At 61.4% G+C, this 57,671-nt stretch carries 37 protein-coding genes (2 of these 37 only partly in view); 23 read left to right on the top strand and 14 right to left on the bottom strand.

Annotated elements, in window-relative coordinates; genetic code table 11:
- The 3 genes from M2103_RS05535 to M2103_RS05525 form a co-directional block, all read left to right on the top strand.
- Positions 1-2,712: the 3' end of an autotransporter outer membrane beta-barrel domain-containing protein gene (locus M2103_RS05535; RefSeq protein ID WP_277509261.1), read on the top strand. Its footprint begins 5,409 nt before the window's first position; only the last 2,712 of its 8,121 coding nucleotides appear in the window; the start codon falls outside the window, past its left edge; the stop codon is at positions 2,710-2,712.
- A gap of 210 nt (positions 2,713-2,922) precedes the next feature.
- Positions 2,923-5,349, top strand: a complete 2,427-nt coding sequence (locus tag M2103_RS05530) for a Tex family protein (protein ID WP_277509260.1) — start codon at positions 2,923-2,925, stop codon at positions 5,347-5,349.
- Positions 5,350-5,478: 129 nt separating this feature from the next.
- Entirely contained in the window at positions 5,479-7,512 is a 2,034-nt protein-coding gene (locus M2103_RS05525) for a M48 family metalloprotease (protein WP_277509258.1), read from the top strand.
- A 45-nt stretch (positions 7,513-7,557) separates the two neighbouring features.
- Here M2103_RS05525 and mutL read toward each other — a convergent pair whose 3' ends face one another.
- From mutL to M2103_RS05505, 4 genes are all read right to left on the bottom strand, one after another.
- On the bottom strand, positions 7,558-9,378 hold the full coding sequence (mutL, locus tag M2103_RS05520) for a DNA mismatch repair endonuclease MutL (protein WP_277509257.1): 1,821 nt from the start codon (positions 9,376-9,378) through the stop codon (positions 7,558-7,560).
- Between the two features lie 4 nt (positions 9,379-9,382).
- Positions 9,383-9,787 carry a GxxExxY protein gene (locus M2103_RS05515; protein ID WP_277509255.1) on the bottom strand — a complete coding sequence of 135 codons (405 nt, stop codon included), beginning with the start codon at positions 9,785-9,787 and terminating at the stop codon, positions 9,383-9,385.
- The gene (gene argH / locus M2103_RS05510; protein ID WP_277509254.1) at positions 9,784-11,232 is read right to left on the bottom strand and encodes an argininosuccinate lyase; all 1,449 of its coding nucleotides are present in this window, start codon (positions 11,230-11,232) and stop codon (positions 9,784-9,786) included. The genes M2103_RS05515 and argH overlap by 4 nt, the downstream gene beginning before the upstream one ends.
- 120 nt (positions 11,233-11,352) lie before the next feature.
- Complete coding sequence (locus M2103_RS05505) at positions 11,353-12,717, bottom strand: hypothetical protein (protein ID WP_277509253.1); 1,365 nt, start codon at positions 12,715-12,717, stop codon at positions 11,353-11,355.
- Positions 12,718-12,885: 168 nt separating this feature from the next.
- Between M2103_RS05505 and M2103_RS05500 the strand changes: the two genes are divergently transcribed.
- On the top strand, positions 12,886-13,998 hold the full coding sequence (locus M2103_RS05500) for a WD40 repeat domain-containing protein (protein ID WP_277509252.1): 1,113 nt from the start codon (positions 12,886-12,888) through the stop codon (positions 13,996-13,998).
- A 228-nt stretch (positions 13,999-14,226) separates the two neighbouring features.
- Here M2103_RS05500 and M2103_RS05495 read toward each other — a convergent pair whose 3' ends face one another.
- On the bottom strand, positions 14,227-14,433 hold the full coding sequence (locus M2103_RS05495) for a SlyX family protein (protein WP_277509251.1): 207 nt from the start codon (positions 14,431-14,433) through the stop codon (positions 14,227-14,229).
- A gap of 347 nt (positions 14,434-14,780) precedes the next feature.
- On the opposite strand from M2103_RS05495, the gene M2103_RS05490 reads away from it, so the two are divergent.
- The gene (locus tag M2103_RS05490; protein WP_108824410.1) at positions 14,781-15,245 is read left to right on the top strand and encodes a helix-turn-helix transcriptional regulator; all 465 of its coding nucleotides are present in this window, start codon (positions 14,781-14,783) and stop codon (positions 15,243-15,245) included.
- A 277-nt stretch (positions 15,246-15,522) separates the two neighbouring features.
- On the opposite strand, the gene M2103_RS05485 is transcribed toward M2103_RS05490, so the two are convergent.
- The 3 genes from M2103_RS05485 to M2103_RS05475 form a co-directional block, all read right to left on the bottom strand.
- Positions 15,523-16,626, bottom strand: coding sequence for a serine hydrolase (locus tag M2103_RS05485; RefSeq protein ID WP_277509249.1), 1,104 nt, complete (start codon positions 16,624-16,626; stop codon positions 15,523-15,525).
- 131 nt (positions 16,627-16,757) lie between these two features.
- On the bottom strand, positions 16,758-18,374 hold the full coding sequence (locus tag M2103_RS05480; RefSeq protein WP_277509248.1) for a glycosyl hydrolase family 28-related protein: 1,617 nt from the start codon (positions 18,372-18,374) through the stop codon (positions 16,758-16,760).
- 140 nt (positions 18,375-18,514) lie between these two features.
- On the bottom strand, positions 18,515-18,904 hold the full coding sequence (locus M2103_RS05475; RefSeq protein ID WP_277509247.1) for a DUF3568 family protein: 390 nt from the start codon (positions 18,902-18,904) through the stop codon (positions 18,515-18,517).
- A 210-nt stretch (positions 18,905-19,114) separates the two neighbouring features.
- Here M2103_RS05475 and M2103_RS05470 point away from each other — a divergent pair, with 210 nt between their 5' ends.
- The 13 genes from M2103_RS05470 (at position 19,115) to M2103_RS05410 (ending at position 46,225) form a co-directional block, all read left to right on the top strand.
- A complete protein-coding gene (locus M2103_RS05470) occupies positions 19,115-20,536 on the top strand; it encodes a TolC family protein (protein WP_277509246.1) in 1,422 nt (473 codons plus the stop codon).
- Between the two features lie 38 nt (positions 20,537-20,574).
- Positions 20,575-21,693 carry an efflux RND transporter periplasmic adaptor subunit gene (locus M2103_RS05465; RefSeq protein ID WP_277509245.1) on the top strand — a complete coding sequence of 373 codons (1,119 nt, stop codon included), beginning with the start codon at positions 20,575-20,577 and terminating at the stop codon, positions 21,691-21,693.
- Between the two features lie 9 nt (positions 21,694-21,702).
- A complete protein-coding gene (locus tag M2103_RS05460; protein ID WP_277509244.1) occupies positions 21,703-22,956 on the top strand; it encodes an ABC transporter permease in 1,254 nt (417 codons plus the stop codon).
- Positions 22,953-23,684 (top strand): ABC transporter ATP-binding protein, encoded by a 732-nt coding sequence (locus M2103_RS05455; protein WP_277509242.1) that lies wholly within the window; start codon positions 22,953-22,955, stop codon positions 23,682-23,684. Before M2103_RS05460 ends, M2103_RS05455 begins: the two co-directional genes overlap by 4 nt.
- Before the next feature lie 353 nt (positions 23,685-24,037).
- Entirely contained in the window at positions 24,038-25,720 is a 1,683-nt protein-coding gene (locus M2103_RS05450; protein WP_277509241.1) for a DUF11 domain-containing protein, read from the top strand.
- 99 nt (positions 25,721-25,819) lie between these two features.
- Positions 25,820-26,584 carry a hypothetical protein gene (locus tag M2103_RS05445; protein WP_277509239.1) on the top strand — a complete coding sequence of 255 codons (765 nt, stop codon included), beginning with the start codon at positions 25,820-25,822 and terminating at the stop codon, positions 26,582-26,584.
- A 105-nt stretch (positions 26,585-26,689) separates the two neighbouring features.
- A complete protein-coding gene (locus tag M2103_RS05440; RefSeq protein WP_277509238.1) occupies positions 26,690-27,358 on the top strand; it encodes a hypothetical protein in 669 nt (222 codons plus the stop codon).
- A gap of 464 nt (positions 27,359-27,822) precedes the next feature.
- Positions 27,823-41,439, top strand: coding sequence for an autotransporter-associated beta strand repeat-containing protein (locus tag M2103_RS05435; RefSeq protein WP_277509237.1), 13,617 nt, complete (start codon positions 27,823-27,825; stop codon positions 41,437-41,439).
- Positions 41,440-41,627: 188 nt separating this feature from the next.
- Entirely contained in the window at positions 41,628-42,410 is a 783-nt protein-coding gene (locus tag M2103_RS05430; protein WP_277509236.1) for an ATP-binding cassette domain-containing protein, read from the top strand.
- Positions 42,407-43,636, top strand: coding sequence for an ABC transporter permease (locus tag M2103_RS05425; protein ID WP_277509234.1), 1,230 nt, complete (start codon positions 42,407-42,409; stop codon positions 43,634-43,636). Before M2103_RS05430 ends, M2103_RS05425 begins: the two co-directional genes overlap by 4 nt.
- 87 nt (positions 43,637-43,723) lie before the next feature.
- Complete coding sequence (locus tag M2103_RS05420) at positions 43,724-44,569, top strand: type I restriction enzyme HsdR N-terminal domain-containing protein (RefSeq protein WP_277509233.1); 846 nt, start codon at positions 43,724-43,726, stop codon at positions 44,567-44,569.
- Positions 44,570-44,635: 66 nt separating this feature from the next.
- Entirely contained in the window at positions 44,636-44,848 is a 213-nt protein-coding gene (locus M2103_RS05415; RefSeq protein ID WP_277509232.1) for a hypothetical protein, read from the top strand.
- A 462-nt stretch (positions 44,849-45,310) separates the two neighbouring features.
- A complete protein-coding gene (locus tag M2103_RS05410; RefSeq protein WP_277509231.1) occupies positions 45,311-46,225 on the top strand; it encodes a diaminopimelate dehydrogenase in 915 nt (304 codons plus the stop codon).
- A 50-nt stretch (positions 46,226-46,275) separates the two neighbouring features.
- Here M2103_RS05410 and M2103_RS05405 read toward each other — a convergent pair whose 3' ends face one another.
- Complete coding sequence (locus tag M2103_RS05405; protein ID WP_277509229.1) at positions 46,276-46,719, bottom strand: hypothetical protein; 444 nt, start codon at positions 46,717-46,719, stop codon at positions 46,276-46,278.
- A 339-nt stretch (positions 46,720-47,058) separates the two neighbouring features.
- On the opposite strand from M2103_RS05405, the gene M2103_RS05400 reads away from it, so the two are divergent.
- Both M2103_RS05400 and M2103_RS05395 read left to right on the top strand, forming a co-directional pair.
- Positions 47,059-48,084 (top strand): outer membrane beta-barrel protein, encoded by a 1,026-nt coding sequence (locus M2103_RS05400; protein WP_277509228.1) that lies wholly within the window; start codon positions 47,059-47,061, stop codon positions 48,082-48,084.
- Between the two features lie 264 nt (positions 48,085-48,348).
- On the top strand, positions 48,349-51,249 hold the full coding sequence (locus M2103_RS05395; RefSeq protein WP_277509227.1) for a DUF748 domain-containing protein: 2,901 nt from the start codon (positions 48,349-48,351) through the stop codon (positions 51,247-51,249).
- A 6-nt stretch (positions 51,250-51,255) separates the two neighbouring features.
- Here M2103_RS05395 and M2103_RS05390 read toward each other — a convergent pair whose 3' ends face one another.
- On the bottom strand, positions 51,256-51,951 hold the full coding sequence (locus M2103_RS05390) for an NAD-dependent deacylase (protein ID WP_277509226.1): 696 nt from the start codon (positions 51,949-51,951) through the stop codon (positions 51,256-51,258).
- Between the two features lie 118 nt (positions 51,952-52,069).
- Positions 52,070-52,606 carry an NAD(P)H-dependent oxidoreductase gene (locus M2103_RS05385; protein ID WP_277509225.1) on the bottom strand — a complete coding sequence of 179 codons (537 nt, stop codon included), beginning with the start codon at positions 52,604-52,606 and terminating at the stop codon, positions 52,070-52,072.
- A 246-nt stretch (positions 52,607-52,852) separates the two neighbouring features.
- Here M2103_RS05385 and M2103_RS05380 point away from each other — a divergent pair, with 246 nt between their 5' ends.
- A complete protein-coding gene (locus tag M2103_RS05380; protein WP_277509223.1) occupies positions 52,853-53,077 on the top strand; it encodes a hypothetical protein in 225 nt (74 codons plus the stop codon).
- 24 nt (positions 53,078-53,101) lie between these two features.
- Here M2103_RS05380 and M2103_RS05375 read toward each other — a convergent pair whose 3' ends face one another.
- On the bottom strand, positions 53,102-53,725 hold the full coding sequence (locus tag M2103_RS05375; RefSeq protein WP_277509222.1) for a plasmid pRiA4b ORF-3 family protein: 624 nt from the start codon (positions 53,723-53,725) through the stop codon (positions 53,102-53,104).
- 78 nt (positions 53,726-53,803) lie between these two features.
- Between M2103_RS05375 and M2103_RS05370 the strand changes: the two genes are divergently transcribed.
- Together M2103_RS05370 and M2103_RS05365 are read left to right on the top strand one after the other, a co-directional pair.
- On the top strand, positions 53,804-54,277 hold the full coding sequence (locus M2103_RS05370; protein WP_277509221.1) for an addiction module protein: 474 nt from the start codon (positions 53,804-53,806) through the stop codon (positions 54,275-54,277).
- The gene (locus M2103_RS05365; RefSeq protein WP_277509220.1) at positions 54,274-54,570 is read left to right on the top strand and encodes a type II toxin-antitoxin system RelE/ParE family toxin; all 297 of its coding nucleotides are present in this window, start codon (positions 54,274-54,276) and stop codon (positions 54,568-54,570) included. Before M2103_RS05370 ends, M2103_RS05365 begins: the two co-directional genes overlap by 4 nt.
- Positions 54,571-54,582: 12 nt before the next feature.
- On the opposite strand, the gene M2103_RS05360 is transcribed toward M2103_RS05365, so the two are convergent.
- Positions 54,583-56,109: an NADH-quinone oxidoreductase subunit N gene (locus tag M2103_RS05360; protein WP_277509219.1), complete on the bottom strand. Its 1,527-nt coding sequence runs from the start codon at positions 56,107-56,109 to the stop codon at positions 54,583-54,585.
- Position 56,110: 1 nt separating this feature from the next.
- Positions 56,111-57,671: the 3' portion of an NADH-quinone oxidoreductase subunit M gene (locus tag M2103_RS05355; RefSeq protein WP_277509218.1), read on the bottom strand. 2 nt of this gene lie beyond the right edge of the window; only the last 1,561 of its 1,563 coding nucleotides appear in the window; only part of the start codon is in view: it crosses the right edge, with 1 base visible at position 57,671; its stop codon occupies positions 56,111-56,113.

Raw genomic sequence — 57,671 nt, 5'->3', positions numbered from 1 at the left:
GGCACCAGCGGCACAATCGGCGTGCACACCGACGTGCTCGGCGGACTCGACCTCCCGAAACCGCCCGGCACGGGCGGACTCACCGGCCACATCTTCGACGTGGACGCGCTCAACGACAGCGTGCTCAACAGCAAAGTCATCGTCTCCGCCACCGAGTCCACCATCATCGGCACCGCCTCATACGACCTCGTTGACAGCGCCACCAACGCCCTCGGCCAAAACTCGACAGTCGATTTCTACAACAACGACGGCGACACCATCGTCGGCAAAACCTACTACGGTTACAAAGCCACGCACGTCAGCGGCACCGGCATCGTGCTCGACTACGGCCTCACCCAAATCGAAAGCACGCACACCGATCTCCTCGTCGAAATCGACCCGACCGGCTCCCACGACAAAACCCTCAGCGCCAAACTCAGCGGCGCCGGCGCGGGCTTCGCGTTCAGCGGCACCGAACAAATCACGCTCGCGCAACAAGCCACCTACACCGGCCAGACGCAGCTCATCAACTCCGCCACGCTCAAGGCCGGCGTCGCCAACGTGATCGCCTCCTCCACCAAGGTCACCATCAACGCCTCCACCGCCTTCGACCTCGGCGGCTACGACCAGACGTTGCAAAACGTCTCCGGCGCGGGCGACATCCGCCTCGGCGACAAAACCCTCGCCATCGCCAACACCGAAACCGGCCTCGAATTCTCCGGCACGATCGACGGCACCGGAAACCTCGCCCTCAACGCCGCCGGCGAGTGGACGCTCACCGCCAACAACACCTACACCGGCACGACCATAATCGGCGCCGGCGCGCACCTCCAGCTCGGCACCGGCGCGGGCGGCTCCACCACCGGCATGATCGCCGACGCCAGCACCGTCGCCAACTCCGGCACACTCACCATCAACCGCTCCGACGACCTCGTTTACGGCGGCGCCGTCACCGGCGCCGGCATCCTCGTCCAGCGCGGCGCCGGCACCACCACCCTCACCGGCGCGAACAACATCGCAGGCGGCATCGTCGTCGAGCAAGGCGCGTTGCAAATCGGCAGGGACGACACCAGCGGCTGGGACGGCGGCGTCATCGCCGCCAACGTCAGCGTCGCGGACGCCACCACGCTCATCTTCAACCGCTCCGACCTCGTCACCTACACCGGCGTCATCAGCGGCTCGGGCAACGTCTCCACCATCGGCGGCGGCACCGTCGCGCTGACCAAGGCGCAAACCTACACCGGCGAAACCCGCGTCGGCGCCAACAGCACCCTGCGCACCGGCACCACCAACGCCATCCAGACCAGCAGCCGCGTGTTTCTCGACGGCGCGCTCGACATGCACAACCACGCGCAACAAATCAAAAACCTCACCGGCAACGCGGGCCGCATCCATTACAGCACAAACAACGGCCTCGCCACCACCTACACGAACCTGACAATCACCGGCACGCTCGAAGGCACGACGACCAGCCACATGAACGTGGACCTCGCCAACAAAAACACCGACATGCTGATCGTCCAAGGCGCGACCAGCCTCGCCACCGGCACGCACTACGTCGAGTTCACCCAGACAAACCTCACACCCATCGACGACGCCACGCGCACCTACGCGCTCAAAGTCGTCGATTACGTCGACGGCGATCCCGTGTTCACCTCCAACATCGTCGAATCGGGCATGTTCACATTCCAGCTCTACAAAGGTGACGGCGGCCTCATCATGCCCGACGACACCGCCTTCTACCTCTCCGGCGGCGACGCCCTCAGCCGCGCAGCCGACGCGATCCTCTTCACCGCCGGCATCATGGGCCCCTCCTGGCACTTCGATCTCGACAGCGTGCACAAACGCCTCGGCGACATCTACGCGCACCGCGACCGCGACACCAAGGACGAGGACGAGGGCTCCGTCTGGATGCGCGTCAACAACTACCGCCTCAACGCCAGCTCCGAGCTCGGCGGCAGCGCCTTCGAGCAGGACAGCTACGGAGTCACCGCCGGCGCGGACAAACTCCTGCGCCGCGAAACGGCAACGATCGCCCTCGGCGGCTTCATCGGCATCTCCCGCCAGGACCGCACCTTCGACGACGTGCGCAACCAATACGGCGACGGCAGCAGCAACACCGTCGGCGCCGGCCTCTACGCGCTCTGGATGAACGAGCAAAACTGGTTCGTTGACGCCGTCCTGCGCTTCGACCGCACCAGCAACAAACTCAACGCCCGCGGAGTGGACGGCTTCGTCTCCCGCGGCAAATACACCAACTACACCCAAGGCGCGTCGGTCGAGTTTGGCCGCCGCCTCGTCCGCCCGTCGATTCAAACATCGAGCGGCAAACTCCTCACCTTCTGGACCGAGCCCCTCGCGCAAGTCGCCGTGGCCTGGATCAACGGCGCTGATTACACCGTCTCAAACGGCGTGAGCCGCGACCTCGAAGTGCGCGTCGGCGATTCCGACGCGTGGCAATACCGCCTGCAAGTGCGCACCGGCGCGAACTACGGACAATGGATGCCGTATCTGAAGTTTGGCGCCGTGAAAACCGACACCAACGGAGGCGAAGTCACGGTGGACGACCGCGAGTATCAACCCTGGTTCGACGGCTGGCGCACGGAGCTCGGCCTCGGCGTGGGCTATCAAATCAATGACAACGGCCAGTTGTATTTCGATTATGAATACAACAAGGCCCAACGCTACGAACGCCCCTGGGTCGTCAACCTCGGCTACCGCCGCGCCTGGTAAAGAAGGCAACCAACACCAACCCGGACAACACAAGGGCGCGTTCCCAAAAGAACGCGCCCTTGCTGTGCCCGGACCGCATCAAAAAGCCCCGAAATTTTCCTGCCGCGCCGCTTCAATTTCCCCTTGCGCGCCGCTTCTCACCCGTTGCTATGGCACCCCTCTTTTTTTGATTTTTTCACTCTTCACCATTCACTCTTCACACTTTCCCTGATGTCCACGCCCAATGCCGAACACGTCCTGCGCATCGCGCAGGAGCTCAATCTAAAAGTCCACCAAATCGCCACCACGGCGCAGCTCTTCTCCGAGGGCGCGACCGTCCCCTTCATCGCCCGCTACCGCAAGGAGGCCACCGGCGAACTCGACGAAGTCCAGATCACCGCCATCCGCGACCGCCTCGAACAACTCGCCGCGCTCGACGAACGCCGCGCCTCCATCACCGCCTCGCTCAAGGAACGCAACCTCCTCACCGACGAGCTCGCCAAAAAAATCGCCGCCGCCGAAACCCTCAACACTCTCGAGGACATCTACCTGCCCTTTCGCCCCAAAAAACGCACCCGCGCCACCATCGCGAAGGAGAAGGGCCTCGAGCCCCTCGCCGACCTCCTCCAGGCGCAAGACCCCGCCACCGACGTCGAGGCGGAGGCCGCCGCGTATTCAGGACGTGAATACACGCCCGACGACGGCAAGAACACGCCCGCCAAAATCAAGGACGCCGCCGAGGCCCTCGCCGGCGCGCGCGACATCATCGCCGAGCGCATCAGCGACGACGCCTCCACCCGCGCCAAACTCCGCGCCCTCTACGCCGCCAACGCCGTCATCTCCACCAAGGTCATCGGCGGCAAGGAAACCGAGGGCGCGAAATTCAAGGACTACTTCGACTGGAGCGAACCCCTCGCCAAGGCCCCCAGCCACCGCGTCCTCGCCATGCGCCGCGGCGAAAAAGAACTCGTCCTCATGATGCGCGTCACCGCCGACGAAACCGCCGCCCTCGCCGAAATCGAACCGCTGCATGTCAAGCAGAGGCCAGAAGGCCAGAAGCCAGAAAGCCAGAAAAACACCACCGGTTCCACCCAGCCGAAGTCTGGCACTCTGGCCTCTGGCCTTCTGGCCTCTGGCTCCGACACTTCTGCCTCCACCCAAGTTCGCATGGCGCTTACGGACGCCTACAAACGCCTCCTCGCCCCCGCGATGGAAACCGAGATGCGCCTCGAATCCAAAAAACGCGCCGACGAAACCGCGATAAAAGTCTTCGCCGAAAACCTCCGCGAACTCCTCCTCGCCTCGCCCCTAGGCCAGAAAAACACCCTCGCCATCGACCCCGGCTTCCGCACCGGCTGCAAAGTCGTCATCCTCGACCGCCAGGGCAAACTCCTCCACAACGACGTCGTTTACCCCGACCAGGGCGCCGCGCGCAACGACGAGGCGACCGAAAAAATCAAAGGCTTCGTGGACTTCTTCAAAATCGAGGCCATCGCCATCGGCAACGGCACCGCCGGACGCGAAACCGAGGCCTTCATCCGCGACCTCGGCCTCCCGAAAAACATCCCCGTCGTCATGGTCAACGAATCCGGCGCGTCGATCTACTCCGCCAGCGAAGTCGCCCGCGAGGAATTTCCCGACCACGACATCACCGTGCGCGGCGCGGTCTCCATCGGACGCCGCCTCATGGACCCGCTCGCCGAACTCGTGAAACTCGACCCCAAGTCAATCGGCGTCGGACAATACCAGCACGACGTTGATCAAAACGCCCTCAAACGCTCGCTCGACGACTGCGTCGTCTCCTCCGTCAACGGCGTCGGCGTCGAGGTGAACACCGCCTCGAAACAACTCCTCAGCTACGTCTCCGGTCTCAACGCCAGCATCGCCGCCAACATCGTCGCGCACCGCAACGAAAACGGCCCCTTCAAAACCCGCGCCGAACTCCTCAAAGTCTCGCGCCTCGGCCCCAAGGCCTACGAACAAGCGGCGGGCTTCCTCCGCATTCGCGGCGCGGAAAATCCGCTCGACGCCTCCGCCGTCCACCCCGAGTCGTATCCCATCGTCGAAAAAATGGCCGCCGACCTCGGCGTGACCGTCGCCGACCTCATGCGCGACGAAAAACTCCGCAAAAAAATCGACCTTCAAAAATACGCGACCGACAAAGTCGGCCTCCCCACGCTCACCGACATCCTCGCCGAACTCGCCAAACCCGGACGCGATCCGCGCCAAAAATTCGAAGCCTTCGCCTTTCAGGAAGGCGTGAACAAACCCGAGGATTTGAAACCCGGCATGAAGCTCCCCGGCATCGTGACCAACGTCACCGCCTTCGGCGCCTTCGTCGATGTGGGCGTGCACCAGGACGGCCTCGTCCACGTCAGCCAGCTCGCCGACAACTTTGTGAAAGACCCGGCTGAAGTCGTGAAAGTTTCCCAGCGCGTGATGGTCACGGTGACCGACATCGACCTCGCTCGCAACCGCATCGCCCTCTCAATGCGCTCCAACCCGCAACTCGGCGGAAAATCCGGCGGAGGCCAAGGTAGGGCGGCCTCGGCGAGGCCGCCGCACGGAGGTTCATCCGGCGGAGGCGCCCCGCGCCGCGACTCCACCCAAAGCCTAGGCGGCGACTGGTTCACCGCGGCTCTGAACAAGAAGAAGTAAACCGAACACGCACGCGCAATGTGGCACAGACATGGCTGACTGTCGCTGCGCTCGAAACTTGTCTGTGCCGTTTGAATGTTGCGAATACCGGCACAGACAGGAATGTCTGTGCTACATTTCTCATTCCCCATGGACTTCTTCTCTGCACAAGCACGCGCGCGCAAAAAGACCCGGCAGCTCATCGTCCTGTTTGCCGCGGCGATCGTGTTTTTGGTGGCCCTGAGCTATGCCATTCTCGCCGTGATTCGCGCGGGCTGGCTTTATTATTACGAGCCCGGTTCCGCCTTTCAATTCTGGCAGCCCGGGTTGCTTGCGTTTCTCATCGTCATGACGTGCGGGCTCGTCGGTGGGGCGTCGTGGTGGAAGTGGCGGCAACTGAGCAAGGACGGGCTGCTCGTGATCAAATCACTCGGCGCGCGATGGGTTTCGCCCGGTTCGGCAAACATCATTGAGCGCCGCCTTGTCAACATCGTCGAGGAAATGGCCATCGCCTCGGGCGTGCCGGCGCCCGCTATTTTTTTGATCGAAAACGAACAGGCCATCAACGCCTTCGCTTGTGGACTCAAACCGCAGGACGCCGCCATCGTCGTCACACGCGGCGCGCTCGACCACCTCACGCGCGACGAATTGCAGGGCGTGATTGGCCATGAGTTCAGCCACATCCTCAACAACGACATCCGCATGAACGTCGTGCTCATGGCGGTCGTGCACGGGCTGTTGTTCATGGCGCTCGCCGGCGAGGGTATCTTCAAGGACTGGAATCTGCTCGAGGAATCGCCGTTCTACTTCATGAAGGTGATCGTCGCCATGGTTCGCGTGCCAGTCGGCATTGCCGTGTCTATTTTTGGATACACCGGATACTTTCTGGGCCGCCTCATCATTGCCACGATTTCGCGGCAGCGCGAATACCTCTCGGACGCCGCCGCCGTGCAGTTCACTCGAAATCCGTCCGGCCTCACCGGCGCGCTGCGCAAGATCGGGCTCTCAGGGGGCGTGGTTGTCACCAGCAAAAACGTGCGCGCGATCCAGCATTTCTTTTTTGTGGATGCGTGCCGAAACCACCTCGGCCGCTGGTTTGCCACGCATCCCTACTGGCTGGATCGCGTGCGCGCAATCGACGCGCAAACCGCGAAGTTTATCGTTTCCGACTCCCTGGATCGCGGACGCCTCGTGACGGATGATTCCGACGAGCGCCCCGCCGTGGCGGGGCGGCGCAAAGCCGGCTTGCGGTTGAAACAAAAAATCGAAGCGCCCTCGTTCGGCGAGGGCGGCCCCGCCGCAAACATATCCACCGGTGAAAACAAGACGGACCCCGCGGAAAACCGCGCCGCGATGCTGCAGCGCCTGCTTGGCGCGAGCGCGCCGGAATCAATCGCCCGGGCGCGTCAATTGCTCGACTCGATCAACCCGGAACTGCTGGACGCGGCGCATTGTCGCGACACCGCGCCCGCGCTGGTGCTCGGGCTCCTGATTGATCGCGACGAAACCGTGCGGCACATGCAATGGGACGCCTTTACTTTTCAAGGAGGCGCGCCGCTTAAAATAATCACGCGCCTCGAACCGGCGCTGCTGAGGCTTCCGCTCGAGCACCGCCTGCCGCTCCTGCAACTCGCGCTCCCCACGCTGCGTATGATGCCCGGCCAGGATGTCGGGCGATTCTGGCAGGCCGCGGACAAAATCGCCCAATGCGACGGGCGCATCACCGTATTCGAATACTCGCTGCTCCGCATGGTGCAACGGCATCTCGTTTCGGTTGCCGCGACGCCCCTGCGAAAAACAAACAAGGCATTCGCGCAGCCCTCGGAAATTGGCGCGCATGCCGGCATGGCGCTGTCGATGCTCGCAAACTGCGGCGGCGCGGACGAAGGAACTTCCCGGAAGGCATTCGAGGCGGGAAAATCCAAGCTCGGACGCTTTGCCGTTTTTGCCAAATGGCACAGGCCTCAAACTGGCGAAGTCGAGGGTGCCGCAATGATCCAGCAACTTTATCGTCCGCTCGACACCGCGCTCGACCGCCTCGCGACCGCGCCGCTGGAAACCAGGCGAGCCGTGCTCGCCGCCGCTGCCGCCGTGGTGATGGCCGACGGGAAGCAACACATTGAGGAAATCGAGCTCCTCCGCATGATGTCCGACTCGCTCGGCTGCCCGATGCCGCTGGTGTGAAACTGGGCGCGGCGACACAAGGTAACACAGACGTTCTTGTCTGTGCTACCTTCCGAACCGCCGCGCGAGTTCGCCTAGCGACAGCTCGAAATAAGTCGGGCGTCCGGCGGGGCTGGTGAGCGGGGTCTTGCAGGCGAGTAGCTGGCCGATCATCGCGCGCATCTCGGCCTCGCTTGCCGCGGCGGGCAGGCGAATCGCCTTCACAACGGCGAGCCGCGCCAGTTCGTCGCGCGCGAGGTCGATGTTTTTTTCCTGCAAGCGTCCGTCGCGCAACGCGCCGAGCAGGTCGCGCACAAACGGCTCGGCATCCGCCGGCTCCATCCACGCGGGCACGCTCTCCACGCGGAAAAAATTGCGCCCGAACTCGGTGATTTCAAAACCGTGCTTGTTGAAAAAATCCAGCCGGTCGAGCAGCAGCGCGCTGGCGATGGCGTCGAGTTCAATGGGGATGGGAAGCAGGAGGCGCTGGCTGGGAACCTCGCCGGAGCGGAATTGCGTTTGCAGCCGCTCGAACCAGATGCGTTCGTGCGCAGAACGGCGGTCAAGCACGACGAGCCCTGCGGACGTTTCAAAAAGCGCGTAAGCCTGGTGCGCGAGCCCGAGAAACCGCCAGGTGGAATTTCCGATTTCCGGTTTCCGATTTTCGATTGGCCGCGGTTCGGGTGGGTTGGGTGGCACGGGCGACCCGCCCGTGTGTCCGGCGGATTGAATGGGTTGGGTGGCATGGGCGACTCGCCCATGTGTTTGAACCTGCGGCGTGACTCGCGGAGTCGGCGCAAACGTCGGCGGTGTTTGCGCGGCCGTCCCGGCCATGCCTCCCAAGCCCACGGGCGGATCGCCCGTGCCACTCGATCCGCCCAATCCGCCTTGCGCGTTGCGCAACGCATCAAGCACGTTGCGAATCACAAAACCGCGCACGGCGGTTTCGTTGCGAAAGCGCACTTCGCGTTTTGCCGGGTGCACATTCACATCGACCGCCGCCGGATCGATCTCGAAAAAAACAAACGCCACCGGATACCGGCCCTTCGGCAGGTGCTCCGTGTAGCTTTCAATGAGCGCGTAGTTGAGCGCGCGGCTGTCCACCGGGCGCCGGTTGATATACGTGATCATCTCGTGCCGCGTCGCGCGTCCCATGCCGGAGCCGGGCCGGTCGATCAGTCCGCTGATGCGCATGCCGCCCTCGGCGGCGTCGATGGGGATCAGGTTCTCGGCGATTTGTTTTCCAAAAATGCCGGCGACGCGCTCGCGGAGCGTCTCGCATTGGGGCGAGCGAAAAATGACGCGCCCGTCCTCGATCAACGTGAACGCGACATGCGGAAACGCCAGCGCGTAGAGCCTCACGCCCTGGATGATGTGCGCGGACTCGGTGGCGTCGCTTTTCAAAAACTTGCGGCGCGCGGGCACGGAGTTGAAGAGGTGCTTGACCTCGATGCGCGTGCCGACGGCGCGGCCGCATTCGCGCACGTGGACGAGTTTGCCGCCGTTGACAAAAACCTCGGTGCCGGTGTCGGACGAGGCCTCGCGCGTTTGTATTGAAAATTCGGATACGCTGGCGATTGACGGCAGCGCCTCGCCGCGAAACCCGAAGCTGGAGAGCGAGTCGAGGTCGGCGGCGGCGGCGATTTTGCTCGTGGCGTGGCGTTCGAGCGCGAGCAGCGCGTCGTCGCGCGACATGCCCGCGCCGTTGTCCTCGATGCGCATGAGCGAGCGTCCGCCGTGGCGAAACTCGACCTCGAGCCGCGTGGCCCCGGCGTCGAGCGCGTTTTCCACGAGCTCCTTCACGACCGCCGCGGGCCGCTCAATGACCTCCCCCGCGGCGATCTGGTTCGCCACGCGGTCGGGAAGGATTTTGATTTTCGAGGACATTTTCTTAATCGCGGAAGCGCGGAAGGACGGAAGGCGCGGAGTCAAGAACGACGCGTTTTATTGCCAGCCGCGCTTCGGCGAAGTTGAGGACGAGGGCAAGTTTGCATCCCGTGGCTTTCAGATAGGAACGGGCTGTGGCCAGGTGGATGTCTTCGATGGCTTTGCAGGCCTTGAGCTCAAGAATGATGCGGCCATCAATGATGAGATCGAGCCGATGCTCGCCGAGGATTTGGCCGTCATAGACAATTGTGACGGTCTTTTGGCACTCCACCTTGTGGCCGCGTTTGGTGAGTTCATGCGTCAGGGCGGTTTCGTATATCTTTTCGAGAAATCCGGGACCGAGTGCTCGATGCACCTCGATGGCCGCATTCAACACGCGGTCACTCAAGTCTTGTTCTATTAAATTCATTCCGCATTTCCGCCCTTCCGCGTTTCCGCGATTAGCTTTTTCCAGCGCGCGAATTGTTTTTTGATTTGTTGCGGGCCGGGCATGCCGGTGCCGCGGCGTTTTTGCATGGCGCGCTTGAGGTCGAAGACTTGCGTCCAGTCCTTTGCGTAGGCGGGATGGATTTTTTGAATTTCCGCGAGGGGGATTTCGTTGAGCGGAACATTGAGCGTCTCCGCAACACGCACGACCGCGCCGACGGCGTGGTGCGCCTCGCGGAACGGCACGCCGCGCTCGACGAGATAATCCGCGAGATCGGTGGCGAGCAGCGCGGGGTCGGCCACGGCGGCGGCGCATTGGTCGCGGTTCATCTTGAGGCCGGTGAAGGTGCCCGCGAGCACGTCGGCGCAGATCGCGGTTTGGTCGTGGCTGTCGAAGAGCGGCGGCTTGTCCTCCTGGAGGTCGCGGTTGTAGGTGAGCGGCAGGCCTTTCGCGAGCGTGAGGAGCGTGTGGAGGTTGCCTTGCAGGCGCGCGGATTTGCCGCGGAGAAGTTCGCACGAGTCGGGGTTTTTTTTCTGCGGCATGAGCGAGGAGCCGGTGCAAAACGCGTCGGGCAATTCCACGAATTTAAACTCCGCGCTCGACCAGAGAATCAAGTCCTCGGCGATGCGCGAGATGTGCACGCCGAAGAGCGCGCAGGCGTGCGCGAACTCGATGAACAGGTCGCGGTCGGCGACGGTGTCCATGCTGTTTTGCGTGACTTGCGGGCGGCCGCGCGCATCGACGAAGCCGAGTTGTTTCGCGGTGAACTCGCGGTCGATGGGGAGCGTGGTGCCGGCGATGGCGCCGGAGCCGAGCGGGCACCAGTTGGCGCGCGCGGCGGTCTCGGCGAGGCGCGCGCGGTCGCGCTGGAGCATTTCGAGCCACGCGAAAAGATGGTGCGCGAGATAAACGGGCTGCGCGCGCTGGAGGTGCGTGTAGCCGGGGACGAGCACGTCGGCGTGCGCGGCGGCGGCGGCGAGGATGGCGCGCTGGGCGGCGGCGATTTTTTCGGAGAGTTGCGCGCAGGCGTGCTTGAGGTAGAGGCGCATGTCGGTGGCGACCTGGTCGTTGCGGCTGCGCGCGGTGTGGAGCTTGGCGGCGGCGGGCACGCGGCGGGTGAGCGCCTGCTCGATGTTCATGTGCACGTCCTCAAGTTTCACGTCCCACTTGAATTTGCCCGCGTCGATTTCCGCGAGGATGGCGTCGAGGCCGGCGTGGATGGCGTCGCGTTCCGCGGCGGTGATGATGCCGGTGTGCGCGAGCATGGCGGAGTGGGCCTTGCTGCCGGCGATGTCGAACGGCGCGAGGCGGCGGTCGAACGAGACGGATTCGCTAAACGCGAGCATGAGCTCGGCGGGGCCGGACGTGAAGCGGCCGCCCCAGGTGGCTTGTTGGGACGGGCGGGCGGTTTTTGTGGATTTGGCCATGATTAAAAAGGGGGAGAGTGGGGAAAATTTTCGAATCACGAAATCCCAAATGTCAGGCCACTCGCAAGCTCGTAGACCAAAGAAATCTCAAATCCCAAAAACCGAAATTTAAAAAAGGCGTCAATCGTGCAACTGGCTGCGGAAAACAATTATGTCGGCGTGGCCGGCGGCGAAGGAAGAGGCGGTTGCCGGAACTGTGATCGTGAAGGTTTGTTTCTGGAGGTAGACGGGCTGCATGTCCTCGTCGAGAAAGTCGAGCGTGACGGGATGCGTTCCGGGCGGAAGTGACAGCGGAAGGTAGCAGAGGTGGCGGGGCAGATTTTCCCACACGCGGGTGTCGGCTTCCGTTTTGGTGGCGTTTGAAAGCGCGGATGCGCCGATGCCGATTGCAACGAGGGCGCCGATGCCTATTGCGATGGGCGCAAGGACCGCGCCGATGTCACTTCCGTCATCATGGTCATCCTTGTGTTTTGGTTTGTGGGAGTTGCGGGGCTTGGGCGGGCGGGTGGGGGGCGGCGGGTTATACGGCGCGGGCACGTCGCCAATGCCAAACTCGGTGTTGGCGAGCGCGGTTGCCAGCAGGGAGGGAATGGCAAGCGCGGCATCGGCAACCATGCCGGTGTTTTCCTTGAACGCGACTTTGTTGCCGAGAACATGATCCATCACGCGCGGGCCTCGAGTGGTGGCTTGATAACCAAGATCGTCGTATGCGGGAACCGCCTGGGTTTGGCCGGCGACATGCAGCCGGACGTGCCTGACCGGGCCTTTTCTGACGGTGAACCAGAGGCGTTCGCCCGCCTGCCCCGCCGCGTATTTAATCGGCGCGCGTCCGTATTCGACGAAGAGATGGACGTTGGTTTTCAGGTCGTAGTCGGGCGGCGCCGGGACGTGTTGCAACGCGGCGCTGGCGCGGGCCCGGGCGAGCGCGCCTGCCCCGGCATCGGGATTGCCGCTGAGTTTGGCGGTGATGAAACCGTCGAGATAATCGAGCAGGATATAGTCCGCGGCGTAGGTTTTATCAACGGTGTCGGAATCAAGGAGCGCGGCCGTGCGGAGAAGCGCGCGGGCGTTGTCGGGTTCGCCATCCGCCCAGTAAAGCAACGCGCGGTAAAAGTTGGCCATTACGCGCTCGTAGGGCTCGCCGTAAAAGGGCTTGCCGGCCTCGCTTTTGAAAAGCCCGCGGGCCTTCGCGGCATCGCTGTTGGGTTGTCCGTAGGCCGCGGCGGCGGAGGCGAGGGCGTCGTCGAGAAAAGTTTTCGCAAGCGCGTGTTCCCCGCGGCGAATCGCGGTGCCAGCGGCGCGATATTGCCAGAGGACTTTGTTGCGGGGCGACGCGACATTGATGTTGGCCTGATGATAGGTGAGATAATTGCCTGTGAACGGAATCTCGCGGTCGGCGCGCGGCGTTGATGCGCACCCGCTAAAAATAAGCGCGAGCGAAAGGAGGACGCAGACGGTTTTTTGCGGGATTATTGTTGAAAGCATGCGCATGCGCGTTGTGCGGAATCCAGACTATCGCAAACGAAACGAGTGAAGAGGAAAAGTTCCATCGGGGTGAATTGTAAACATAATCGATACGTTCGTCCTTATCGAATCCCGGCGCAATTTCCCTGCTTCACATTCCGCAATCCGCAATCCACATTTCGCATTCAAATGAATCTGTCGAAACACTGGGCTTCGCTTTTGGATGATTATGTGATCGATCTGGCTTGGTCGCCGGACGGGGAGTTGCTGGCGGCGGCATCGGCGGGCGGCGGCATCTCGATTTTTCGCCCGAAGGCGGTGACGGCGACATCCGACGTGTCGGAAACCATGCTCCACGAATTGCCGGGCCATGATGATGGCACGAATTGCATCGCATGGGCTCCGGTGACGGCGGGAGGCGCGGTTTCGCGCATGCTGGCGAGCGGCGGTCAGGACGGGGCGGTCAAATTATGGGACGCCGACTCGGGCCAGCATGTGACCACGGCGGAATTGGGCAGTGCGTGGGTTGACCACATCGCATGGCGACCGGGGAAATCAGAGACCGGAGAGCAGGAAAGTGCGGAGACCGGGAAAACAAATTCTCCCGGCGTTCCGGCTTCCTCGCTTTTGGCCGCGGCGGCGGGGAAGGATGTCGTGTTTCTCAACGCCGACGGCTCGGAGCGGTATCGTTGCAAACCCGCGCCGAAAACCGTGCAGGCGATAGCTTGGGAGCCGGACGGCGGCGCGCTCGCGGCGGCGCATTTCGGCGGCGTGCGGCTTTGGGACGGGGACGATTTTGTGCTGCAAAAAGAGCTGCCCTACAACAACGGCATCCACTCGCTGGTCTGGTCGCCCGACAACCGCTGGCTTGTCTCCGGCAATCAGGACCAAAGCGTGCATTTGTGGATTCCGGAGACGGGGCTTGAATTGCACATGAGCGGCTACGAAAGCAAGGTCGTCACGCTGGCGTTTGACCGCAACAGCCAATGGCTGGCGACGGGCGGCGGGCGTGATGCGTGCGTGTGGAATTGCAGCGGCCCCGGCCCCGAGGGGCGCGAGCCCGACTTGCTGCCCCATCCCGAAAAAGTGTGCGCGCTGGCGTTCCAGCGGACGCATGGCTTGCTCGCATCGGCGTCGGAGGACGGCTCGGTGATGCTGTGGAGCCTGGATCGCAACCAGCCCTTGCGCGCCACGGTGAAAATGCCCTCCGCGGCCACAAAACTGGCATGGACTCCGGACGACCGGTTTCTGGCAATCGGCTCCAAAAAAGGAGCCGTGTATGTGCTGTCGGTGGAAGCGTGAGCGCCGGTGGCTTGTCGCGTGTGTTTGCCAAAAGGCCAGTCGACGGCCTTTTGATTCCCCGCGCACGGTGTGTGTTGGTCTGCCCGTGAATATCTTTTTTTCGACTCACCGCGATCGCACTTGGTTTGCGCGTGTTCATATTCGGCGTGGTCCCGCCTTTTTCCTCAAAATAACAAATCAACGAGCCCGCCCGACAGAACACATGTGTTGTGTGTTAGTATAATTTTATTAATAATGCGGGGGCTTTTCGTTCTGCACATCAAAATTAGACTGGTTGCTTTTATGAGATAATTGCTCTTTTAGGAGTATCAGTTGGTTTTTTAGCAGGTCGATCTCGAACGATTGTGTGCTAATTATGCGATCTTGCTCGGTTGCGTGTTGCTGCAACCAAGTGAGATGTTCTTCGAGTCGGGCGGTGCGTGCTTCGATGTCCATAAAAGAAGTTTCTTGCGCGAGAGAGAAACAGATTGTGCGTAATGTCAATGAGTAACGATAAAACCGACATGTTTTATCGAAGCTGTTTTTTACGGCAAATTAGCCCTTTATTACGAAACAGATAATAGTGATGAGTGTCTAACATTTATATCTAACATGGATATTTTAGTCCAAGGGTGGGGGAATGTCCATCGGCAGTATGACACATTAAATTCAAACACAGCAATTATTCAATACACTCGGATTCTAATTTATGCTACAAACAGCCTATGTAATAACATGTTAAAAAAGTTTGCCGATGTATTGACAAATTAGCAAATAGCATAATCAACTAGTAAATTAATCCAATGAATTACACACAACTCTTTCGTAATCTGAGGGAATCAAAGGGGCTCACGCACGATGGGCTTGCCAAGCTGGTGGGATGTCACAGAAACACGGTTATCAATGTTGAAAGTGGCAGGCCGGTTAAGTTTAAAACCATCGCCGAGCTGATGGCGAAGATGGGGTATGACAGCAATTCACCGGAAACCAAGAGTATCGCGCTGTTGTGGCTCGAATCGATCAGCGGCATCAACCTCACGCAAGAGCAGAGTTCGCACGAGGCGCACGAACGCATTGCGCAATACCGGGCGACGGAGAAGGAGGCCGTGCAATTGCTGAGCGAGCTCGTCATGCGCGAGCATCTCACGGTGAACCAAATCCGCACGCTCTACTACGCCGCCGAGCAGCCCGAGGTGATTGCCATTTTGGAAAGCATCCGGAAGCTCAAGGTGGAGGAGAAAAACGCCGTCAACAACCCGGCGGAGTAAATTCCATAAATAACATATTCCCGCAAAGCCGCATGCCAGCATGCGGCTTTTTTGTTTATACAAAACCGTGCGCGGCAAGGCGGGTTTTTATTTCAACGCGGCCTTTTTATAAGGACGACTTTCCCTTGAATGGCGCGGCCGTTTTTGGCGGGGCGCCGCCGGCGCTCGAGACGGCGTTCCGCCAGCCGCCGCGTTTGCGGTTCACAAAACCCCGGCGCGAATTTCGCGCGCGCGTTGCGCGGGCGATCTGAAGGCCGCTCTTTTGTCGCAAACTTTTTCAGGCTCGGCCTTGCGATGCCGGCGCTTGCATTTTTGCGTCAAGGATGAGTTTGAGCAGCTTGCCAAGTTGGGCCGAGGTTACTTTGTTGGGGATGTCGGTGTTCACCCGGTGGACGATCACGAGGTCGTATTCCGGAAGGATCAAAATGCAGTGGCCGCCAGCGCCGCGCGCCGAGTAGGAGCCGTCGGGCAGCTCTGCGCCGGGATAATGACGCCCGTCGACCGCGACCCACCACAGGTATCCATAACCGCCCGAGCCGCCGGTTTTCGAATATGCCGCGACGCTTTCGCGCACCCATTTTTCGGGCAGGATTTGCTTGTCCGCCCATTTGCCGTTGCGCAAATAAAGCAGGCCAAAACGCGCCATGTCGCGCGCGGACATGCGGAAGACATACGCCGGGAAATCGGACTCGGGCTCGTTGACAAACTTGGTGTCCGCCGGGACCTGAAAGTCCTCCATTTGGAGCGGGGCGGCGATGTGTTGCCGGAAGGCGTCGAAGACATTTTGTTTCGCGACTTTTTCGTAAATGCCTCCGAGCGCGTTAAAGTCCCAGTTGTTGTAATACCAGAATGCGCCGCGCGGATGAGCGCCTCGCGCGGGGCGCTTTTTTTTCATGGACGCTGTTTCATAGGCGGCGGGGTGATAAACGCCCGAGCGGGCCTTGAGCAAGTCGCCCACAGTGGCTTGTTTTTCGGCGGCTGTGAGCGAAGGGGCTCGGTCGTCGATGCCGAGTTTTTCGAGTGTGTCGTCCAAGCTTATTTGCCCGGCTTCCACGGCGATGCCGTAGAGCGCGCTGATGAAGCTTTTTCTGATCGAGTGAATGTTGAGGCGTTTGGTCGTGGCGCCCCATTGGTCGAGAATGACGCCCTTGTGCACAATCATCACCGCCTCGGTGGCGATGGTTCCGGAGTAGGCGCGGGCTTGTTGCAGTTTTTCCGGGGACCAGCCGTATTTTTCGGGCGCGTCGGCGCTCGACCATGTTTTACCGGGGTAAACAGGCACCAGTTTCGCGGGTTGCGTTTGTGCCGGGCATTGGAGCGCCGAAAGCAGGCAGAGGCCAAGCAGAAGCGTCTGCAATCGAAGGGTTGTGTGGGTTTTCATCGTCAGGGGAAATGCAAAGAGATGCAGCTGGCAAAATGGCTGGCGACACAAATCCACGAAATCCGGCTTGAATGGGGAACAATTGCTTTGGGTTAAGGTGTGCCGGCGGCTGCCGGATTTTCACGGATGCGCTATTTTTTCAACTCCGTTGTTTTGACGACGGTTTTGGGTTTGGCGTCGTTGTGGATGAAATTTTTCACGTCGGTCAAGCGCGCCCATGCGGACTTTGCCTTGGCGGGCTCGGGGAGCGTGATGTCGCGCAGCGTGATGCCGTCGATGTCCTCCAGCACCAGCGCGGGACGCTCGTCGGGTTGCGTCGTGGCGACTTCGACGTTGTGGAGCTGGAGGTTTTTGACGTGGCGCGCGTAGAGCGCGGTCGCCGGCAGAAGGCCGAACATGCTCGGCTCGGGATAGGCGTTGTCGCGCTCGGGCACCGCGAAGGGCGCGCGCTTGCCTTGCACGCCGGGCGCGCCGCCGCGCAGGAAGAAGGCGTTGACGAGCGCGTCGGGTTGCGCGGCGATTTCCTTCATCGTCAGGCCGCCGCGCGTCTCGACGCGGATGTTGGAGAGGCGGATGTTTTCAATGTGATGGCCGGGGATGCCGCTGATGATGAAGGCGGGGAAGCGGCCGTCGGCGTCGGAGGCGACGAGGTTGTCGATGGTGACGCGCTTGATCGAGCCGACGGGCGTGCCCTTGGGGCCGCGGGCGCGGTTGCCGAGGCGGATGAAGAGCGGGGCGTTCGACACGTCGCGCATGGTGATGTTGCTGATGGCAATGTCCTCGATTTCGGAGCCATCGACGCTTTCGAGCGCGATGCCGCGCGAGCGGTCGAAGACGATGTTCGAGATGGTGATGTTGCGGAAGGGGCCGTTGGACTCGGTGCCGAATTTGATGCGTCCGGTGGGGCCGTCCTTGTCGGGCGAGTGGGCGAGGGTGCGCCGGTAGGTGCCGTCGAGGAGGGTGCCGAGGTTGTAGCCGGTGACGGAGCAGTTCGTAATCGTGACGTGCTCGGTGGGGCGGACTTCGCCGAGGGCGTGGGAGGTTTTGAGGACGATGGCGTCGTCGTTGGGGGTGTTGAGGGAACAGTTGGAAATGCGGACGTGGCGGCAGCAGTCGATGTCGAGCGCGTCGCGGTTGGTGTCGATGCGGAGGTTGTCGATGGTGAGGTTGTCAACGCCGGTGGCGAGGAGCGCGAAGTGGCCGCCGTGGTAAACGGAAAAATCGCGCAGGGTGACGTTGCGGCAGAGGCGCAGCGCGATGGTTTTGTTGCCGGAGCCCTCGGTCGCGCCCCAGCCGCGGTTGAGGCCGCGTCCGTCGATAAGGCCGTGGCCGGTGATGGCGATGTTTTCGAGGCCGTCGCCGTGGATGAGCGAGTTGGCCCAGTGCGAGTGGCCGAAGTCCTGGTATTTGAGGTCGCCCCATTTATTGGGCTCGGGTGCGTCGTAGCCGGTGTCGGCGGCGAGGATTTTCGCGCCGGCGTCGAGGTGAAGTGTGATGTTGCTGCGGAGGCGGATTGTCGCGGAGAGATATGAACCGGCGGGGAAGTGGACGGTGCCGCCGCCCGCGGCGGACGCGGCTTCGATGGCGCGGTTGATGGCGGCGGTGTCGAGCGTCTTGCCGTCGCCGACGGCGCCGTGCGCGCGGACGGAATGCGAATGCGGGATATCGGGGACGGTTTTGCTGGCGCGGACTTTGGGCATGGGAAGGATGGAGAGGATTGTGAGCAGGATGACGGTGGCGTGTCGCATTGGGGGAGCGCTTGCATGCCAGGATGGTTGGACAGGCGCGGCCGGGGCAAAGCCGCGGCGGGGTGAACAGTCAGACAACTGACACAAAAAAACCGCGCCTTTGCGGGCGCGGCTTTTGGGGGAAGAGTAATGGTTCGCCCTTATTTGGAGGCGAGCAGCTTTTCGACCGTGTTGTAGAACTTGATCGACTGGTCGCGATCGCCGCCGGTGCCCCAGCGAATGCGAATCTTGGTTTGGAGGCTGTTGGCCTCGGAGACTTTGATCTGCACCTTCAGGTCGTTCGCATCGCGGGCAATGATTGTTGATTCAAACTTGCCCTCGGTGAGGGCGACCTCGGTGAGGCCGAGTTGCTGGGCGGCTTCGCGGGCGGTTTGGGTGACGGTGGGCGCGGTCGTGTTGTAGAGGCCTTCGAATTCGCCGAAGTTAAACGCGCCGACGTTGTTTTCCCCGCCGAGGGGGATGTTTTGGCAGCCTGCGACAAAGGCGAGGCAGGCGGCGATGAGGAGGGTGGCTATGGTGTGCTTGAGCATGGTGTTGTGCTGTAAAAACTGAGTGTTAAAAAAGACAGGAACTTTGGACAATGGGTGAATTGCGAGTATTTGTCAGGCGTGAAGTGCGCTTGTTGCATTAATTTGCAACGGGAGCGCGTTTTTTGCATGGAGATATCTTTTGTTTTCGTTGTCAGAGACGGGGTTTCCCGATTCAAAAAACATCTTTTTCAATCATTTTGTGTTTCGGCAATGGCTTTTTTTAACGCACACATCAACAGGCGGTTCGTCTTCGCGGCGGTCCTTTGGGTGATTGTGCCTGGCCGCGGGATGGTTTTTGGGGCGTCGGAGGATGCGTCGGCGCGTGAGACCGTCGTGGCGCGTTTGCAGGCGGAACTGCCGGAGCGCAAACTGCCCGTGCTCGACGAGATGCTGCGCAAGGGGCTCGTGAACGGGCCGGACATAATCATGAAGGAATGGCTGGCGGCGGTGGCGCGCGAGGAGGTGACGGTGGGTCGCGCCCCGATGCTGCCCAATGTGAGCGCGTGGGCGCGCCCGGGGGTGATTTACGAGCAGCACCGCGAATCCGGCGCAAAAGACCGCACCGTGGCATCGGTTTTGTTCAACGTGGGTTTTTACCAGCCGCTGTATCATTGGGGGGCGTTGGAGAAAAATTATCAGATTGCGCAAATCCGAAAGGCGATTGCCGAGCGCAATGTCGCCGAGACGCGGCGGGTGCTCGCGGTGGATTTGCGCAGGCGGTATTTCGACTTTGTGCTTGTGTCGAATGACTTGGAGCTTGCGCGCTTGAAACTGGAGCGGGTTCGGAAGGATCGCGAATATGTGCGGCAGTCGATTGACGACGGCTCGCTCGCCCCGGCGGCGCTTGACGGCGCGGACCGCGAAGTCGATTTGCAGCTGCCCGAGGTTGCGCGACTTGAAAACGAATGCGCGGCGTTGCGCGCGACGCTTGTGCAAATCACGGGAATGACGCCGGCGGAAATCGACCGGCTGCCCGTGGAAATCCCCCCGCTTGCCGACATCGGGGATGCGCTGGCGGCGATATCCGGGATCGTGAGCGCGCCGCCATCCGCGCGCGCCGAGGAGATGGCCGACGCGGCAAGGATCGAGAGACTCAATTACGAAATCGCCAAAAAACGCCTGTATCCAAAAATTGGAGTCGAACTCTCGGTCAACCAAGACGACCGGCGCGACGCGGGCGACACGTTCGGGCAAAAATCGCTCATAACAAGCTGGAACGCGTTGCTCGCGGTGAACTGGTCGCTGTTTGACGGGTTTGCGTCGCAAGCCACCCGCCGCGCCTCGCTCAACCGCCTGCGCGCCTATGAAACCAGCCGCGCGCAGATCGAGCAGCAGGAGGGCGCCGAGCGGCGCGCGGAAACGGCCAGGTTGATGATTGCGTGGCGGCAGTTGCAAAACTCCGAGCGCGACCTGGACAGGGCGCGCGAAGTCCTGGAGCGCGCCGGGCAGGATTTCGCGAGCGGCATGCGTTCGCGGCGCGATGTCGATGACGCGAGGACTTCCCTCAATCACGCGACGCACGGCATCCACGCGGCGCGCGCGCAGTTTTACACAACATTGGCGTCGTATTTGTCAAATCGCGGACGGGACCCGGTCGCGCGGGATCGCGGAAACGCGGTCGCGGGAGATTGATATAATCGAAATATAATATTCATGCCGACTTTATAATAATGAAATTGAAACGCATTTTAATAATACCGGGGGTTCTCGCGGTGGCGGCCGCGGTTGGATTCTGGGTGTATTACCAGAGGCTGCCCGTGGCGGTTGTCGATTCCGTGAAACGGGGGACGGCCATGCGCGTGGTGCCCGCCAACATACTCGTCACCGAGTCGTTCAGCATGGATATAAAGAGCGAGGCGGGCGGGCGCATATTAAAAAGCAATGTGCAGCTCGGGCAGGAGGTGCGGGCGGGCGATGTTTTGTATCAAATCGACACGAAGGACCTCGAGCTCGACATCGAGCGCACGGAGTCGGAATACAGGGCGTTCAAGGACAGCATCGCGCTCGGCTCGCCGAGGCGCTTCGAGATTGCCGCCGCCGAGGAGTCCGTGAAAAACAGCACGCGCCTCGCCGAGCAGGGGCGCATTTCCCAGCAGGAGCTGGACCGCGCCAAACGCGCATTGGAGCAGCTCAAGTTTCACCTGGCCAACGAGGAAATATCAAACCGGCAGAGGCTCGAAAGCTTCGAATTGTCGCTGAAGACCAAAAGGCGCTCGCTCGAAAAGATGGCGGTCGTCGTGGCGAACGACGGCACGATATCCGAGATCGTCGCGCGCGCGGGCGATCTTGTCGGCGGAGGGCAGGTGTTGTGCCGCGTCATTTCGCGAGAGCGGCTTGTGCAGGCGCAAATCAGCGAGGAAAATTTTTCGGGTGTGCGCCCCGGCCTGCCCGTGAACATGCAATTGCTCGGTTACGGCGGGCAGCAGTTCAAGGCCTCGGTTGAGCGCGTGCTTCCCAATGCGGATGAAAAAACGCGGCGCTATATTGCCTACTTGAAGGCTGATATTCCGGAGGACCGCCTTGTGCCGGGGCTCACGGGCGAGGCCAGCATCACGGTGGACCAGCATAATGATGTGTTGATCGCCGACAGGCGCGCGCTGCTGGGCAATTCCGTTTTTGCCGTGCGCGACAATCGTGCGTTCAAGGTTGCCGTGAGCACGGGTTTCTCGGGGTTGAACAATGTCGAGATCCTCGACGGCTTGAGCGAAAGCGATGAGATTATAGTGGATTTCCCCGCGACGTTTCGCGACGGACAGCGCGTGCGTGTCGCAAGGCCGGCGGCGCGCTAATATATAATAATGCAAACGAACCTGAAAATCGCGCTGCGCTTTTTGCTGGCGAAAAAGCGTTCCATGCTGATGAGCCTTGTGGGCATCGCGATGGGGGTTGCGTTTATTATATTAACACAGGCGATCACGAGCGGATTTCAGGAGTTTTTTGTTCGCACAATCATCGGCACCGACGGGCCGATGCGCGTCGAGGACAAGATGTTTCAAAACATGACTCCGGCGGTCGGGGCTGTTGACGCCCAGGGCCGCCCGGTCGGGAGCGTGACCGTGGAAAGCAATCGCAAGTATCAGGAGGGCGTGGCCGAGCCGCGATTGCTGGGCGAGGCGATCAAGCGTTTTCCCGATGTCACAAACGTGTCCGCCGTGTTGCGCGGCAACATCGGCATCCAGTCGGCGACGCGCGAGGACGCGGGGCAGGTTTTTGGCATCGAGCTGGACGACCATCTGGCGGTTTCCGACCTGGCGCACCAGATTACAATCGGCGGCATTGATGATTTCAGGCGCGCGCCCTCCGGCGTGCTTGTCGGCTCGGTGCTGGCCAACCGGCTCGGGCTCAGGCCGGGGGATTCCGTGTTAATATCATACGCCGGGCATTCGACGCGTTACAAGGTGTCGGCGATTTATGAAACCGGAATTCGTGACATAGACAAGGTGCGTGTTTTTATGCACATGCAGGAGGCGCGCATATTATTGAACCGCCCCTACGGCGCGACGTATTTGCAAGTCGGTTTGCGCGATATAAACAAGGCGCCCGAAATGGCGGAGCAGGTCTCGCTGATGACGGATCACGTGGCGAAGAGCTGGCAGGAGCGCGAGCAGATTTGGCTGGCGGTGTTCCAGTTTTTCCGGGTCATGGCGGCGATTATAGTATTTACCATAATAGTGGTTTCGGGGCTGGGCATGTTTAACACGCTTTTCATGATCGTCATGGAAAAAACGAAGGAGATTGCGATTTTGCGCTCGATGGGTTTCACGCGCGGCGACATCGGGTTTGTGTTCATGATGCAGGGGATGATGGTGCTTGTGCTGGGTGTGACAATCGGGTGCGCGCTGGGCGCGCTGGCGACTTGGGGCGTTTCGAGCATGCCCATGCCGAACACGGGATTGTTTGCCGCCGACCATATTGTCGTGGCGTGGCGCGTGCTGCATTATTTGGGCGCGGCGTCGGCGTCGGCGGTTGTTGTTTTGATTGCGAGCTTGCTGCCGGCGCGGCGCGCGGCCGAGCTTGAGCCGGCGGCGATCATCCGGGGGGCGTCACAATGAGCGCGATTAATAATAAGGATAATAATATTATACAACCGGAGAACCCGGCGGGAGAGGTGGCGTTGCGTTGTGAGAAACTCGTGCGTCATCTCGGCGAGGGCGAGGCGCGCGTGCATGTGCTGCGCGAGGTTTCGTTTTCGGCGCGTCGCGGTTCGGTCACGGCGATTGTCGGGCCTTCGGGTTGCGGCAAGAGCACTTTGTTATATTTGCTCGGCTTGCTCGACAGGCCGGAGGGCGGGGAAATCTGGATTGGCGGCCGCGATGTCGCGCAGGCCGGCGACGACGAGCGCACGGCGATTCGCAACGAGCATATCGGCTTCGTTTTTCAGTTTCACTTCCTGCTGCCGGAGTTTACGGCGCTTGAAAACGTGATGCTGCCGATGAATCGCTTGGGCCGCTGGCCGGTGGCGAAACGGCTGGACTGGGCGCGGCATTTGCTCGACGCCGTCGGGCTCGGCGCGAAAACACACCGGCTGGCGACGCAGCTTTCCGGCGGCGAACAACAGCGCGTCGCGATCGCCCGCGCGCTGGCAAACCAGCCTTCAATCATCCTCGCGGACGAGCCAACGGGAAACCTTGATGTAAAAAATTCCGCCATTGTGTTCGACCTGCTCACGCGCCTTGCCAAGGAAAACGGCCAGGCGATCACGCTCGTCACCCACAATCCCGAGATTGCGGATCGATGCGATCGCGTCCGCACGATGCGAGATGGCGTGTTTGTCGATTGACCGGGCGCGAATTCATAATTTTTTGTAAAAAAATGATATTCAATGTCTTAAAATCAAGGATGCGCTTGGTTCCCGCTGGTTTCGTGTTATAAATGCCGGACGCTGAAAACAGGCGGCACCATATTTCCCCAAAATTTCCACTTCAAAAAAACGATTGTTTTTTACATGAAAGAAAAGAACCAAAATACTTCATAGCCAAGAGTTCATGACCAATTTCAAAAACCGGAAGTTTTCGGGCAACTAAAGAGAATTATGCTTGTCTGCTACATGTTAGTCAGTTGAAATTAGTCACAAGCAACTACTGTGTGCTAACCAGTTTGTCCTAACACCAAGTAAACCAGAACCAACCTTCTATGAAACCGATAAGTAAAATCAAGATCACCGGTCTCGCATTCGTCATCGTCGCGTTTTTGGCCACCAATTTGATGGCCGTTCCGCAGTCGAAGCAATATCCGGAGTATCCGCAAAGCAATCCGGCTCCGGCTATTGAGGCCACAAATGCCGCTCCCGCAAAAGCCTACACCGAGGCTCCCGCTGCCGCAGCTCCCACAAGACCTGCCGCAACCAAGACCACCACCACGACCACTACCACCAGAACCACCGTCACCGAGACCAAGCCGGCCACCGTTGTCACCACAAAGACCGAGAGCAAGCCCGCTTATGTTGCTCCCGTGGGCACTGGTGCGATTGGCAACCGTTTTGACTCCAACCTTTACACCATTGAAAAGACCCTGCTCAGCGCACCCGGCGAAGTCGGTTCCGCTTATCAGTATCGCGTTCGTGTCACGGCGCTGGCCGACATCACGGAAGTCCGCGTCACGGAGCATCTCCCCGAAGGCGCGACCTACGTGGGCGCCACGCCCGACGTTGCCAAGAGCGGCAACGACCTCAACTGGGGTTATGCCTCGATGCGCAAAGGCGAGCAGCAGGATACCGTCATCACCGTCCGCCCGAACATGGAAGGCGAGTTCCTGACCGCCACCAAGGTTTGCGTTGACCCCGTGGCCCGCCTCGGCTTCCGCGCCGGCTCCCCGCGTCTTGCCATCGAAAAGATCGGCCCGCGCGAGGCCGAGCTCAACAGCACGATCGGCTACACGGTGCGCGTCTCCAACGTCGGCACGGCCACCGCCAAGGATGTTGTCGTTGTTGACAACCTCCCCTCGGGCCTGCGCGGCAGCGAAGCACAACCCACCTACACCATCGGCACCATCGCCGCCGGCGAGACCAAGACCGTCAGCATTCCCGTCACCGCCGCCTCGCAAGGCCAGTGGGTCAACAAGGCCACCGCCACCGCCAGCAACGCGGCCTCGGTCAGCGCCGAGTCGCCCGTCACCATTGTCATGTCCCGCATTGGCGTGACCAAGACCGGTCCGGAGCGCCAGACGATCACCCGCAACGCCACTTACACAATCACCGTGACCAACGAGGGCAGCTCGACGCTCGACAACATCACTGTCACGGACGACATTCCGAAGGGCTCGAAGCTCGTCTCGGCCTCCGACGCGCCTGTCACCCAGAACAACAACCAAGTTGTTTGGACCATCGCCTCGCTCGCTCCCGCGCAGAGCGTGACCCGCAACGTCACCATCACCGCCGCCGAGCCGATGACCACCACCAACAAGGTCACCGCGCGCACCGGCAAGGGCCTGACCGCCACCGCGGCCGCCACCACCATCTGGGACGGACCTCCGGGTGTGCTCACCGAGATCATCGACAATGTTGACCCGATCCGCGTCGGCGATTCCGTCACCTACACGATCCGCATCACCAATCAGGGCGCCTATCGTGAAGTCAACAGCCAGATCCGCGTCATCTTCAGCGATGAAATCACGCCGGTCGCCTGCTCCGACAAGACCGCCACAATCACCGGCAAGGTAGTCACACTGCCCGACATGCTCCTCAAGCCGCGCGGCGTCATCACCTTCACCATCCAAGCCAAGGGTGCGCAGGAAGGCGTCGCCACGACCCGCCTTGAGTTCAACTCGTCGTTCCTCCCGAAACCGATCAACAAGGACGAAACGACCTACGTTTACTAACTCAGCACAGCAAGGTGCTCGTGCGCGCCGCCTGCCAAATGATCGAAGGCGGGCGGCGGTCGGGCACCTCTGCATTACCCATATTTTCCTGTAAAAATTATGAAACTAAGAACCATACTCGCCCTCGTCACTGCCGCGGTCGGACTCACGACACTCAATGCGCAGGCTCAAACCACTTCCCAATGGGAAGGTTCCTTCGAAATGCGTTACGCCACGCGCTACGTGTTTCGCGGCGATAAGAAAGCCGGCCAGTCCATGCAGGCCAACTTTGAGTTTAATCCCATCACCGGCCAAGACGGCTTCTTTGTCGGCGGTTGGGCCAACCAGCCCTTCGCCTCCGAAAAGGACTTCGAATTCGACCTCTACGGCGGTTACAAATACCACTGGCAGGGCTTTGAGTTCACCGGCGGTCTCATCGGATACTTCTATCCCGAAGCCGACAACGACCAGACCGATTACACCTACGAAGTCTATGTGAGCGCAGGCCGCGAAATCCTCGAAAACTGGGGCGCGAACGTCACCGCATATTACGACATTCGCACAAAGGACTTCACTGTTGAGGCGGCGACCGGCTATCGCATCCCCTTCAACATCGAGCAGTTCCCTGCCTCGGTCGATTTTAGCCTCTTTGTGGGCAATAGCAACATCCGCGACCAGTATCCCGACACGCCGGGACCCGACGTCAAGGATAACTATAGCTACTACGGAGTCACAGTCAGCGCCTCCGTTTGGTTCACCAAGCATCTTCGTGCCACTGTCGGCGTGCAATACGGCGACACCATTAACCGCAAGTCCTGGTCCTATGGCTACAACGATGGCAGCGACAACCTCTACGGTTACGCGGGCATCGGCCTGAAGTGGTAACAGTTTCAAGGCGGGGCTCGCGCTTGGCATTAACAAGCGCAGCCCCGTTTTTTTTTGCCCAAAACCTAACTTACCGTTAAGGCAGTTATTTAACATCAAGAAAAAATGGCATCACGCAAAAGCAAAAAAAATAACACGATCTACGCAGTCGTGCTCTTGCTGCTATTGCTCCTCGCAGGCTGGCTGCTTTGGAAAGTGATGGCTCCAGGTTCGACAACCCAAACAGCCGGCACCCAACAGCAACCGGCACCGGCCACTCCGATCACCCCCTATACCCCCGCGCCCCCCGCCGCGCCCATTCCAACCATCAGTTTTTCGATGCCGCCGTCGCCGTCGCGCCAGACCGCGCCCGCAGAGCAGCCCGCCCCCCCACAACGGGCCGCTCAACCGACCTCCTCCACGCGCGCCACAACCGCCGCTCCGGCGCCCACGCGTTCCACGACCACTAGAAAATCGACAAAGACTGCGCCCAAGAAGACGGCAGCCGCGACGCCCAAGAGCTCCGTCCGCCGCGCTCCCACACGCCCAACCCGCCCCGCGGTGGCAGCAACGGCGACCACAGGGATGCCCGGCAGCCCGATTGACGGCATGGCTATTGTTAAGGGTAAGCGATATGACCCTGCCACGGGTCGGCACTATCTTATTTGTGCGAGTAGCAAAACCAATCTCACCTACGTTTACGAAGTAGACATCGCGACCTATAACGAAGCCACCGACCGCCTGATGTATAATCCCGCCAAGGTCGCCAACTGGAAGTTCATAAGCAGCCAATAACGCTTTCGCCCTCAAAAAAATCAACGACCATATGTCTTATGCTGACGCGCTCTTTATAGCGCGTCTTTTTAGTGCGGAAAACGAAAAGATTGGGAAAGGGAAATGGCGCTGGCTTTGTTGGTGGTTTGTCCTAACTGCAACGCGAAGGAAAGACGCTCCGCGACAAGCATGGTTTTCGCATTTAAAGGCGGCCTATAACCATTTGTGGAAACGCCACTTCCTAAACGGCACCTTCAAGTTATTGAATAAAATTGACAATAATAATGCTAATTATGTGCTTTTGCGCAAACGCGCAACCATGGTTCCCATAATACTGTGGCCGCGCGGATTAAAATAGCGGGGCTTGGCCCCTTTCACGGGCGAATTTTTCATCAAGACACAACTTTCATAAACAAACTATGAGTAACAAATCCTCTGCAATTCTCACTGCCTGTATTTTGGCCCTTTGGGGCTTTTCCAGTGCCGTGTTTGCGCAAACCACATCCGGCACATTCACCGGCTCCGGCACCAATTGGAGCGACTCGGCTAACTGGACATCCCCCGACGCACCCGGGGCGGTGGCCGGTGACGCGGCTTCGTTCAGCACAATATCGCCTTCGCTGCTAAACGGCCGTGTCATCCTGCTCGATGCGGGGAATGTCACACTTGGCGAGCTCAACGTCACCGGGCCGAGCTCGTCCGCGTCGCGCACCACGCTCGGGTTTGACGCGGCGGCGGGGAAGTCCTTCATCTTTGATTCCGGCATCGCGGGCACGCCGGCCGAGCTCAATCTTTCGGGCAATGTCAACCTGACCATCAATCCCGCGGTCAGCCTGGGCTCCGACCTTGAGGTCAATAATTTGGGCAATTACGTCAACACGCTCGCGTTCACCAACACCGTCGCAATTGGTGGCAACACACTTTATGTGAACCCCGTGGCGATCGCCTCGACCGTCCGCCTCGGCGGCGCGCTCGCCGGTTCGGGCACGCTGGTCAAGACCGGCGGCGGCACGCTCGTCCTCGCGAATGCCAACACCGCGTTCACCGGCAAGGTCCGCTTCGAGGCCGGCACGATTTCGCTCGAGGCCAACAACGCCCTCGGCGCGTCGCCCATCGTGGTGACCACCGGCAACGCGAAGGCGTTCGCCGTCACCGGCGCGCGCACGCTTGCCAACACCCTCGCGTTCGACGCGAGCGCGTCCAGCCTTGCCATCAACGGCGGCTCGGGCTCCTCGCTCACGCTTGGCGCGTCCGGCGCGACCACGCTCGGCGCGGCGGCCACGACCTTCAACATCGACGCGAACACCTCGCTCATTTTCGGCGCCTCGCACGCCATCACGGGCGCGGGCTCGCTGGTGAAGGACGGCTACGGCACGCTCACGCTTTCCAGCGGCAACAGCACCTTCGACGGCCTCATCGTGCGCCAGGGTTACGTCAACACGTCGGCGTTCACGGGCGAGCTCGTCCTTGGCGCGGCCTCGGCGGGTAAAAATATTCTCGGCAGCGGCAACATCACGGTCATGGGCGACGACACTCCCGGCGACGAAACCATGCTCACCTTGACCGGCGCCAACGCCAGCGCGCTCGTCACGTTTGGCGGCGGGCTCGTTACCATTTCCAACAACGCCAAGCTGCGAATTGAAAACGCGGGCGTGGCGCTCACCTCCGGCACCATCGATTTCGGCACCGGCGCGCTCAAGGGCAACCTCTTCTTTAACGGCGACGTGACGCTCGGCGACACGGTCATGCTCAACACCACCTCCGCCGTCATCAACCTCGGCAAAAACGTCGCCATCAACGCCGGTTCGCTCGTCGCGGCGGGCACCCCGCTTGTCATGCGTTCCGAGACGGGCGCCGCCCGCGGCCTTACCGTCAACGGCGTCGCCACCATCGCCGATCTCACCGTGTCGGGCACGGGGCTCGTCACGCACACCAACAGCGTCGGCGGCGCCACGACCACGTTTGCGAAACTTTCGTTCATCGACTCCGGCTCGCTCTCGCTTGGCGGTGGTAGCGTCGGCATCGGCTCGCTGTATTTTGACACCGGCGCGCTTGTCGCCGGAGCCGCGACCCAGCTCGACGGCGCGGCGGTCTCCACGCTTGGCGGCGTGAGCAACACGCTCTCGCTCGGCGGTCACGACCAGGCGTTTGGCTCCCTTGCGCTCGCCGCGAACACGCAGTTCCTCATCGACTTTGGCAGCGACGGCGGCTCGACGGCGACAGCCCTCGGACTCGGCAACACCACGCTCGGCGCCAACTCGATCCTGAAGTTTAGAAACTACAGCGCCGGCGGTTCGTTGACGGACGATCTCATTACCACGCTCAACACGCTTTCGTCCGGGGAGCTTTCGCAAGTGTGGTTCTACGGTTACAACAAGGGCGCGGAGTATGACTCGGGCAACCTCGTCCCCATCGCGGGCAATTACCTTGAGTCTGTGTTCGACAACAAAACCGACGGCCTTGCCACGACGGGCAACTGGAAATGGTTCGACGCGACCAACTGGGTCGGCGACGACGAGTTCAACATCCCCAATTTCGCCGGCGCCAAGGCCACGATTAGTTGCGCCGCTATCGGCTCCACAATCAGTTCCTCAAACCCCATCACCCTGGGCGGCAACACCGTCACGCTCGGCTCGCTGACCATCGACCCCACCGGCTATAACAGCAGCTATTTTGCCATCAACACGGGCACGTTCGTCTTCGATAACAACGGCGCCGGCGCCACGCTCACCCAAATTTACGGCGTCAACCTTCAGATTCCCGCGGCCATTGTGCTCAAGGACGATCTCACCATCTACTCCGGCAATTACGTGCTGCTCAACGGAATCGTTGAGGGCGACAAAAACATAACAAAAACCGGGCCGGGTTATCTTTATATCTGGACCACCGAGAAGACGGGTTTTTCCGGAACGCTGTTCCTGGAGGAAGGCATCCTGACATCGGAAATGCGCAACAGCACCGGCACTTGGCTCGGCGACGGCACCGTCGTGCTGCGCGGCGGCGTGTTCCAGTCGTATCACGCCGACAACAAGCTGAAGTTTTCCGGCGCGTTTGAGATCGAGGGTGACGTCACACTGAACCGCCTGAACTTTCTTTACAACGGCTCCGTTGATTTGGATTCGGTTTATAAACTCGCCATAAACTCGATGCCCACTGACCCGGCGGAATACGCCTCCGTCACCTTCGGCGCGGGAATCGATTTCACGGGCACGGGCGGGCTGGTCAAGGCGGGTGGCGCCGCCATGGAAATGCTCGGCGACAACAGCTCGTTCTCCGGCGGCCTCACGATCAATACGGGCGCGCTTTACACAACCATCGGCGCCGCCGGGTTGCGCATCGGCGCGGTCGAGGCCGGTAAAAATTATCTCGGCTCCGGCGAGCTTTTCCTGACCGGTGGCAACAGCGTTATCAATGTCGAAACCGGCGGCAACGCCGTCCTCCTCCAGGGCGCGGACACCTTGCACACGGCCACCATCACCTTGAACAACAACTCCGCGTTGCGCTTCACCGGCGACGGCGCGGTCACGCTCGGCTCCGACATGCGGATTATTTCGTCCGCGGGCGCGGGCACGCTGTCCGTTGCGGGCGATGTCATTTTTTCGGGAGCCGTCTACGGCAACGGCGTTGACTCATCCCGCTCGCCGACCCTGCGCCTCGACACCAGCACCAACACCACCGGCCAGTCCTACGTGAAGGCCGGCGGCGCGGCTAACGCCAATATCACGAATCTCTCAAACATTGCCAAATACGGCAACGGCATCAGCACCTTCTATCACAACGGCGCCGACGCAGCCAATGTGAACAGCATCACGACGGGCACCGTTTACGTATACGGCGGCATCCTCCAGCTCGGCAAAAGCGACCAGCTCGTCGCCGGCGCCCTCGTGCTGCAAGGCGGTGCGTTCGACGCCAACGACCACACAAACGCAATCACCAACCTCTACTTGCGCGACAACAGCTCGCTGATCCTCGGCGGCGCGGGCGGCCTCACCTTCACCAACGCCATGACGGCGGCGGACGCGAATTGGAGCCGCTCCAAAATCCTCATCGTTCAAAATGCCGACGGCAACTGGGCGGCTGGCGACACCGGCGCCTACGTCCGCTTCAGCAACGACAATTTCGCAGCAATCTCCGACAGCCTGCTCGCCAACATCGCCTTCACCGGCTGGGAAACCGGCGCGAAAATCGAGCAGGGCGGCGACGGCTTTTATTATCTCCTGCCCGACACCGGCAGCGCCCTCCGCACAACGGAATGGTCCGGCGTCGGCGGCGCCTCGGACTGGAGCGACACCGCCAACTGGCTCGACAGCACCGTGCCCAACGTCGCCACGGCCAGTGTCACTATTCGCGACATCGACTCGGGCCTCGCGGCCAAGACCATCAACGTCGATGGCGGCTACGCGCTCAACCACCTCAACATCGAGACATTCCAGTCGCGCGTCACGCTCGACGGTTCCGGCATGCTCACCTTCAACGGCGTCGGCGCGATCGAGGACGCATCCTTCGCCCGCATCAAGCACGCCGGCTCCTCCATCCTTGCCATTGGCAGCGATGTCACGCTTGCAACCGACACCGAACTCGCCACGACCATCACGCCCGCGGCCAACACCACGGCGTTTCCCGGCTATGTCGTCTGGTCGGGACAAATACACGGCGGCGGCAAGCTCGTCAAAACCGGCGCGGGCATGCTCCGCATCACCAGCGACAACGCCGCCACATGGACCGGCGGCGCGGAACTGCGCGACGGCGGCCTGATCCAAATCGGCGCCAGCAACGCGTTTGGCTCCGGCGTCCTCACCCTCGGCGACACGCTTGCGGACACCCAGACCCTGGAGGCATGGTGGACATCCGGCGGCGGTGGCGCATCCGTCGCCCTGCCCATCATAAGCAATCCCACCGCCGCCGCGCTCGCCGCCGCCACGCGCGTGCTCGACAACGACTGGATCCTCAACGGCAGCCTCAAGCTCCAGCGCGAAACCGGCAACGGCGCGGGCGCCGAAACCGGCAACATCACCCACTTGCGCATGACGGGCGACGGCGTCCTCTCCGCCGGCACGCACAGCATCAGCGTCTGGGGTGCAAACAACGTCTATTACAGCACCGACACCTCGGTCCGCAACAGCCAGCAACTGCTCAGGGTCGACGGCAACATCAGCGGCGCCGGCGGCCTCGCCCTCGGCGGCTACGGTTCGCTCATGCTCACGGGCGCAAACACCTTCGAGGGCGGCGTCACGCTCAACGGCGTCGAAATCTACGCCGGGCACGACCACGCGCTTGGCGATGCCGCCGGAGTCATCAAATTCGGAGCCGTGCACAACGGGTTTCACGCGTGGAATCCGGCCGGCAACACCTTTCTCGCCACCACCGGCGCGTCCCGAGTTGTGTCCAATCCGCTCAGCTTCAACGGAGGCCAGCAAACATTTCGCGGTAATTTCACCTTCGACCACGCCGGTGTCTCGACCATGACGGCGGCCACTTATTTTTATGTTTATAACACCTTGATCTTTGGCAAGGACCACATCCTCGACGGCACGGGCAGCCTCTATAGAATCAACTACGGCGGAGGCACCATGCGCCTCCAAGCGCCCAACCGCTATTCCGGAGGCACGCTCTTTGAGGTCGGCGTCTTGGAAATCGGCATCGACAGCGTGCTCAATCCCGACGGCACCGTGCAAAGCGGCGCGCTCGGCACCGGCGCGCTTACGTTTCAAAGCTCGGGCGCCTATCTCTCGCCCTATTCCAACGACGCCGGCACGACCTCGCGCACGCTCTCAAACGCCATCGAATTCAGCAACGGCAGCAACGCCTTCCTCGTGCGGAAATCGCTGGCTGCTGACAACGTCGCGCACACCCTCATCCTCGACACCCCGACCATCACGCTCAAGGGCGGCAATTCCTACGCCATCAACGTGCTCTCCGGCGCCACCCTCGCCATCAAGTCGCAACTGCTCGACACCAACAACACCAGCGGCTTCACCGCCAACGGCGCCGGCGGCATCATCGAGCTCTCCAACGCCGCCAACATCATCACCGGCGGCATCAACATCACCAGCTCCGGCACCGTGCGCGCCGTCGCCGACATCGCGGGTGACGGCCATGTCACCATCGGCGCCGCGGACACCGCCGCCAACTACCTCGGCACCGGCGTCCTCACCGTTTCCAACGCCAACGGCGCGTTCGAAATCGTCACGCAAGGAGCCGACGCCGGCAACCCCGCCCTCGTCACCATCGCAAAACGCGCCGACGGCCAGTCGGCAATCGTCCTCAACAACGGCGGCAAGTTCAACGTCACCGGTGCCGCCGTCGTCACGCTCCTCGGCGACGGCGTGACGCTTGGCAGCACCACCGCGGCCAATCGCGGCACGCTATTTTCCTCCGGTATCATGCGGGCGTCCAACGCCACGGTCGGCGTGAAACTCTCCGCATCCTCCCTCGAAATCACCGGCGGCGTCCTCACCCTGGCGGCCGCCAACCTCGTCGGCGGCGTGCAGGCGCTCACCCTCGACAACGGCACGCTCGATCTCGGCGGTCACACCCAGACACTCGGCGGCGGACTCCTCATCTCCGGCAATTCCACCATCGACTTCGGCGCCAATACCAGCCTCACCAAGTTCATCGCCGCGGACCTCCTTTTTGATGTCGGGGCCCAGCTCGCCTTGATCAACTGGAAAGGCAACGCCATCACCGGCGGCGGCCTCAACCAGATCATTCTCAGCGGCGCGAGTTCCGAGCAGCGCTACGCCGACGTCAACTTTGGCTCCCAATACGCGCTCGGCGGCAAGACCATGAAGATCGGCGGCGACTGGGTGCTCGTGCCCTTCGGCGTCGCCTACGCGTGGGACGGAACCTCCAACGATGAGTGGAACGGTGAAAACTGGCTTTCCTACGACGCAGGCAGCGACACCTATTATCCCACCAACGCCAAGCCGGATTACAAAGGCAAGGGCGCCACCTTCGGCGATGCCGACGCCAGCCTTGGCGGCAAGGTGATTAGCAACGTCAACGGCATGGTCATCGGCGGCATCGGCCTGAGCCGCACCTATGCCGACAGTTTCACCATCGGCACCACCGGCGACATTATCAACCTCGATAGCGACGGCGGCAACACCTACATCACCGGCGACGCGCTCTCGAAGGCCTCGATGATCATTAATGCCGGGCTCAACCTCGAATACGACCGAGGCGTTGGATCAAACAGCTTCGTCGTCACGCACGAAGGCTCCGGCACCATCACGATCAACGGCGTCATTGAGGGCAGCCAGGCCATGATCAAGCGCGGCGCGGGCGTGCTCGTCCTCGCCGGCGCAAACAGCTTCACCGAGGGCTTCGCGCTCGAAGGCGGCCTCGTGCGCATCGCCGCCGACGGCACCGCCACCAACGGCCCCCTCGGCGAGGGCAAAGTTATCCTCAAGGGTGGCGCGCTCGAGGCGCTCGGCGCGGACCGCACACTCCTGGCCAACCCGCTCGACATTGCGGGCAGTTTCAGCGTCCTCGGCGACCACCGGCTCGCCTTCGCCAACGTCACGACATCCACCGTTTCCACCAGCGCCACCGTGACGATCGACACCGGCGCCGCGCTCAGCCTCGCCGGCGCGCTCACCGGCCCCGGCACGCTCACCAAGGCGGGCCAGGGCGTCCTCATCCTCGCGGGCGACAACTCCGCCCACGCCGCCGGCATCGAGCTCGCCGCCGGCAAAATCGAAGCCCTCACCAACACCGCCCTCGGCGCCGGCGTCCTCAACGTCACCGGCGACGCGATTCTATCAAACACCAGCGCCGCATCCGTCGCGCTCTCCAACACCATCGCGCTCGCAACCGGCAAGACACTCTCGCTCGAAAACACCGCCGCCTCCGCGCTCGCTCTCAACGGCCCCGTCACCGGTGACGGCGCGCTCGCGAAAACCGGCGCCGGCGCGCTCCGCGTCACCGGCTCGAACGACTACGCCGGCGGCACGCAAATCACCAGCGGCAGCCTCGTCGCCCAAAACGCCGCCGCGCTCGGCAGCGGTTCCGTCACCATCGGCGCGACCGGAAACCTCGCGCTCGATTTCACCGGCACATTTGCAAACATCCTCGCGGGCGGCGGCACCACGCATGTCAAACAAGCCTCCGTCACGATCACGGCCGACAACAGCGACTACGCGGGCGACTGGCGCGTGCACGGCTCCTCGATGATGATTGTGAGCGCGACTGAAAACATCGGAACCGGGGATCTCAACCTGGCCGGTTCCTTGAGGGTCGCGTCACCCGGCAGCTTTGTTCTCACCAACAAAGTTGACAGCGTGTCCACCTACGCTGGCGACATTTCGCTGAACCTCGCGGCGGGCGGCACGTTGTCGTTCGTATCCACGGCGCAGGGCGGCAACTTCACCGGCACCGTCAATATCAACACCGGCGTCCTCAACCTCGACTCTGTTGCGGGCGATGCGACCAACGGCGTTCTCAAAAACGCCCTCGTCTCGCTCAACGGCGGCGCGATCAATCTCAATGGCGACCAAACCGTGCGCAACCTGACACTCATTAACGGCGGCACGATGATCGTCGATTTCGGCCAGGAAAAACTCAGCGCAACCGACATCAACATCGTCGGCTCCGCCACGATTGACAGCAACCCGGCCGGCGCGGGCGGACTCCTCTCGCTCGACGATGGCGTCACCGCCGCCATCGCCCAAAGCGCCAATGCCGTAACTGGCAACATCGCCAGTCTCAGCCTCAAAGGCGCGCTGAACAGCACGACCATGCTGAGCGACATCATCCAAGGCTCCGACACCGCCGCCAGCCCGACCGCAAAGGCCGTGCACAACTACGTTTTCTCCGCCATGCACGGCGGCACCCACGGCATCTTCCTCAGCAGCACGCTCACCGCCGTCGAAATCCAGTCCGGCAAAACCTTCACCCTCTCGCAAACCGACGGCGGAGGCGCGCAAGACTTCAAGGCCCTCATCACCCAAGCCGCCGGCTCGCCCGCCAATCTCGCCATCGCCGCGGGCGCCACCGCGGGCGACCTCATCACCCTCGCGCCCGCCGCCGCCTACACCCACACCGGCACCACCACGATCGCCAGCGGCTCCGTCGCGATTGCGGCGACCGCGCCCCGCGAGCTCTTTGCCAGCAGCACCGCGTTCCAAATCGACGCGGGCGCGACGCTCGTTGTCACCAATTCCCTCGCGCTCAACCATCTCGGCGGCGCGGGCAAAATCGCGCTGACCGGCGGCGGCATCACGCTCAACAACACCATCGCGTCCCAATACGACGGCGTCTTTGAGGGTGCCGCGCGCATCGAAAAAACCGGCGCAAGCACGCTCACGCTCACCGCCGCGAGCACCGGATTCACCGGCACGACGCTCGTCACCGGCGGCACATTGCGCCTCGAAAACCTCGCCGCCACGGGCACAGGCAGCGTCACCGTGGCTTCCTCCGCCGTCCTCGACCTCGCCGACGTTGGCGACTTCGCCAACAACATCGGCGGCAACGGCGTCGCCGTCGTTTCTGAAAACGGCGTCAACCTCACCGGCGCCAACACCATCGCCGCGTGGAATATCACCGGCTCGGGCACCGTCAGCGGCACGCAAAATCTCGGCGCCGGCAACGTCAGCCTCGCGGGCGGCCGGCTCGCGCTCGCGCCCGCCGCCGGAGGCTGGACCTTCACCAACACGCTTGGCGGCGACGGCACGCTCACGGCAAACTTCGCCGACGCCACCGGCACGCTCGCCTTCGCGTCCGGCCTGAACAATTCCTTCACCGGCACGCTCGCCATGCGCGGCGGCCACCTCGCCCTCGACGCCAACGCCGGCTCGCTCCTCGCCAACGCCGCGCTTGTCCTCGGTCAAAACGGCTCCACCGAAATCAACGCCAACCGCGTCATCGGCGCGCTGGAAATGGACGGCGGCACGCTCATGGTCGAAACCACGGGCGCGCACGTCAGCCCGACCGGCACGCTCACCGTCACCGACCTCGTCGCCGGCAGCGGCACCATCAAAATGTCGAAACCCGTCACCGTGGTTGACGACACCGACGTGATCAACGCCCCCTCGTTCTTTGCGCAAACCGGCACGGTCCAGCAAATGATCGTCAACGCCACCGGCAGCGTCACCGGCACAGGCGTGCAACTCGACATCATCCAATACGACGGCACGCCCGTCTCCGGCAACGCCATCGCCACCGGCATCCGCGACGCCTCCAACGCCGTCACCGGCACCGCGAGTTACGATTTCTACGCCGCGGTCACCGGCAGCGGAATCGGCTGGGCCTACGGCCTCGTCGAACTCAGCGCCAACGCCGGCGCATCCATCACCCTCTCCAACTCCAACGCCGCCCAATCCGCGCTCGGCGTGAAGCTCACCGGCTCAGGCGGCTACACCATGAGCGGCACCGGCGTGTATTCCATCGGCAACGCCGCCAGCAATTACGAAGGCGCGACGCTCGTCACCGGCGGCACCGTGCGCATGCTCACCGACAACGCCTTTGGCGGCACACCGCTCCTCGACCTCGCCGCCAACACCGGCGTTGACATGAACGGCAAGACCCAGACCACCGGCACGCTCAACACCGCCGCCGGCAGCACGCTCGATCTCAACGCCGGCGTGCTCACCCTCACCAACGGCGGCACCTCGCTCGGCGCGCTCACCGGCTCCGGCACGCTCAACACCGCCGGCCGCCTCGACATCCGCGGCGCCAACACCGGCCTCTCCGCCGACATCGCAAACACCGGCACCATCCGCATCGACAACACCGCCGGCCTCGGCCGCTCCGGCACGCTCGCCAACAACAACCTCCTCGCAATCGACACCGCGAGCGGCACCTTCGCCAAGTCCGTCACGGGCGCGGGCAACATCGCGCTCGCCGGCAGCACCGTCACACTGGGAGGCAACAACACCGCCTTCACCGGCACCTTCGACATCGCCGCCGGCTCGCGCCTCGCCGCCTCCACCAACGCAAACCTCGGCGCGGCAAACTTCGTCGGCGCGGGCGTTTTTGAAAAACAAGACACCGCGACCACGATCACACTCACCCACGCCAACGCCGCCTTTACCGGCACGACCCTCGTCACCGGCGGCACGCTGCGCCTCGAAAACCTCGCCGCCACCGGCACGGGCGCCATGGTCAACAACGCCGCGCTCGACCTCGCCGCCACGGGCGATTACGCCAGCAACATCACCGGCTCCGGCACCACCTTTGTCACCGCCAACGGCGTCAACATCACCGGCGTCAACACCGGCTCGGCCTGGAACATCACCGGCTCCGGCACCGTTTCCTCGACCGCCAATCTCGGCGCGGGCGACACGCACATCGACGGTCTCCTCGTGGTCAAAACCGGCGACTCATGGCTTTGGGGCAACACCCTCACCGGCTCCGGCACGCTTTCGGTAAACCTCTCCGGCTCGACCTTCTCCTTCGGCTCTTCAGCCGTCAGCCCTTCAGACTATTTCGAGGGCACCGTCACTCTTGCCAACACCACAATGAACCTCGGCGACGACTCCAACGTCACCGCCCTCAAAAACGCCACCCTTCAACTCGACGCCGGCTCCGCGCTCCACACCAACGCGGTCACCGGAACAATCGGCGGCCTCACGCTCAACTCCGGCAAACTCTGGATTCCGAAAAACGGCGTCGATCCCTCCGAAGTCCTCAACGTCGGCACGCTCTCCATCACCGACGCGTCCAGCGTGATCGTGTTTGAAAACTACACCTCCGGCACGCACGCCGCCGTCGAGGTCGGCAAAAACTTCCTCGACCAGGACGGCCCCGGCTCCAACGCCACGCTCCTCGTCAAGGCCGGCACGCTCGCCGAGCACGCCTCCCACCAACTCGACATCGTCAAGGCCGACGGCACCGCGCTCTCCGAGGGCCAGGTCATCGACTACGGCAATGTTGAGGCCACCTACGGCTACGCCGCAATCACCGCCAGCGCCACCACCAGCACGGGACACGAAGGCGGCCTCTACTACGATTACGTGCTGCGCCAGCTCAACGTGAAGGACGGCGAAACCCTCGTGCTCACCAGCACCGGCGCGACCGACAACACTCTCAGCGCCGACATTGCCGGCCTCGGCGGCGTCACCTACACCACCGGCTCGCTCATCGTGCTCACCGGCTCCAACAGCTACACCGGCACAAGCACTCTCAAGAGCGGCACCGTTCAGGCGGGCGCGGGCGTGGACAACGTCCTCGGCAACACCAAGCTCGTCATCATCGAAATCCCCGCCACCTTCGACCTCAACGGCAACGCGCAAACCATCGCCGAAGGCGGCCAAATCGACGGCCACATCACCGGCACCGGCGCGCTCACCCTCGCCGGCGGCACATTGACCGTCACCAGCGCCAACACCGATTACACCGCGCAAACGACCATCGGGGCCGCCGCCACCGCGCGCCTCACCGACGCCGACGGCCTCGGCTCCGCCGACATTCTCCTCGACGGCATGCTCAGCTTTGAAGCCACCGGCACGGCGCGCAGCACGCTCTCCGGCGCCGGCACCCTCCGCGTCGCCGGCGGCGAAGTCACGCTCGCCACCTCCAACACCGGCTTCCACGGCACGGGCACCGTCGCCGCCGGCCGCCTCGTCGCCACGCAAATCGACACGCTCGGCGATGCCGACATCGGCGTCGCATCCGGCGCGGCTTTCGAGCAAACCGGCATGTCCGGCACGCTGCGAAACAACATCACCGGCGAAGGCACGCACTACGTGACCAGCAGCACCATCACCATCGCGAACACCGCCTACGACATCGCCGTCACGACGCTCGACCAAAACGCGCAACTCAAGCTCGCGCGCGACGCCGTCAGCTTCGGCACCCTCAACATGCACGGCGGCGCGCTCCTCTTCGACAATCCCTCCGACACCGCGGCAATCGCGACCCTCGGCGACACGTCGGGCCTCTTTGTAATGAACGCCGACCTCGCCGCGCAAACCGCCAACCGACTCGACCTCGGCAACGCCGGCTCCGCCACGCACTCCGTTTACATTCTCGACAACGGCATCGAGCCGACCGCGCACAACATCTCCATTGAAATCATCACCGCGCAAACCCCCGGCGTCGCCGACTTCGTGATGGCCAACCCCGGCGGCAAACTCGAATACGCCCTCACCTCCATCGAGCTCGTTCGCGGCGACAGCAGCATCTACGCGCCCAATCCGGACAGCTGGTATCTCCTCGACCAGGGCCTCTCGCATTCCGCCGACGCGATCATCAACACCGCCTCGGCCCTCGCCCTCGACTGGGCCAGCTCCCTCGACGCCATCCACACGCGCCTCGGTGACATCCGCTCCGAAACCCTCGGCTCCAAGCCTTCCGCCGGCGGCATGTGGTTCCGCTCCCGCGGCTACCGCCTCAACGCCGCCAACGAACTCTCCGGCATGAGCTTCAAGCAATACGGCTGGGGCGTCACCGGCGGCGCGGACAAAGCCTTCGCAACCCAAGCCGGCGTGAACTTCATCGGCGGCTTCATCGACATGGGCAATGTTGACCGCCGCCTCGACAATGCCGGCGACGGCAAAACCCGTTCCGTGGGCGCGGGCGTTTATCTGACCATGCTCGGGAACAACGGCTGGTTCCTCGACGGCACCGCGCGCTTTGACCGCTACAACAACGAATTCGACGCCAAGTCCGTGAGCGGCCGCGTCACCCACGGCAAATACAACACCAATGGGCAGAGCCTCTCGCTCGAGGCGGGCCGCCGCCTGCAACGCGCCGACGGCTGGTGGATCGAGCCCGGAGTGCAAATGGCGGTCCTTTGGCTCAAAGGCTCCGACTACTCGACGCGGGCCACCGTCGGCCAGCGCGCAATCGACGTGAGCGTTGGCGATTCCGACACCTGGCAATATCGCGCGCTGGTCCGCGCGGGCCGCCGGATCCGCGACAGCAAGTGGCACCCCTATGGCAAGTTCGCCGTGGTCGCGGTCGATTCCAACGGAGGCGAAATCACCGCCCACAGCAAAACCTTCAAGGCCGACTACGACGGCAGGCGCATCGAAATCGGCTTCGGCACGAGCTACCGCCTCAACGACATCAGCCAGTTGTATTTGGATTATGAATACGCGAAGGCCGCCTACTACGACCGCCCCTGGTCCCTAAACCTCGGCTACCGCCGCCTGTGGTGATTTTCGACGCGAAGGCGCGCGCCTTCGCGTGCGCTCGCTGCGATTTGATCGCGCGCTTGGCTCCAAAGTCTAAATTCGTTCGCAAATGGCATTATGACTTGAACTCGGGTTTCCCCGGCGCAGCGTGTGTCGAGGATGCCTTGTTTTGCTTGATGTCGCATCCGCGCCGCCATCCAATATTTCCCCCAATGATTGCAGTCCAAAATCTCACAAAGGTATTTCGCGACAAAAAGCGCGGCGAGATTCGGGCGGTCGATGATGTCAGTTTTACCGTCGAGCCGGGGCGCATCTACGGGTTGCTCGGCGCGAACGGCGCGGGAAAGACAACGACGCTGCGCATGCTCGCCACCCTGCTCAAACCCACCGGTGGCACGGCGATCGTCAACGGGTTCGATGTCACGCGCGAACCGGAAAAAGTCCGCGTAAACGTCGGCTTCATGGCGGCAAGCACCGCGCTCTACGGACGTCTCACGGCGCGCGAGACGCTCGTGTATTTCGGACGGCTAAACGGCTTGGCGGACGCGGAAATAGGCGCGCGCATCGGGCGGCTTTCAAGCGAGCTCGACATGGATGAATTTCTCGACCGGCGCGTGGATAAATTTTCCACGGGCATGAAACAAAAGGTGTCCATCGCGCGCACGCTCATCCACGACCCGGCGGTCATGATTTTCGACGAGCCCACGATCGGGCTCGACGTGATGGCGGCGCGCACAATCGTGCAATTTATCCGCGGTTGCCGCGAGCGCGGCAAGACGGTCGTTTATTCGACGCACGTGATGAGCGAGGTTGAAAAACTGTGCGACTGCGTGGGCATTGTGCACGGCGGCAAATTGCTCGCCGAGGGAAGCGTGCCGGAGTTGCGCGCGCGCCACGGCGAGCATGACATGGAGGAAATCTTCGTGCGCGTGGTTGGCGGGGCGGACGGGAGTCCGGCTTCCGTCGACCTGCGATTGAAGGGGGGCGCTCAATGAACTGGCGGCAAATCTCCACCGTGTATTGCAAGGAGCTGATCGACACGCTGCGCGACCGGCGTTCGCTGATCTCGATGTTTGTCGTGCCAATCGTCGTCATTCCCGTGCTCATGTTTGGCGCGGCGGCGGTCAGCTACAAAAGCGTGCGCAAGGCCTACGAGGAAATCCCGACCGTGATGCTGATCGGCGGCGCGGACTCGCCGCGGCTGCGCGCGGCGTTTGCCGCCGACAAACGCATAAAACTGGTGCCCTTCGCGGATGATTACGCGGCGCGGATCGAGAACAAACAACTGCGCGCGGCGGTTGAGGTGCCGGACGACTTTGACGCGACCGTGGCGCGATTGGGAAAAGCGCCTGTGGTGATGATTTATAATTACGCGGGCGACGTGCATTCCGGCGCGGCGGTGTCGGAGCTGACGCGTTTTTTCTCCTCGTATGGGGACAAGATGGTGCGCTCGCGCCTGGCCGCGAAAAATCTGCCCGCGGATTTCCACCGCCCGTTCACCGTAAAAAGGCAAAACGTCGCCCCGCCCGAAAAAGTGGGCGGCGCGCAACTCGGCGGGCTGATTCCATATTTGCTCATTTTGCTGTGCTTCACCGGCGCGATGTATTCGGCGCTGGACCTGACGGCGGGCGAGAAGGAGCGCGGCACGATGGAGACGATCCTGTGCAGCCCGGTCGGGCGCACGGAACTGGTGCTGGGCAAATTCCTGCTCGTGCTGACGGCGTCGCTGGTGACGGTGGTGTGCACGCTCGCGTCGCTTTCGCTGACGGCGCTTGGCGCGGTGCGCCTGCTCGCGGGCGACGCGGCGGTGCAAGGCGCGAAGGTCGTGGGGGAGGGCGGGCTGGAGATATCGGTGAGCCTGCCGGGATTGTTCGGCGTGTGCGTGCTGGTGGTGCCGCTGGCGGTGTTGTTTTCCGCGGTGCTGTTTTCGGTGGCGCTGTGCGCGAAGAATTACAAGGAGGCGCAGAGTTATGTGTCGCCGCTCATCTTCGTGATCATATTGCCGGCGGCGCTTGCGATGCTCCCGGGCGTGGAGTTGAACGCAAAATACGCCCTCGTGCCGCTCCTGAACGTGGCGCTTGTGAGCAAGGAAATGGTCTCGGGAAATTTCCCGATCGGCATGATCGCCCTGATCTTCGGCTCAACCTGCGTATACGCCGCCGCCGCCCTGGCAATCGCCGTGCGGATGTTTAAAAAAGAAAGCGTGATTTTCCGGGCGTGAGGGGTGATCAGTTTTGAAATGGTATAGGTCGCGGATTTCGAAATTTTTAACTCGCGGTTCCCGCATGAATAAATAGATAAATTTCGCATGGCTAACATACCTGCAAGAATTGAAGCACGCTTTAAAGAAACCCTAAAACGCTTTCAGCCTGTTGTTGAACAAGCCAAAGCTCGCGATGTTGGAGAGGCGGATACATCCACCCTTATAAAGGACATACTGGCTGAATTATTTGGCTACGACAAATATTCGGAAATTACTGCGGAATACATGATCAAGGGCACTTATTGTGATCTTGCTGTTAAACTCGATGGAAAGATTGCCCTCCTTGTTGAGGTTAAGGCTATCAATATTGATCTTAAGGAAGCGCATTCAAAGCAGGCTGTAGATTACGCAGCAAATCAAGGTGTAGAATGGGTGATTCTCACTAATGCGCAGACTTGGAATTTGTATAAAGTCACGTTTGCTCAACCAATAGGGCAAGAGCTTTTGCTTTCATTTCAGTTTAATAACCTCAATGCTAAGGACGAGGATGATCTCCAGGCTCTCTACCTTCTAAGTAAAGAAGGGCAGAGTAAATCTTTGCTCAATGAGTATCACCAACAAAAACAAGTGCTTAGTCGTTTCGCTATCGGAGCTATAATATTGAGCGATCCTATTCTTGCGGCTATTCGCAGGGAATTGAAAAAAATTTCTCCTGAAGCTAAAGTCGACGTGGCTGAGATCAAGGAGGTTCTTGCCTCCGAAGTCATCAAGCGTGATGTCCTTGAGGGAGATAAAGCCGATGATGTGAAAAGAAAAATAACACGCGTTGCCAAAAAATTGGAACGCGAGAAGAGTAAAGCGGCAGTTCAATTACCGCAAGAGTCTGCACAGACTGCCGTATCTGCTGTTCCTGTTTTGTCGGATCAATCGGTTCCGCAGGCCCCGCAATGAGTCTTATCATTGTTGGGGGACACCAAGTTTGCGAATGTAAATGGTTCCTCTTAACTTTCTCCCATCATGAAAGAGATTATATTCGATGTGCGTGAGGACGAAGTTAACAGCGACTATACCGCCTCGGCTCCCGGCGCGGGCATTCATACCGAGGGCGACAGTCTGGACGAATTGCGCGCCAACGTAAAAGAGGCTGTGGAGGCGTATTTTGACGAATCCATGGACGCCCCCCTCATTATCCGGCTGCACTTTGTTCGTGACGAAGTGTTTGCGCGATGAAACTGCCGCGCGATGTTTCGGCTTGGACTTGGTCAAGGCGTTGAAAGAATAGTGGCAAGCATGACGCCAAAGGCGTCACACAACTTAGCCCGGGGTGCGCGTAAAGCGCGCAACCCCGGGTTGCCAATAACACGCAGACCGGTGCCCTGTAAGGAGCGCGACAATGTTGCGGGGTTCGTGACGATTTGTTGCGCCCATTCAGGGCGCTGAATTTTAAAAACAAAGCCCCCAGGGTGTCGCAGCCTCCACCCTGGGCTAAGTTGTGGCACGCCTTTGGCGTGCAAAGGCGGCTCATACCCATGCCTCGACGCTAATCCCATGTCTCGACCGGCTAAATCCCACAAATACTCGCCCTTGGCTTCGCTTCTTCTTCGCGCGCGCGGTATTTTGAAAAATAATTGTCGACCGGGTTTTGGTTTTCCCGCGTGACGGCGCGGGCGGTTTTTTGTATGCGTGCGATTTGTGAAAACTCTCAATATCGCTGTCGTGGGTTATGGAAACATCGGTCGTTTTGCGGTCGATGCGGTGCGCGAGGCGCCGGATATGAAGCTGGCGGGCGTCGTGCGCCGCGCCGCATCGGTCAAAAAATCCGCCGTGCCGCCGGAGCTCGCGGGCGTGAAGGTCGTGGCCGACGTGGACGAGCTGGGCAAGGTTGACGCGGCGATTCTTTGCGGGCCGACGAGGAGCATTCCGGAAATCGCGCCGCAGTATTTGAAGCGCGGCATTCACACGGTGGACAGTTTCGACATCCACGGCGAGGCGTTGTGGAAATTGCGCCAGTCGCTCGACAAGGCGGGCAAGGCATCGGGGTGCGCGGCGGTGATCTCCGCCGGCTGGGACCCGGGCAGCGACTCGATGGTGCGCACGTTGATGCTCGCGATGGCGCCGCGCGGGATCACCTACACGAATTTCGGCCCCGGCATGAGCATGGGGCACTCGGTTTGCGCGAAGTCGAAGAAGGGCGTGCGCGACGCGCTTTCGATGACGATCCCCACCGGCACGGGCGTGCACCGCCGCATGGTTTACGTCGAGCTTGAGAAGGGCGCGAAACTCGCCGCCGTCGAAAAGACGATCAAGACGGACGACTATTTTGCAAAGGACGACACGCGGGTGTTTCAAGTCGAGAGCGTCGATGCGCTCAAGGACATGGGGCACGGCGTGAACATGGTGCGCAAGGGCGTGAGCGGCAGCACGCACAACCAGTTGCTCGAATTCAACATGCGGATCAACAACCCCGCGCTGACCGCGCAAATCATGGTGGCGTGCGCGCGCGCGGCGGCCACGCGGTTGCGTCCCGGCGCCTACACGATGCCGGAAATCGCGCCAATGGACTTGCTGCCCGGCGACCGCGAGACGCTCGTAAAAACGCTGGTCTGAGGCCGCGCTTTTGGGGCGACCTTTGCCGAATTAAATCGACATAAGTCGATTCACGTCGAGCCCCGCACCGATTTCAACTCCGGCAATGCGCAAAGCCACGCGGCGTCCTCGGGCGCGAGCGCTTTCAGCTTCAGGGCGACCACGGGGTCTTGCGCATTTTTTGTGTGGATCTGTGCGAGGACGGGCCGGTCGCGTCCGGCGGGCTGGTCGATTTCCGTGCGGATGATTTCAGAGAAGCGGATAAAGCGGCGAAATCGAAACAGGGTGACGGTTTCGATGCCGTCGGGACGGATTGTGATGCGCTGCGAAAAAACAATGATGATGACGGCGGCGTAAAGAACGACCGGTATGAGCGCGAGAAAGAGGATTATGGGTTGAAAGCCGCGCTGGTTAAAAAGAACCGCCGCGAGCACGAGCAAGGGTGCCAGCGCCACCGCAAAGGATGCAAGCGGCCGCCGGGAAATTTTTAGTGTGCGCGGGAGATCGGTGGTCATGTGGTAAAGGTTGTCTTGAGGGAGGGAAGGGGCGAGGGCGAATTATTTTGGCTCGGTTTTTTGCGAATGGCGGGCGCATTTAGGGAGATTTTTAAGAAAACATTTTTTGCAAAAAGATTTCAGTTCGTTCTGTGTGTGCGCATTGTGTTGTTGTATAGAGGATTATAAATTTTAAAAAAATCATGCTAAATTTTGAACCCAACTTAATTTTTTGTAACATTTCCTCGACACCTGCTGTCTGAGTTGGCTGTCTCAATGCATCTTGACTTGTTGAGGCAGCAGCGGCGGCTCACCCCGCCAGATTCTCCCTTAATCACTGAAAGAACACCTAACCAAACTATGAACAAGAACATCATCAAAGTTGCCGGTCTGGCTCTCGCCGCCGCTTTTGCTCTCTCGGCTCGCGCCGACGTTGCCATTCACCAGAATGTGAGCGTCTACGGCTACGCCGCAGGTTCCGTCCAATACACGAAGCCCGACAAGGGCAACTCGGATACCGAAATGGATCTCGACGCCGCCAAGATTGGCCTTGCGTTTAATTTCGCTCCCGTCACCGCCAAGATCAGCGTTTACTCCGATGCCGGCGCCAAGGATCTCTACGTCCTCGAAGCCAACGCCACCTACGATATCGGCAACGGTTTCAGCATCACCGGCGGCCGCTTCCAGAGCTGGATCGGTTATGAAGCGTTCGATATTCCGAACTGCAACTTCATCACCTACGGCACGGACGAGATGGGATGGATCATTCCGAACTTCCACGAAGGCATCCGTTTCGACTACGCCCTCGACAAGATGAGCTTCGGCGTCGCGGTTGTTAACTCCGTCTATAATATCGAAGGCGGATACCGCGGTGATGGCAGCCTCAGCGACGGATACGGTGTCGAAGGCCACTTCGGCTACAATGACGGCGCGCTCTCCATCGGTGCCACGCTCGCCTACCAGAACACCCGCGATGATGCTCCTAGTTACAATCCGACCCTCTGGGGCGATACCTACATTGCCGACGTCTGGGCTCAATACGTCATCAATAACAAAACCACGATTGGCGCGGAACTCTTCTACAGCAAGAGCCGTGAAAACTCCAGCGTCAACGTCGAGGACTACTACGGCCTTGTGATGGTTAAGCAGCAGTTCACCGAAAAGCTCAGCCTCGCTGGCCGTGTAAGCATGGGACAGGAGAAGATCAAACTGGGCGCTTCCGGCAAAGGACAATTCTGGAAGGTTTCCGCACAGCCCTCCTACGCTGTCACCCAAAACCTCAGCGTCGGCGCCGAGGTCAGCTACACCAAGTATGAGAAACTCGCGAAGGATCTTTACGGCAAGAGCAAGTGGTTCGCCGGTGTTCAAGCCGTCTTCAAATTCTAATATAATCCCGAAACGGATTAATATTATTCAGCTTTAAGCAGCGAAACCCCGGTGGCGAAAATGCCATCGGGGTTTTGTTTTATGATATATTGACGCCCTGGGAGTTGCGAGAGTCACACAACAAGATTAAAATGACACACAATTATGATAACCCCGATAAACAGTAACAAAACTCCACGCACCACAGACAAAAACACACGCCGCCGCTGGCCGCGATGGGCGCGCATTGTTCGCGCCGTTGCAATCGTTGTGGCCGTTCTCATCTTGGCCGGCTTTTTTGTCGCGCCGCCCATCGCCAAAAACATCCTCGAAGAACAGCTCACCAAGCATCTTTCCACGCCCCGGGTCACGCGTGTCGCGCAAATCGAGCGCGTCCGCATCAATCCCCTCGCGCTCTCCTGCTCCGTCGAGGGCCTTTCCATAACCGCCAGCGGTCGCGATCCGCTCGTCAGTTGGGACAGCCTTCAGGCAAGCCTCGATCTGCGAACGCTGATCTCGCGCGAATGGCGTTTGCGCAAAATCGCGCTCGACGGTTTCGCCGGGCGCGTCGCGATCCTGCCCGACGGCAAACCCAACTTTGCCGACCTGATCCCGGACGAAAAAACCGAGCCGGGCGCGCCCGATGAAAACAAAAAAACCGCGATCCTCCACATCAACGAACTCTCGATCACCAACGCGCGCATCGACTACTCCGACGCCTCGCTGCCGCAACCCTTCTCCACGCAACTCGGCCCGGTCAATTTCACCGCGCGCGATTTCCAAACCGGACGCCCCGACCGCGCGCCGGGCGAGTTTTCCGCGACCACCGAGTCCGGCGAAACGCTCTCGTGGCGCGGCAGCCTCGCCATCGCCCCGGTTTCCTCGCGCGGCGAAATCCGCGTCGGAAACCTCGACATTAAAAAATACGCGCCCTTTTACGGGCACCTCGTTCGCTTCGACGTGACCGACGGCAAGCTCGACATCAACCTGCGCTACGAAGTCGCAACCGACGCGGACGGCGTCGCCATCCGAACCGCCCAAAGCGACATCGCGCTCCGCGACCTCCAGATTTCCGAGCGCGGCAACCCTGTCCCCGCCGTCGGCATCGGCACGATCTCGCTCTCCGAAATCACCGCCGAAATCCACACCGCGCGACCCGCCGCGCCCGTGCTGCGCATCGGGCGCATCGCGTTCGACAACGGCGCCGTCGCGCTGCGCCACGACGCGCGCGGAATCAACCTCGCCGAACTTTTCTCCCCCGCGGCCACCGATTCGCCCGCCTCCGCCACAAGCGCACCCGCCCCCGCCGCGGCACCCGCCCCCGCGCCTGACATAACCGTGGGCGAAGTGGCCGTGCGCGATTTCACCATCAACATCGAAGACGCCACGCTCGACGCGCCGTTGCTCACCAAGGCCGTCATCGACACGATGAGCGCCAAGAATTTCTCCCTCGCAAAACTCGACTCGCCCCTCGCGCTCGAGCTCGCCATGCGCATCGCCGGCGAAGGCGAACTCCGCGCCGGCGGCGAACTCGCGCTCTCGCCAATGCGCGGAAAAATTTCCGCCGAACTGGGCAACCTTCCCCTCACGCTCGCCGACGCGCACCTCGGCCAGTTCCTCAACGCGCGCATCGAGAAAGGCCGCCTCGCCGTCAAGGCCGACGCGACCATTGATCCCGAAAACGGCCTCGCCGTCGCGGGCAGCACGAGTGTCACGGACCTCGCCGTAAAGGACGCCTCCGGCGGCCCGCTTCAATCATGGAAGACGCTCGCCGTGCGCGAAATCTCCTACGCCGAAAAACCCGCCGCAAAAATCGCGATCACCGAAATCGCGCTCGACGGCTCCAGCACGCAAATAAACATCTCGCCGGACGGCTTGCTCAACATCGCCGCCCTCGCCAAGCAAAACGAGCCGCCGCAACCCGCCCCCGCGCCCGCCGAAAAACAAACACCCGCGCCCGCCTCCGCGCCCGCGAAGCCCGCGCCGGCGGCAAGCGAACCGCCCCTGCTCATCACCATCGGCAAAGTCACGCTCAACGAAGGCCGTGTCGCGTTTTCCGACCAGTCAATCGCGCCCGCCGTCAAAATGTCACTCGACGAAATCAACGGCGCGGTTTCCGGACTCTCCTCGGAAAACCTCGCCCATGCCGACGTGGATGTCCGCGCAAAAATCAACGGCGCCGCGCCCGTCTCGCTCACCGGCCGGGTCAACCCGCTCAGCAACGATGTTTACACCGACCTGCGCTTTGCAATCGACCGCGCCGCGCTCGCGCCGCTCAGCCCTTACGCCGGAAAATACGCAGGGCGCACGCTTGCCGGCGGCACGCTCAATATCGATGTGAGCACAAAAGTTTCGAAGCGTTTTCTCGACAGCGCGAATGTCATCACGCTCGACCAATTCGAGTTTGGCGAGCACACCGGCAGCCCCGACGCAACCAGCCTGCCGGTCGGCCTCGCCGTGTCGCTCCTGCGCGATCGCAACGGAAAAATCATCCTCGACGTGCCAATCAAGGGCAGCCTCGACGACCCCGAATTCAAATACGGCCGCGCCGTCCGTCACGCGCTCGCCAACATCATCATGAAGGCCGCCACCGCGCCCTTCTCCCTGCTCACCTCCGTGCTCGGCATCGGCGGCAAATCGGACGGCGGCGCGGAGCTCGACCTTTCCCGCGCCGAGTTCCACGCGGGTGCGAACACGTTGAACGAAGCCAGCCAAAAGAAACTCACCCTGCTCGCCAAGGCGCTTGGCGAACGCCCCGCGCTGCACCTTGCAATCTCCGGCGGCTTCGATGCCGACACCGACAGCGCCGCGCTTCGCAGCATCCGCTTTTCAGCCGACCTGAAACAGGAATACCTGAACGAAAACAGCGGTGGACAAGTCTCCGCCGGTTCCACCGACGCATTGCAACTCGCGCCCGCCATCGAAGCCCGCCTTGTTGAAATCCTTTACCGGAAAAAAATCCCCGCGGCGGAACAAGCCCGCGCCGAAACGCCGCCGACACCCGAGGCGATGCGCGCGCAACTGCTCGAAACAATCCGGATCGACGACGATCAGTTGAGCCAACTGGCCGCCGCGCGCGCGGAATCGGTGAGGAGTTTCCTTATTGGTAAAGGAGTCGCGGAATCACGCGTCACCCTCTCCGGCAAACCCGCCACCGGCGCGCTCGCGAGCCTGGAGTTGCGGTGAGGCGCGCTACGAAACCAATTCGTCCATAAGCCGGCGCACGCCTTCGCTGGCGCCGGTTGCGATGTGGCGCACGTTTGGGCGCCCCGAGGTTGTTGCGGGATCAATCAGGTAAACCGGCGCTCCCGGCGGCACATGGTCGATGAGGCTCGCGGCCGGATACACGACGAGCGACGTGCCTATGATTACAAAAAGATCGGCGCGTTCCGCGAGTTCGGCGGCGGGGCCGATCATTGGGACATCCTCGCCAAACCACACAATATGCGGACGCAGTTGCGAGCCTTGCGGGCATTTGTCGCCGATCTCAATATCGCGATATCCGATGTCGATGACATAGTTGCCTTGCTCGCCGGGACCCGCGTGCGTGCCGCGCGCCTGCGTGAGCAAGCCATGCAAATGAAGCACGCTTTTCGAACCCGCGCGCTCGTGCAGGTCGTCCACGTTTTGCGTGATGATATGCGCGTCAAAATGCTCCTGCAACGATGCGAGCCCGATGTGGCCCGCGTTGGGCTCGACCTGTTCGAGTTTGCGGCGGCGCTGGTTGTAGAAATCGAGCACGAGCGCGGGATTGCGCCTCCACGCCTCGGGCGTCGCGACATCCTCGACGCGATGCCCCTCCCACAAACCGCCGGCGTCGCGAAACGTCGGGATTCCGCTTTCCGCGCTCATGCCGGCGCCGGTGAGAACAACAAGGGTTTTTTTCATGCGGACAAAATGGCCGCGCGTGGCGAGGGCTGCCAAGTCTGCTTCCGCAAAGCGCGCGATTTTTATTGAAGGCAGACCTGGCGGTCTGCGTCGTGGCGCGCGATGAAACGGGAAAAGATTATCCGATGCGTTTCACAAAATCGGCGAAACCGCCCGCCTGTTTTTCGAGTCGTTGCACAAGTTCGGCGGACTTGAGTTTTCCGGATTCGTCGAGCTCGTTAAAAATGCCTGGAATGAATACGCGGGCGGGAAAAATGTGCGCGTTGCGATAGGCAAAAATTTGCGTCAACTGCTCGACGGAACGAAGCGCCCCCCACATGCCCGCCGAGATGCCGGTGAAGGTGACCGGCTTGTGCTCGAAGCTCTCGGGAAATGGCAGCATGTCGATGAAGTATTTCAGCGCGCCGGGAAACGAGCCGTTGTATTCCGGCGTGATGATGTGCAGGCCTTTCGCATCAAGGATGCGTTGTGAAAACGGAGCAAACGAGGCGGGTTTTTCGGTGTAGGAGGCGGGCGAAAAAATCTCCGCAGGAATCTCCGCGATGTCAAAAATCCGCGCGGCTGCATTGTGTCTTTTATAAATTTCCAAAATTTGCGCGGCAACTTTGCGACTATTGCTGCCGGGGCGATTGGTTCCACTAATTATTTCGATCATGCTGTATATATTGCACAGAAAATCGTGATAATCAATTTCGGCACGAAGATAATGCCCGCTGTCCGGACTGGCGGCGCGATACTAATCGCCGGGTTGGATTGCGCGGGCGGAGATTACAAAATTTCCCAACATTTGTAATGACAAGGGGATTTACTTTTTGGCGCGCTGAAAGGCAGCATTTACGCGATCAATCTTATCGCGCAAAAATTCACCTGATTTTCACAATAACATTAACCGTAATATACAATGACCACACGCAACCTCGTTCGTATTATTATTTCCACATTCGCGCTCGCGGGCGCCATTTTCGCATTTGCGGGCTGCTCAACCCCGGCGGGTCAGACCGCGCAGCGTGGGCAAAAGGAAACCGACCGGGTTGCCGACGGCATCAACGCCGCCGACAGCACCGTGAACAAAGCTGCGGACACCACCGAGAAAGTTTCCAAGACCGCCAGGCGGTTGTTCAAGTAAACCCGCGGTCGCCCCGGCGCCGCCCTATTCCCCGTCCTTTTTGCCCTCATGCTTGGCGCGTTCCTTTAGCGCCTTGTTGATCGCGTTGATATCGAATCTTTCGGCGTCGTATTCGGGGCCGAGCCATTCGATCCACTCCTGGCCGATCTCGGTGTGCGGTTCCTTGATGCACGCGAGCATGTCGTTGTAAGCCTCCACACCGCCGCAATCCTCCGGCGGACCCGCGCGCTCGCCCGCGACGCACGTCGGAGGGGAGAAATTCTTTTTGCAGGGTTCCGTCTTCTCAACCTGCAACTCCACCGTCCATCCCTCGCCGAAATGATAGCGGTAAAGCGCCATCCCCGCCGTTGCCAGGCCGACGTCCGCAAGCGTCACATCGCGGTCATCCTCAATGACAATATTGTCACGCTTGAACGGGTTTCCATAACGCGTGTTTCCAATGGCAAACTCATGCGTTTGGTAATCGAACCAGTCGAACGCGATCTGGATGGCATCGTGCAACTGGTGCAGCCACATCGATTCGCGCACGGTCAGGCACCGCCAAATGAGCGGCTCGCACCCCGCCACGCGGGCAAGCAGAACCAGCGCCCGGTCGTTGGGTTTCTTTTCGGCTGGCGCGCCGTGTTGGCCGTCAAGGGTTGAGATCATTGCGTTCGGAAAAAATTGCTCCCGTTAGAAAACCAGCCTCGCGCCGCCGGGCAAATCACAAATCGACGCAAGTAAGTTTTGGGACTTTGGGAAACCGCCGTTCCTGATCGCGCGCATGTTTGCGGGACGTCGCCTTGCGGCGCACCCGGCCGGCCGCAAAAAAAGCGCGGCTGTGTGGTGCCGCGCTTTGTGTTTTTATCCTTGGGAATATCTTACTTGAACATCCCCAGCACCACGTCCGGCCAGATGCCTAAGGCGATGGTCAGGGCGGCGGCGGCGCGGGCGATGAGCGTGCTTGCAAAGCCGCAAATTACACCCGATGTTGCCCGCATGAACGCGACACTTTCCTCCGAAATAGCACGCCTCACCGCCGGGGAAAAGCTCGCCCTCATGGAAGAGTTGTGGGACGAGCTTTCCGCAAACGAAAACGTCATTCCCATTCCAGCATGGCACAAAAACGCGTTAGCCGAGGATCAGGCGCGTTATGACGCAAATCCGACGGAAGGCGCGGAATGGGATGAGGTGAAAGCGCGCATTACCCGCAAGCCGTGAAACGCATTGTCCGCATAGCCCCCAATGCGGAAGCCGACCTGCGCGTCGCGTTTGACTGGTATGAGCAGTGCGATGCCGGCCTCGGTTTTGCATTTCTACAAGCCATTGAAACGAAACTCGCCGAGCTTGCCCGCGCGCCGCAACTCTTTCGCAAGCGTGCGGGCGCATACCGGCTCGCGACAACGAGGCGCTTCCCCTACGGCATTTATTTTATCTGGGACGAGACCTCGGACACGATTTCGGTAAGGCGGGTGCTGCATTTCAGGCAAAATCCCCGCGCCGCTGATTTGTAAGGCATCTGTTTCTTACTTGAACAATCCCAGCACCACGTCCGGCCAGATGCCTAGGGCGATGGTCAGGGCGGCGGCGGTGGCGAGGGCGATGACTGTGCCCAGCGGGACGCGAATCTTTTCCGTTGAGGCGGATGTGCCGGCGGTGGCGTTTGTCACGAGCGCGGCTTTCAGGATGACGAGATAATAGTAGAGTCCGACGGCGCTCATGGCGATGGCGAGGAAGGCCAGCCAGCCGGCGGGGGACATCAGGCCGTTCAAATAGAGCGCGGCGGCGAAGAGATAAAATTTTCCGAAGAAGCCCGCGAGCGGCGGAATGCCGGCGAGCGAGAGCACGCAGACAAAGAGCACGAGCGCCAGGAACGGGCTGCGTTTCCACAGGCCGGCGAGGTCGCTGATGCGCTGGCAGGGCGCCGTGCGTTCGATCGCGGCGAACACGCCAAACACGCCGATGGTCGCGATGCCGTAGGTGAGCGCGTAATAAAACAGCGGGCCCGCCCCTTCGGCGCGCACCGCGATCACGCCGAGGAGCATGATGCCGGCGTGCGCGATCGCCGAATACGCGATCAGGCGGCGCGCGTTTGTCTGCGCAAGCGCGGCGATGTTGCCGAGGAGCATCGAGGCGGCGGATATGATTATGACCACCATTATCCATCCGGCGGGGCCGCCGAAATTGATCGCGTCGCCCGACACGGTTCCGAGTCCGCTGAAGAGCAGGCGCGCGAAAAACGCGAAGCCCGCCAGCTTCGACGCGGAGGCGATGAGCGCGGCGGCGGGCGCGGGCGCGCCTTGATAGACGTCTGGCGCCCATTGGTGGAAGGGCGCGGCGGCGGCCTTGTAACCGAAGCCGACGAGCACCATCACGAGCGCGACGAGGAGCAGCGGGCTCGGGCCTTGCACGGCGAGCGAGCGCGCGATTTCGGGCAGCACGATCGTGCCGGTCATTCCGTAAATGAGCGAGAAGCCGAAGAGCATGAACGCCGCCGCCATGCCGCCGAAGAGGAAATACTTGAGGCTGGCCTCGGCGGAGGCGCGGCTGGTTTTGTCGAAGCCGGCCATCACGTAGAGCGAGAGGCTCGCGAGTTCGAAGCCGAGAAACGCGATGAGCAGGTTGTTCGACACCGCCATGAGCGAGAAGCCCATCGTGGCGAGGAGCTGGATGGCAACGTATTCGGCGGGGTGTTTGAAATGCGGAGTGCGGAGTGCGGAATGCGGAATGGAACCGGCGATGAGCAGGAGCGTGAGCGCGGACAGGCCGAAGACGCCCAGCCGCACGCCGTGCGCGAGCGTGTCGTAAACAAACGCGCCGTGAAACCAATACGCCGCGTGGCCGACGGGCGGCACGTTTGTGTGGAGCGTTTGGAAAACGGCGGAGGCGAGCGTCACGATTCCGATGAGCACGGCGACGCCGCGTCGCGCGCAATCGGACATGCGGCGCCCGAAGGCCATGTCGTAGCCAAGCGCCAGCAGCAGCCCGAGCGTGAGCGCTATTTCGGGGCGCAGGGCGTAAACGAGTTCGGCGTAGTTGATCGTCGCGTTCATATTACAGGCCTCCTTTCAGTGCGTTCATCGCGGCTTGGAAGGCGGGCGATTCGAGTGCGGGATTTATCCAGTTCAAAAGCAGTCCGGGTTTGACGCCGATGATGATCATCGAGGCGACGAGGATGAGCGCGCCGATTTTTTCGGGCCACGTTATGGGAGGAAAATCATGCGCGGCGCGCGCCTTCTCCTGACTCCTGACTCCTGGCTCCTGGCTCCTTTCAAAAACATTCGCTTTTCCGAAGAACGAAACATGCACGACTTTTAGCGTGAACGCGCCGGCGATGAGCACGCCGCACGCGGCGACGAGCGTCCAGATGTGCGAGGTTTTCCACGCACCGACGAGGATGCTGAGCTCGGCGGGGAAACCGCTGAAGCCGGGCATGCCCATCGAGGCGAGTCCGGCGAGCACAAAGACGACCGCGGCGAAAGGCATCAATTTGTGCAACGGCATCGCGGTGAGGTCGGCGAGGTTGCGCGTGTGCGTGCGCTCGTAAACCATGCGTCCGACGACGGCGAAGAGCAGTCCCGCGATGATGCCGTGCGAGAACATTTGCAGCACCGCGCCGCCGAGCGAGGCGAGGTTTCCGGCGGCGAGTCCGAGCAGCACGAAACCCATGTGGCTGACCGACGAGTAACCGATGACAAATTTAAAATCCTCCTGCACGAGCGCGACCAGCCCGGCGTAGACAATGCCGATCACCGCGAGCCATCCGATGACGGGCGCGAACGCGGCGTAGCCTTCCGTGAAGAGCGGGATGGCCACGCGCAGGCATCCGTAGGCGCCCAGTTTCATGACGACGCCGGCGAGCAGCATTGACGCCGCCGTGGGCGCGGCGACGTGGCCGGTGGGCGCCCAGGTGTGAAACGGAAACATGCCCGCGAGCACCGCGAAGCCGGTGAACACGAGCGCGAACATGCCGAGTTGTTGCGCGTGCGAAAATTGCGCGGCCACTTGCGCGATCACGGAAAGCGAGAACGAGGGCGCGTAGCCGTTTGCCTTGAGGATCGTCGCCGCCGAGGCGAACGCCCACAGCAGCCCGGCCATGACGAGCGCGCTGCCGATGAACGAATAGAGCACGAGCTTCATCGCGCCGTATTCGCGGTTGGTGGAGCCCCATTTCGCGATGAGGAAGTATTTCGGCACGATGGCGATTTCGTAGAAGACAAAAAGCACGAACGCGTCGGCGCTCAGGAACACGCCGTAAACGCCGCCGATGAGCGCGAGGTAGAGCGCGAAAAACTCGCCGACGTTTTCCTCGATGTTCCACGAAAACAAAATGCCCGCCACGGACGCGATGCCGGTGAGGACGACGAGTGTGAGGCTGATGCCGTCGGCCGCGAGGTGGTAGCTGACGCCGAGCTGCGGAATCCACGGCACGTTGACGAGGGTTTGCAGCGCGGGGCCGGGTATGAAGTTGAAAGCCGCGAACGCGGTGACGCCGAGCGCGGCGAGCGAGAACACAAGCGCGGTGACGCGCGCGGCGCATTTGCAGCGCGCGCCCGCGATCAGCGCGACAAACGCGCCGGCAAACGACAGGTAAATGGTCCAGGGAAGAAGCGAC

This window comes from Ereboglobus sp. PH5-5, assembly GCF_029504805.1.
GTDB lineage: Bacteria > Verrucomicrobiota > Verrucomicrobiia > Opitutales > Opitutaceae > Ereboglobus.
This window is presented reverse-complemented; position numbering and strand designations above follow the sequence as displayed.

Coding starts and splice junctions, on each gene's coding strand:
- M2103_RS05530 (WP_277509260.1), top strand. CDS start 2,923: ATGTCCACGCCCAATGCCGAACACGTCCTGCGCATCGCGCAGGAGCTC.
- M2103_RS05525 (WP_277509258.1), top strand. CDS start 5,479: ATGGACTTCTTCTCTGCACAAGCACGCGCGCGCAAAAAGACCCGGCAG.
- mutL (WP_277509257.1), bottom strand. CDS start 9,378: ATGTCCTCGAAAATCAAAATCCTTCCCGACCGCGTGGCGAACCAGATC.
- M2103_RS05515 (WP_277509255.1), bottom strand. CDS start 9,787: ATGAATTTAATAGAACAAGACTTGAGTGACCGCGTGTTGAATGCGGCC.
- argH (WP_277509254.1), bottom strand. CDS start 11,232: ATGGCCAAATCCACAAAAACCGCCCGCCCGTCCCAACAAGCCACCTGG.
- M2103_RS05505 (WP_277509253.1), bottom strand. CDS start 12,717: ATGCTTTCAACAATAATCCCGCAAAAAACCGTCTGCGTCCTCCTTTCG.
- M2103_RS05500 (WP_277509252.1), top strand. CDS start 12,886: ATGAATCTGTCGAAACACTGGGCTTCGCTTTTGGATGATTATGTGATC.
- M2103_RS05495 (WP_277509251.1), bottom strand. CDS start 14,433: ATGGACATCGAAGCACGCACCGCCCGACTCGAAGAACATCTCACTTGG.
- M2103_RS05490 (WP_108824410.1), top strand. CDS start 14,781: ATGAATTACACACAACTCTTTCGTAATCTGAGGGAATCAAAGGGGCTC.
- M2103_RS05485 (WP_277509249.1), bottom strand. CDS start 16,626: ATGAAAACCCACACAACCCTTCGATTGCAGACGCTTCTGCTTGGCCTC.
- M2103_RS05480 (WP_277509248.1), bottom strand. CDS start 18,374: ATGCGACACGCCACCGTCATCCTGCTCACAATCCTCTCCATCCTTCCC.
- M2103_RS05475 (WP_277509247.1), bottom strand. CDS start 18,904: ATGCTCAAGCACACCATAGCCACCCTCCTCATCGCCGCCTGCCTCGCC.
- M2103_RS05470 (WP_277509246.1), top strand. CDS start 19,115: ATGGCTTTTTTTAACGCACACATCAACAGGCGGTTCGTCTTCGCGGCG.
- M2103_RS05465 (WP_277509245.1), top strand. CDS start 20,575: ATGAAATTGAAACGCATTTTAATAATACCGGGGGTTCTCGCGGTGGCG.
- M2103_RS05460 (WP_277509244.1), top strand. CDS start 21,703: ATGCAAACGAACCTGAAAATCGCGCTGCGCTTTTTGCTGGCGAAAAAG.
- M2103_RS05455 (WP_277509242.1), top strand. CDS start 22,953: ATGAGCGCGATTAATAATAAGGATAATAATATTATACAACCGGAGAAC.
- M2103_RS05450 (WP_277509241.1), top strand. CDS start 24,038: ATGAAACCGATAAGTAAAATCAAGATCACCGGTCTCGCATTCGTCATC.
- M2103_RS05445 (WP_277509239.1), top strand. CDS start 25,820: ATGAAACTAAGAACCATACTCGCCCTCGTCACTGCCGCGGTCGGACTC.
- M2103_RS05440 (WP_277509238.1), top strand. CDS start 26,690: ATGGCATCACGCAAAAGCAAAAAAAATAACACGATCTACGCAGTCGTG.
- M2103_RS05430 (WP_277509236.1), top strand. CDS start 41,628: ATGATTGCAGTCCAAAATCTCACAAAGGTATTTCGCGACAAAAAGCGC.
- M2103_RS05425 (WP_277509234.1), top strand. CDS start 42,407: ATGAACTGGCGGCAAATCTCCACCGTGTATTGCAAGGAGCTGATCGAC.
- M2103_RS05420 (WP_277509233.1), top strand. CDS start 43,724: ATGGCTAACATACCTGCAAGAATTGAAGCACGCTTTAAAGAAACCCTA.
- M2103_RS05415 (WP_277509232.1), top strand. CDS start 44,636: ATGAAAGAGATTATATTCGATGTGCGTGAGGACGAAGTTAACAGCGAC.
- M2103_RS05405 (WP_277509229.1), bottom strand. CDS start 46,719: ATGACCACCGATCTCCCGCGCACACTAAAAATTTCCCGGCGGCCGCTT.
- M2103_RS05400 (WP_277509228.1), top strand. CDS start 47,059: ATGAACAAGAACATCATCAAAGTTGCCGGTCTGGCTCTCGCCGCCGCT.
- M2103_RS05390 (WP_277509226.1), bottom strand. CDS start 51,951: ATGAAAAAAACCCTTGTTGTTCTCACCGGCGCCGGCATGAGCGCGGAA.
- M2103_RS05385 (WP_277509225.1), bottom strand. CDS start 52,606: ATGATCGAAATAATTAGTGGAACCAATCGCCCCGGCAGCAATAGTCGC.
- M2103_RS05380 (WP_277509223.1), top strand. CDS start 52,853: ATGACCACACGCAACCTCGTTCGTATTATTATTTCCACATTCGCGCTC.
- M2103_RS05375 (WP_277509222.1), bottom strand. CDS start 53,725: ATGATCTCAACCCTTGACGGCCAACACGGCGCGCCAGCCGAAAAGAAA.
- M2103_RS05360 (WP_277509219.1), bottom strand. CDS start 56,109: ATGAACGCGACGATCAACTACGCCGAACTCGTTTACGCCCTGCGCCCC.